General features: G+C 70.9%; 35 protein-coding genes, 1 tRNA gene and 8 pseudogenes. 28 read left to right on the forward strand and 16 right to left on the reverse strand.

Annotation, left to right across the window (positions count from 1 at the left end):
• From ABZ714_RS29055 to ABZ714_RS29075, 5 genes and pseudogenes are all read left to right on the forward strand, one after another.
• Positions 1–333: pseudogene (locus ABZ714_RS29055) on the forward strand (hypothetical protein); the annotation flags it as partial.
• A 319-nt stretch (positions 334–652) separates the two neighbouring features.
• Positions 653–2,065 carry a family 2B encapsulin nanocompartment shell protein gene (locus ABZ714_RS29060; RefSeq protein ID WP_358828329.1) on the forward strand — a complete coding sequence of 471 codons (1,413 nt, stop codon included), beginning with the start codon at positions 653–655 and terminating at the stop codon, positions 2,063–2,065.
• A gap of 110 nt (positions 2,066–2,175) precedes the next feature.
• Positions 2,176–3,339: pseudogene (locus ABZ714_RS29065) on the forward strand (family 2 encapsulin nanocompartment cargo protein terpene cyclase); the annotation flags it as partial.
• Positions 3,340–3,373: 34 nt separating this feature from the next.
• Positions 3,374–4,270: a geranyl diphosphate 2-C-methyltransferase gene (locus tag ABZ714_RS29070; RefSeq protein WP_358828330.1), complete on the forward strand. Its 897-nt coding sequence runs from the start codon at positions 3,374–3,376 to the stop codon at positions 4,268–4,270.
• 154 nt (positions 4,271–4,424) lie between these two features.
• Positions 4,425–5,870: a glyceraldehyde-3-phosphate dehydrogenase gene (locus ABZ714_RS29075; protein WP_358828331.1), complete on the forward strand. Its 1,446-nt coding sequence runs from the start codon at positions 4,425–4,427 to the stop codon at positions 5,868–5,870.
• A 182-nt stretch (positions 5,871–6,052) separates the two neighbouring features.
• Here the strand turns inward: ABZ714_RS29075 and ABZ714_RS29080 are convergent, their stop codons facing one another.
• A complete protein-coding gene (locus ABZ714_RS29080; protein ID WP_358828332.1) occupies positions 6,053–6,922 on the reverse strand; it encodes a helix-turn-helix transcriptional regulator in 870 nt (289 codons plus the stop codon).
• A 155-nt stretch (positions 6,923–7,077) separates the two neighbouring features.
• Here ABZ714_RS29080 and ABZ714_RS29085 point away from each other — a divergent pair, with 155 nt between their 5' ends.
• Together ABZ714_RS29085 and ABZ714_RS29090 are read left to right on the forward strand one after the other, a co-directional pair.
• Positions 7,078–7,845 carry a glucose 1-dehydrogenase gene (locus ABZ714_RS29085; protein WP_358828333.1) on the forward strand — a complete coding sequence of 256 codons (768 nt, stop codon included), beginning with the start codon at positions 7,078–7,080 and terminating at the stop codon, positions 7,843–7,845.
• A gap of 236 nt (positions 7,846–8,081) precedes the next feature.
• Complete coding sequence (locus ABZ714_RS29090) at positions 8,082–10,625, forward strand: ATP-dependent Clp protease ATP-binding subunit (RefSeq protein WP_358828334.1); 2,544 nt, start codon at positions 8,082–8,084, stop codon at positions 10,623–10,625.
• 14 nt (positions 10,626–10,639) lie between these two features.
• Here the strand turns inward: ABZ714_RS29090 and ABZ714_RS29095 are convergent, their stop codons facing one another.
• Entirely contained in the window at positions 10,640–12,058 is a 1,419-nt protein-coding gene (locus tag ABZ714_RS29095) for an MFS transporter (protein WP_358828335.1), read from the reverse strand.
• A 189-nt stretch (positions 12,059–12,247) separates the two neighbouring features.
• On the opposite strand from ABZ714_RS29095, the gene ABZ714_RS29100 reads away from it, so the two are divergent.
• From ABZ714_RS29100 to ABZ714_RS29120, 5 genes and pseudogenes are all read left to right on the forward strand, one after another.
• Complete coding sequence (locus ABZ714_RS29100) at positions 12,248–12,889, forward strand: LysE family translocator (protein ID WP_358828336.1); 642 nt, start codon at positions 12,248–12,250, stop codon at positions 12,887–12,889.
• Positions 12,890–12,972: 83 nt separating this feature from the next.
• Positions 12,973–14,256 (forward strand): epoxide hydrolase family protein, encoded by a 1,284-nt coding sequence (locus tag ABZ714_RS29105; RefSeq protein WP_358828337.1) that lies wholly within the window; start codon positions 12,973–12,975, stop codon positions 14,254–14,256.
• Between the two features lie 102 nt (positions 14,257–14,358).
• Entirely contained in the window at positions 14,359–14,946 is a 588-nt protein-coding gene (locus ABZ714_RS29110) for a YdeI/OmpD-associated family protein (RefSeq protein ID WP_358828338.1), read from the forward strand.
• 133 nt (positions 14,947–15,079) lie between these two features.
• A pseudogene (locus ABZ714_RS29115) lies at positions 15,080–15,268 on the forward strand ((Fe-S)-binding protein); the annotation flags it as partial.
• A gap of 205 nt (positions 15,269–15,473) precedes the next feature.
• A pseudogene (locus ABZ714_RS29120) lies at positions 15,474–15,572 on the forward strand (LUD domain-containing protein); the annotation flags it as partial.
• On the opposite strand, the gene ABZ714_RS29125 reads toward ABZ714_RS29120, so the two are convergent.
• The gene (locus tag ABZ714_RS29125; RefSeq protein WP_358828339.1) at positions 15,561–16,064 is read right to left on the reverse strand and encodes a DUF309 domain-containing protein; all 504 of its coding nucleotides are present in this window, start codon (positions 16,062–16,064) and stop codon (positions 15,561–15,563) included. The pseudogene ABZ714_RS29120 and the gene ABZ714_RS29125 sit on opposite strands and share 12 nt — an antisense overlap.
• A gap of 91 nt (positions 16,065–16,155) precedes the next feature.
• On the opposite strand from ABZ714_RS29125, the gene ABZ714_RS29130 reads away from it, so the two are divergent.
• A tRNA-Pro gene (locus ABZ714_RS29130) sits at positions 16,156–16,232 on the forward strand.
• Positions 16,233–16,310: 78 nt separating this feature from the next.
• Here ABZ714_RS29130 and ABZ714_RS29135 read toward each other — a convergent pair.
• Positions 16,311–17,534, reverse strand: coding sequence for a tyrosine-type recombinase/integrase (locus ABZ714_RS29135; protein WP_358828340.1), 1,224 nt, complete (start codon positions 17,532–17,534; stop codon positions 16,311–16,313).
• A 195-nt stretch (positions 17,535–17,729) separates the two neighbouring features.
• On the opposite strand from ABZ714_RS29135, the gene ABZ714_RS29140 reads away from it, so the two are divergent.
• Both ABZ714_RS29140 and ABZ714_RS29145 read left to right on the forward strand, forming a co-directional pair.
• Entirely contained in the window at positions 17,730–18,182 is a 453-nt protein-coding gene (locus ABZ714_RS29140) for an amidohydrolase family protein (protein ID WP_358828341.1), read from the forward strand.
• A 375-nt stretch (positions 18,183–18,557) separates the two neighbouring features.
• Positions 18,558–19,243 (forward strand): annotated as a pseudogene (locus ABZ714_RS29145) (Tn3 family transposase).
• A 352-nt stretch (positions 19,244–19,595) separates the two neighbouring features.
• On the opposite strand, the gene ABZ714_RS29150 reads toward ABZ714_RS29145, so the two are convergent.
• The gene (locus tag ABZ714_RS29150) at positions 19,596–20,225 is read right to left on the reverse strand and encodes a type III effector protein (protein ID WP_358828342.1); all 630 of its coding nucleotides are present in this window, start codon (positions 20,223–20,225) and stop codon (positions 19,596–19,598) included.
• Positions 20,226–20,356: 131 nt separating this feature from the next.
• On the opposite strand from ABZ714_RS29150, the gene ABZ714_RS29155 reads away from it, so the two are divergent.
• The 3 genes from ABZ714_RS29155 to ABZ714_RS29165 all read left to right on the forward strand — a co-directional run bounded on the left by ABZ714_RS29155 (position 20,357) and on the right by ABZ714_RS29165 (position 21,777).
• Positions 20,357–20,788, forward strand: coding sequence for an Hsp20/alpha crystallin family protein (locus ABZ714_RS29155; protein ID WP_358828361.1), 432 nt, complete (start codon positions 20,357–20,359; stop codon positions 20,786–20,788).
• Between the two features lie 103 nt (positions 20,789–20,891).
• A complete protein-coding gene (locus ABZ714_RS29160; RefSeq protein WP_358828362.1) occupies positions 20,892–21,287 on the forward strand; it encodes a DUF2267 domain-containing protein in 396 nt (131 codons plus the stop codon).
• Positions 21,288–21,333: 46 nt separating this feature from the next.
• Positions 21,334–21,777 (forward strand): DUF2267 domain-containing protein, encoded by a 444-nt coding sequence (locus ABZ714_RS29165; protein ID WP_358828343.1) that lies wholly within the window; start codon positions 21,334–21,336, stop codon positions 21,775–21,777.
• 117 nt (positions 21,778–21,894) lie between these two features.
• Here ABZ714_RS29165 and ABZ714_RS29170 read toward each other — a convergent pair.
• Positions 21,895–22,331: pseudogene (locus ABZ714_RS29170) on the reverse strand (IS701 family transposase); the annotation flags it as partial.
• 454 nt (positions 22,332–22,785) lie between these two features.
• Between ABZ714_RS29170 and ABZ714_RS29175 the strand changes: the two are divergent.
• Both ABZ714_RS29175 and ABZ714_RS29180 read left to right on the forward strand, forming a co-directional pair.
• A pseudogene (locus tag ABZ714_RS29175) lies at positions 22,786–22,917 on the forward strand (IS5/IS1182 family transposase); the annotation flags it as partial.
• A gap of 444 nt (positions 22,918–23,361) precedes the next feature.
• A complete protein-coding gene (locus ABZ714_RS29180) occupies positions 23,362–24,123 on the forward strand; it encodes an RlpA-like double-psi beta-barrel domain-containing protein (protein ID WP_358828344.1) in 762 nt (253 codons plus the stop codon).
• Positions 24,124–24,821: 698 nt separating this feature from the next.
• Here the strand turns inward: ABZ714_RS29180 and ABZ714_RS29185 are convergent.
• Both ABZ714_RS29185 and tnpA read right to left on the reverse strand, forming a co-directional pair.
• The gene (locus tag ABZ714_RS29185) at positions 24,822–25,157 is read right to left on the reverse strand and encodes a hypothetical protein (RefSeq protein WP_358828345.1); all 336 of its coding nucleotides are present in this window, start codon (positions 25,155–25,157) and stop codon (positions 24,822–24,824) included.
• 895 nt (positions 25,158–26,052) lie between these two features.
• A pseudogene (gene tnpA, locus ABZ714_RS29190) lies at positions 26,053–26,418 on the reverse strand (IS200/IS605 family transposase); the annotation flags it as partial.
• A 26-nt stretch (positions 26,419–26,444) separates the two neighbouring features.
• On the opposite strand from tnpA, the gene ABZ714_RS29195 reads away from it, so the two are divergent.
• The 7 genes from ABZ714_RS29195 (at position 26,445) to ABZ714_RS29225 (ending at position 34,304) form a co-directional block, all read left to right on the forward strand.
• Positions 26,445–27,650: a transposase gene (locus ABZ714_RS29195; RefSeq protein WP_358828346.1), complete on the forward strand. Its 1,206-nt coding sequence runs from the start codon at positions 26,445–26,447 to the stop codon at positions 27,648–27,650.
• A 17-nt stretch (positions 27,651–27,667) separates the two neighbouring features.
• Positions 27,668–27,838: a hypothetical protein gene (locus ABZ714_RS29200; RefSeq protein WP_358828347.1), complete on the forward strand. Its 171-nt coding sequence runs from the start codon at positions 27,668–27,670 to the stop codon at positions 27,836–27,838.
• Positions 27,838–29,403, forward strand: a complete 1,566-nt coding sequence (locus ABZ714_RS29205) for an ABC transporter ATP-binding protein (RefSeq protein ID WP_358828348.1) — start codon at positions 27,838–27,840, stop codon at positions 29,401–29,403. The genes ABZ714_RS29200 and ABZ714_RS29205 overlap by 1 nt, the downstream gene beginning before the upstream one ends.
• A gap of 245 nt (positions 29,404–29,648) precedes the next feature.
• Positions 29,649–30,992 carry an FAD-dependent monooxygenase gene (locus ABZ714_RS29210; RefSeq protein WP_358828363.1) on the forward strand — a complete coding sequence of 448 codons (1,344 nt, stop codon included), beginning with the start codon at positions 29,649–29,651 and terminating at the stop codon, positions 30,990–30,992.
• A gap of 179 nt (positions 30,993–31,171) precedes the next feature.
• Positions 31,172–31,960 carry an SAM-dependent methyltransferase gene (locus ABZ714_RS29215; protein ID WP_358828349.1) on the forward strand — a complete coding sequence of 263 codons (789 nt, stop codon included), beginning with the start codon at positions 31,172–31,174 and terminating at the stop codon, positions 31,958–31,960.
• A 63-nt stretch (positions 31,961–32,023) separates the two neighbouring features.
• The gene (locus ABZ714_RS29220) at positions 32,024–33,391 is read left to right on the forward strand and encodes a hypothetical protein (RefSeq protein ID WP_358828350.1); all 1,368 of its coding nucleotides are present in this window, start codon (positions 32,024–32,026) and stop codon (positions 33,389–33,391) included.
• Positions 33,392–33,635: 244 nt separating this feature from the next.
• Positions 33,636–34,304: a cinnamyl alcohol dehydrogenase gene (locus tag ABZ714_RS29225; RefSeq protein ID WP_358828351.1), complete on the forward strand. Its 669-nt coding sequence runs from the start codon at positions 33,636–33,638 to the stop codon at positions 34,302–34,304.
• Positions 34,305–34,482: 178 nt separating this feature from the next.
• Here ABZ714_RS29225 and ABZ714_RS29230 read toward each other — a convergent pair whose 3' ends face one another.
• From ABZ714_RS29230 to ABZ714_RS29240, 3 genes are all read right to left on the reverse strand, one after another.
• A complete protein-coding gene (locus tag ABZ714_RS29230) occupies positions 34,483–34,857 on the reverse strand; it encodes a VOC family protein (RefSeq protein ID WP_358828352.1) in 375 nt (124 codons plus the stop codon).
• Positions 34,854–35,090, reverse strand: coding sequence for a hypothetical protein (locus ABZ714_RS29235; protein ID WP_358828353.1), 237 nt, complete (start codon positions 35,088–35,090; stop codon positions 34,854–34,856). The genes ABZ714_RS29230 and ABZ714_RS29235 overlap by 4 nt, the downstream gene beginning before the upstream one ends.
• Before the next feature lie 77 nt (positions 35,091–35,167).
• Positions 35,168–35,593: a Rid family hydrolase gene (locus ABZ714_RS29240; protein WP_358828354.1), complete on the reverse strand. Its 426-nt coding sequence runs from the start codon at positions 35,591–35,593 to the stop codon at positions 35,168–35,170.
• A 126-nt stretch (positions 35,594–35,719) separates the two neighbouring features.
• Here ABZ714_RS29240 and ABZ714_RS29245 point away from each other — a divergent pair, with 126 nt between their 5' ends.
• Positions 35,720–36,238 (forward strand): MarR family transcriptional regulator, encoded by a 519-nt coding sequence (locus ABZ714_RS29245; protein WP_358828355.1) that lies wholly within the window; start codon positions 35,720–35,722, stop codon positions 36,236–36,238.
• A gap of 828 nt (positions 36,239–37,066) precedes the next feature.
• On the opposite strand, the gene ABZ714_RS29250 is transcribed toward ABZ714_RS29245, so the two are convergent.
• The 5 genes from ABZ714_RS29250 to ABZ714_RS29270 form a co-directional block, all read right to left on the reverse strand.
• Positions 37,067–37,759: an AfsR/SARP family transcriptional regulator gene (locus tag ABZ714_RS29250; protein WP_358828356.1), complete on the reverse strand. Its 693-nt coding sequence runs from the start codon at positions 37,757–37,759 to the stop codon at positions 37,067–37,069.
• A gap of 362 nt (positions 37,760–38,121) precedes the next feature.
• Entirely contained in the window at positions 38,122–39,414 is a 1,293-nt protein-coding gene (locus ABZ714_RS29255; protein ID WP_358828357.1) for an MFS transporter, read from the reverse strand.
• Positions 39,415–39,612: 198 nt separating this feature from the next.
• Positions 39,613–40,713 carry a SagB/ThcOx family dehydrogenase gene (locus ABZ714_RS29260; RefSeq protein ID WP_358828358.1) on the reverse strand — a complete coding sequence of 367 codons (1,101 nt, stop codon included), beginning with the start codon at positions 40,711–40,713 and terminating at the stop codon, positions 39,613–39,615.
• Between the two features lie 554 nt (positions 40,714–41,267).
• On the reverse strand, positions 41,268–42,071 hold the full coding sequence (locus ABZ714_RS29265; protein WP_358828359.1) for a nuclease-related domain-containing protein: 804 nt from the start codon (positions 42,069–42,071) through the stop codon (positions 41,268–41,270).
• Between the two features lie 804 nt (positions 42,072–42,875).
• Positions 42,876–43,310, reverse strand: a complete 435-nt coding sequence (locus tag ABZ714_RS29270; protein WP_358828360.1) for a hypothetical protein — start codon at positions 43,308–43,310, stop codon at positions 42,876–42,878.
• Between the last annotated feature and the right edge of the window lie 430 nt (positions 43,311–43,740).

A 43,740-nucleotide genomic window follows, 5' to 3' on the forward strand; every position in this document is an offset into this window, starting at 1 on the left:
TCGCGAATTCGCGCGCACCGGACGCCGCGGGCCCCGCCCTCCGGGCGGACGGCGCTCCCTTCCGGACCCGCCCCGGGGCCGGCCCGGGTCGCCGCCGGGCGCCGGGCCGCCTATGTCACCGACGGCGGTGACCTCTTCGGCAGTGTGCACTTCGCCGCCGGGATCGCGCTCCGCCGCGCCGCCGGCTGCGTGGTCACCGGGATCGGCGGACGGACGGCCGCGGCGGGCGGCCCGGGTCTGGTGGCGGCCGCCGACGCCGCCACCCGCGATCGGCCGACGGGGCTGATCCGCGAGCTGCCGAAGGCCGCTCACGCAGCTCTTACAGCTCGCTGACGGAGTCCTTCGCCGGACGGCCGCCGGAGTGTTCCCGGCCGCCGTCCGGTAGTCGAAAGGGCAGCTCGCGGCAGCAATGCGGGTCGATCATATGTACGAATATTGTTGATCATGGTCGACGCTCCGGCAAACGTGATCGTCTTCGAGTTCACTGCTTCGGGGGAGGAAAACCCCGCCTAATGGCTCAACAGGCGGGCCGGAGCCTACGGTTCTCACGGATCCGGGAGGCCATTTCCGGACACCGCCCCATTCATCTCCGACACCCCACTTGATCTGCGCGTATGCCCAGCGCTGCCCTTTTGAAGGAGAGTCCAGCCCGATGACCGTCGACACCAGCCCGGAGTCCGGCCCGGAGCCGAGCCCGCAGAGCGCCCTCAGTACGGCGGCGGCCCGCAATCTCGCCACCACCACCAAGTCCCGCCCGCAGATGCAGGAGATCACCTCCCGCTGGCTGCTCAGAATGCTGCCGTGGGTCCAGGTCGCCGGTGGTGCCTACCGGGTGAACCGAAGGCTGACGTACACCGTCGGCGACGGCCGGATCGAGTTCGTCCAGGACGGGGCCTCGGTCCGGGTGATCCCCCGGGAGCTGGGCGAACTGTCGCTGCTCCGCGGCTTCGACGACGACGAGGTGCTCGCCGCTCTCGCGGGCCGCTGCGCGCAGCGCGACTTCCAGCCCGGCGATGTGCTGGTCGAGCGGGGGACCCCGGCCGAGCAGCTCCATCTGGTGGCGCACGGCCGGATCGACCAGATCTCCGCGGGCCCCTACGGCGACGAGACCGTGACCAAGGTCGTGGCCGACGGCGACCGGTTCGGCCAGGACGCGCTGGTGGACGAGAACGCCGTCTGGGAGTACACCGCCGTCGCCCGGACCTCCGGCACCCTGCTCACCCTCGCCCGGAGCGACTTCGCCGGAGTGCTGGCCGGGTCCCCGAGCCTCCAGGCCCATATCCAGGAGTTCAGCGCGCTGCCCGAGCAGGCGCAGAACCGGCTGGGCGAGGCCGAGATCGCGATGTCGGCGGGCCACACCGGAGAGGTCCCCCTGCCCGGCGCCTTCGTGGACTACGAGCTGAAGCCCCGGGAGTACGAACTCTCCCTCGCGCAGACCGTACTGAAGGTCCATACCCGGGTCGCCGACCTCTACAACGAGCCGATGAACCAGACCGAGCAGCAGCTCAGGCTGACCATCGAGGCGCTCCGGGAGCGCCAGGAGTACGAGCTGATCAACAACCGCGAGTTCGGTCTGCTGCACAACGCGGCCTTCAGCCAGCGGATCCAGCCGCAGTCGGGGCCGCCGACCCCCGACGACCTGGACGAGCTGATCAGCCGCCGACGCGGCTCCAAGTTCTTCTTCGCCCATCCGCGGACCATCGCCGCGATCGGCCGTGAGTTCAACGCCCGCGGGCTCTACCCGGACCATGTCGACGTCGGCGGCCAGAGCGTGCCCGCCTGGCGAGGGGTCCCGATCCTGCCCTGCAACAAGATCCCCGTCACCCGGGACAACACCAGCTCCATCCTGGTGATGCGGACCGGCGAGGACAACCAGGGCGTCATCGGGCTCAACCAGACCGGACTCCCCGACGAGTTCGAGCCCGGTGTCTCGGTGCGCTTCATGGGCATCGACGAGAAGGCGATCATCTCCTACCTCGTCACCACCTACTACTCCGCCGCCGTCCTGGTCCCCGACGCGCTCGGTGTGCTGGAGAACGTGCAGATCGCCCGTACCAGCGGCTGAGCGGGCCCGCGCGGACGGCGCACTCCGCACGGGGGAGTCCCGCCGGTGGAACGCGTGCCCGGAAGAGACCCCCTCACCCAAGGAGTAGTGGTGCGCAGATGAGCACCGAAGCGCTGAACCGGATCCTGGGCGGCCCGACCGGTCTCGGTACGGCCGGGCTGTACCCGGGTCGGCGCCCGACACCCCCCGCCCCACCGGCACCGCCGGAGGCCGGGCTTCCGCCGGGTGCCCCGGTGCCACCCGGGCCGGGGACCGCGTCCGGTCCGGTGGCGGGACCGCCGGAGGGCCGCCCGGCGCCGGGCGGCCCGATCCCGGGGCTCTACCACCACCCGGTGGCGTACGACACCGAACGCGCGGCCGAGGTCGACCGGCGGATCAAGGAATGGGCCATCGACGAGATCCGGCTCTACCCGCCGGAGTGGGAGGAGGAGTTCGAGGGCTTCGCGGTCGGGATGTACATGGCCGCCTGCCACCCCGACGCCGTGGACGTCGACCGGCTGATGGTCGCGGCCCGGCTGATGGTCGCCGAGAACGCGGTCGACGACTGCTACTGCGAGGACCACGGCGGCTCGCCCGTAGGACTCGGCGGACGGCTGCTGCTCGCCCATACGGCCCTCGACCCGCTGCACACCGCCGAGGAGTACCGGCCCCGGTGGGAGGAGTCACTGGCGTCCGACGCCCCCCGCCGGGCGTACCACTCCGCCATGGAGTACCTGCTGGCGGTCGCGACCCCCTCCCAGGCGGACCGGTTCCGGCACGACATGGCCCGGCTCCACCTCGGCTATCTCGCCGAAGGCGCCTGGGACCACACCGACTACGTACCCGAGGTGTGGGAGTACCTGGCGATGCGCCAGTTCAACAACTTCCGCCCCTGCCCCACCATCACCGACACCGTCGGCGGCTACGAGCTCCCCGCCGATCTGCACGCGCTGCCCGCGACCCAGCGGGTCATCGCCCTGGCGTCCAACGCCACCACGATCGTCAACGACCTCTACTCGTACACCAAGGAACTCGACAGCCCCGGCCGGCATATGAACCTGCCCGTGGTGCTCGCCGAACGCGAGGGCCTCTCCGAGCGGGACGCCTATCTGAAGGCCGTCGGGATCCACAACGAACTGATGCGGAGCTTCGAGGCCGAGGCCGCGGCCCTGGCCCTCGCCTGTCCGGTGCCGACCCTGATCCGCTTTCTGCGCGGGGTGGCCGTCTGGGTCGACGGCAATCACCACTGGCACCGGTCCAATACCTACCGCTACAGCCTGCCCGACTTCTGGTAGGGCCCGAATTCTCAGCTAAGGAAGGTTCCGTCCCTTGACCGCTTCCGACGTCACCACCGTCCGTGAGACCGTCACCATTCCGTCGCCCGCGATCCCGTCGCCCGCGACGCCCTACCAGGGCGATATCGCCCGATACTGGGACCACGAGGCCCGGCCCGTCAATCTGCGCCTCGGCGACGTCGACGGCCTGTACCACCACCACTACGGCATCGGGGACGTCGACCAGGCCGCCCTCGGGGAGCCCGGCGCCCCCGACTACGAGCAGCGGCTGATCGCCGAACTGCACCGGCTGGAGTCCGCCCAGACCAATGTGCTCCTCGACCACCTCGGCCCGATCCGGCGGGACGACATACTGGTCGACGCCGGCTGCGGCCGGGGCGGCTCGATGGTCATGGCCCACCAGCGCTTCGGCTGCGAGGTCGAGGGCGTCACCCTCTCGGTGAAACAGGCCGACTTCGCCAACCGCCGGGCCCGGGAACTGGGCATCGACCGGTCCGTCCGCGCCCAGGTCCGCAATATGCTCCAGATGCCCTTCGCCTCAGGACAGGCCAGAGCCTCCTGGAACAACGAGTCCAGCATGTACGTCGATCTCCAGGACCTGTTCGCCGAACACTCCCGGATCCTCGCGGTCGGCGGCCGCTATGTCACGATCACCGGCTGCTGGAACCCGATCTACGGCCAGCCGTCGAAGTGGGTCTCGCAGATCAACGCCCACTTCGAGTGCAATATCCACTCCCGGCGCGAGTACATGCGCGCCCTCGCCGACAACCGGCTGGTCCCGCAGGCGGTGGTCGACCTGACGGCGGCGACCCTGCCCTACTGGGAGCTGCGCGCCACATCGTCCCTGGTCACAGGGATCGAGGAGGCGTTTATCGAGTCCTACAAGGACGGCTCCTTCCAGTATCTGCTGATCGCGGCGGACCGGGTCTGAACCGACGGCCCCGGTGAACACCCGGCCCGCCCCCGCGACCGGCGGGGGCGGGCCGGAACCGAAGGTGACGTTCCGCTCACCCGTCACCCCTTGAATCATGGCCGGATCAGGTGGTTAGCATATGAGCGCCACCTAGCTCGAAAGAGATTCGCCTGTGACTGCCACCGAGGATTCGTTCACCAACTGGAAGAACCGTGAGGAGATCGCCGAGTCGATGATCCCGATCATCGGGAAGCTGCAGCGCGAGCGGGACGTCACCGTCCTGCTGCACAGCCGCTCCCTGGTGAACAAGTCGGTCGTCAGCATCCTCAAGACCCACAGGTTCGCCCGCCAGATCGCGGGCGAGGAGCTCTCGGTCACCGAGACCATGCCGTTCCTCCAGGCCCTGACGGCGCTCGACCTCGGGCCGTCCCAGATCGACCTGGGCATGCTCGCCGCCACCTACAAGGCCGACGACCGCGGACTGTCGGTGGCCGATTTCACCGCCGAGGCCGTCGCCGGTGCCACCGGGGCGAACAAGATCGACCGCCGCGAGCCGCGCGATGTCGTGCTCTACGGCTTCGGCCGGATCGGCCGCCTCGTCGCCCGGCTGCTGATCGAGAAGGCGGGCTCGGGCAACGGACTGCGGCTGCGGGCCATCGTCGTCCGCCGCGGTTCCGGACAGGACATCGTCAAGCGCGCCTCCCTGCTGCGCCGCGACTCCATCCACGGCCAGTTCCAGGGCACGATCACCGTCGACGAGGCGACCGAGACCATCGTCGCCAACGGCAACTCCATCAAGATGATCTACTCCGACGACCCGACGACGGTCGACTACACGGAGTACGGCATCAAGGACGCCATCCTCATCGACAACACCGGCCGCTGGCGCGACCGCGAAGGGCTCTCGAAGCACCTCCGCCCCGGGATCGCCAAGGTGGTCCTGACCGCCCCGGGCAAGGGCGACGTCCCCAATGTGGTGCACGGCGTCAACCACGACATGATCAAGCCGGACGAGCAGATCATCTCCTGCGCCTCCTGCACCACCAACGCGATCGTGCCGCCGCTGAAGGCGATGGCCGACGAGTACGGGGTGCTGCGCGGCCACGTCGAGACGGTCCACTCGTTCACCAACGACCAGAACCTGCTGGACAATTACCACAAGTCCGACCGGCGGGGCCGCTCCGCGCCGCTCAATATGGTGATCACCGAGACCGGGGCCGCCTCCGCCGTCGCCAAGGCGCTGCCCGACCTCGACGCCCGGATCACCGGCAGCTCCATCCGGGTCCCCGTACCGGACGTCTCGATCGCCATCCTCAGCCTGCGGCTGGGCCGGGAGACCACCCGCGAGGAGGTCCTCGACCATCTGCGCGAGGTCTCCCTGACCTCCCCGCTGAAGCGCCAGATCGACTTCACCACCGCGCCCGACGCGGTCTCCAGCGACTTCATCGGCTCGCGGCACGCCTCGATCATCGACGCGGGCGCCACCAAGGTCGAGGGCGACGACGCGATCCTCTACCTCTGGTACGACAACGAGTTCGGTTACTCGTGCCAGGTCATCCGGGTCGTCCAGCACGTCTCCGGGGTGGAGTACCCGACCTACCCGGCGCCGGTCGCCTGACCCGTACGCCGGTGACACCGGTCCATTCGTAAGGCCGGACCTCCGGATCGGCCGGTCCGATCGGTCCGGCCGGTTGTCGGCGGGGCCGTCCCGGGGTGCGCCCGCACCTCCGGGACGGCCCCGGTCGTCTTTCCGTACGCGCCCCGGCCCGGGGAGCGTACCGACGGTCCGGGCCGGCCCGCTCAGCCCTCCCGGGTCGCGTCCCGTTCCGCCGCCAGCAGCCGCTCCAGCGCGGCCGTCCCCTCGGCGTCGCGCGGCAGATGGACGATCACCCGCAGGTCCTGGCGGCCCGCCGGATGCAGAATCACATGGTCGAAGACGATCTCGCCGGCCACCGGATGGGTGACGGTCTTGGTCCCGCTGAAATCGGCCAGTACGTCATGGGTGTCCCACATCCGGGCGAACTCCGGGCTCCGGGCGGCCAGTCCGTGCCGGATCGCGGCGAGGCCGGGATCGTCCGGGGCGGCGGCCGTCGCGGCCCGGAACCCGGCTACGACCTGCGGCGCCAGCTTCTCCCACTCGCTGAAGGACCCCCGGTAGCGGGGGTCGGTGAAGAAGGTCTCCAGACAGTTCCGCCCCGCCGCCACTCCGAACAGGATCCGGGCGGCCTCGTTGATCAGCAGATAGTTCCACTGCCGGTCCAGGACGTACGCCGGATTGCGCGGCCAGGCGTCGAGCAGCCTGGCCAGTTCGGGGCCCGGTCCCGGGCCGTCGTCGGCGGCCGGGGCGGGTGGATGGAGCCCGGCCAGCCGGTAGAAGTAGGCACGTTCGGTGGCGTCCAGTCTCAGCACCCGGCTGACCGACTCCACGACGGAGCCGGAGACGGTGATCTCCCTGCCCTGCTCCAGCCACGTGTACCAGCTGACCCCGATCCCGGCGAGCGTCGCCACCTCCTCGCGCCGCAGCCCCGGAGTCCGGCGCAGCCCGCCGCCCGGCAGCCCGACCTCCTGCGGGCTGACCCGGGCCCGCCGGGACCGCAGGAAGTCCCGCAGCTCCGTCCGGCGCCCTGAGGGCGTGGTACGCACGGGACCGGTGGCTCGGGTGGTGGTCATGACACCACCATAAACAGGCTCTCTCCACCGGCCGGGAGGGACGGCGAGGATCTTCACAGGAGCACGGCGGCCGGATCCCCCCGGAGAAGGGGGAGCACCGACGCGCCCGTGCCCCCGCCTCGTACGCCGCCACCACCCCGACCCGGGAGACCGCCATGCCGCACACCCGTATCCGCGCCGACCGCTTCACCGGCCGTACCGCCCTGATCACCGGCGGCGCCAGCGGCATGGGCCTGGCCACCGCCCGGCTGCTGCTGGCCGAGGGCGCCCGGGTGGTCATCACCGGCCGGGGCGCGGACCGGCTGCTGCGGGCCGCCGCCGAACTCGACGCCGGGGACCGGCTGCTGGCCGTCCCCGCCGACGTCTCGGTCCCGGCCGATCTCGCCCGGCTGGCCGAGGAGATCACCGGGCGATTCGGCGGGCTCGACGTGGTCTTCGCCAATGCGGGCACCGCGGTCTTCAAGCCGCTCGGCGAACTCACCGACGAGGAGATCGGCCTGGTGGTCGACGTCAACTTCAAGGGGGTGCTCTTCACGGTCCGGGCGATGCTGCCCCTGCTCCGCGACGGCGCCTCGATCGTCGTCAACTCCTCCTGGACCCAGCACCGGGGACTCGCGGTCGGCTCTCTCTACTCCGGGACCAAGGCCGCGGCGGCGGATCTGGCCAGGACCCTCGCGGCCGAACTGGCGCCCCGGGGGATCCGGGTCAACGCGGTCAGCCCCGGCTACATCGAGACGGAGATGTTCCACCAGGCGATCCCCACCGCCGAGGAGGCGGCGGAGATCCGCCGCCGGGTACCGCTGGGGCGGATCGGCACCTCGGACGAGGTCGCCGGGGTCGTCGCCTTCCTCGCCTCGGACGACGCGTCCTACGTCACCGGGGTCGATCTCCTCGTGGACGGCGGTCGCGCCGGCGCGGCGTGACCGGGAGCCCCGGCCTTCCGCGTCCCGGCCGTCCGCGACCTCGGCCCCGGTTTCCGGCCCCGGTTTCCGGCTCCGGGCCGGGGCTCCGGGCGGGGTGCCCGCCCCCGGGCTCCGGTTGTGGCCGGGCTCCGGTCGCCGGACCACGACCATCGGGGAACAATGGTGCCGGTACGGGCAAATCGATGCGGCGGGCACCCGGCGGGCCGAGGTCCGGACCGGTGGCGCCCGGCGGAGGGATGATCGCCGTGACGACCTCACCCTTCGGATCCGGAGACCCGTTCTCCGATCTGTTCAACCGGTTCTTCGGCATGAGCCCGGCGGCCTCCCCGCCCGCCGTGCAGCGGGTCCCCATCGGACGGCTGCTCAGCGACTCGGCGCAGGAACTCCTCAACGCGGCGGGCGCCCGGGCCGCCGAGGACGGCGCCGACCTCGACACCCCGCAACTGCTGTGGGCCGCCACCCAGGTCCCCGCCGGACGCCAGGTGCTGGAGCACGCGGGCGCCGACCCCGACCGGCTCGCCGAGGACGTGGCCCGTACGCTGCCCACCGGAACCGGCGGCGCCGAACCCGGTCTCACTCCCGCCGCCAAACGCGCCCTGCTCGCCGCGCACACCCGCTCCCGGGCCGCGGGCGCCTCCTACATCGGCCCCGAACACATCCTCGCCGCCCTCGCCGACGACCCCCGCTCCGGACTCGCCACCGCGCTCCGCTCCGAGGGCGTGGCGCCCGGTGCGGTCGGCCCGGCCGGGGCCGGGCCGCGCGGGAACGCCGAGCCCCGGGGCGGTGGCGGCGACACTCCCACCCTCGACCAGTACGGACGCGATCTCACCGAGGAGGCCCGGGGCGGCCGGCTCGACCCGGTCGTCGGCCGGGCGGCCGAGATCGAGCAGACCGTCGAGGTCCTCTCCCGCCGGACCAAGAACAACCCGGTCCTCATCGGCGACCCCGGGGTCGGCAAGACCGCGATCGTGGAGGGCCTCGCCCAGCGGATCGTCGCCGAAGAGGTCCCCAAGTCCCTCCGCGACCGCCGGGTGGTCTCCCTCGACCTGCCGGGACTCGTCGCCGGATCCAAATACCGGGGCGAGTTCGAGGAACGGCTCAAGAAGGTCATCGACGAGGTCACCGCCGCCGACAAGAGCGTCGTCCTCTTCATCGACGAACTCCATACCGTCGTCGGCGCGGGCGGCGGGGGCGAAGGCGCCATGGACGCCGGGAACATCCTCAAGCCCGCACTCGCCCGGGGCGATCTCAGCGTCGTCGGCGCCACCACCATCGACGAGTACCGCAAACACGTCGAGAAGGACGCCGCACTGGAACGCCGCTTCCAGCCCGTGATGGTCCCCGAGCCGACCGTCGACGAGACCGTGCAGATCCTGCGCGGACTGCGCGACTCCTACGAGGCCCATCACCAGGTGCGCTTCACCGACGAGGCGCTCGACGCCGCCGCCGCGCTCTCGGACCGCTATCTCACCGACCGCTTCCTGCCCGACAAGGCCATCGACCTGATGGACCAGGCCGGGGCCAGGGTCGGACTGCGCAATCTCGGCGGCCCCTCCCCGGCTACCGGATTGGAACAGCGGCTGACCAAGCTGCGCCGGGAGAAGGACGAGGCGGTCGGAGCCGAGGACTACGAACGCGCCGGAGCCCTCAAGGAGAGCATCCGGCAGGCCGAGACGGAACTGGCCGAGGCGGGGGAGGAGCGCGAGGAGGCTGCGGCTGTCACCGCCGACGACATCGCCGAAGTGCTCTCGGCCCGTACCGGCATCCCCGTATCGCAGCTCACCGAGACCGAACGCGAACGGCTCCTCAAACTGGAGGACGCCCTCCACGAACGCGTCGTCGGCCAGGAGGAGGCCGTCACCGCCGTCGCCCTCGCCGTCCGCCGGGGCCGGGCCGGAATGGGCGACCCCGACCGGCCCACCGGCAGCTTCCTCTTCCTCGGCCCCACCGGCGTCGGCAAGACCGAACTGGCGAAGGCCCTCGCCGAACTGCTCTTCGGCGACCAGGACCGGATGATCCGCTTCGACATGAGCGAGTTCCAGGAGCGGCACACCGTCTCCCGGCTGGTCGGCTCACCGCCCGGCTACGTCGGCTACGAGGAGGCCGGCCAGCTCACCGAGGCGGTTCGCCGCAAGCCGTACAGCGTCGTCCTCTTCGACGAGGTGGAGAAGGCCCATCCGGACGTCTTCCATCTGCTGCTCCAGGTCCTGGACGACGGACGGCTCACCGACGCCCAGGGCCGGACGGTCGACTTCCGCCACACCGTGGTCATCATGACCAGCAATATCGGCTCCCAGCGCATCCTCGAACACCATGGCGAGGCGGCCGAGATCAGGGACGAGCTGATGGCCGATCTGAAGCGGCACTTCCGTCCCGAGTTCCTCAACCGGGTGGACGAGATCATCGTCTTCCACGCCCTCACCCGGGCCGACCTCGTCCGGATCGTCGATCTGCTGCTGGACCGCAGCCGCCGCAGGCTCCACGCCCAGCATGTGGCGCTGGAGGTCACGGACGACGCCAAGGAACTGCTGGCGAACCGGGGCTACCAGCCGGAGTTCGGCGCCCGCCCGCTGCGCCGGACCCTCCAGTCCGAACTGGACAACCGGCTGTCGACCATGCTGCTCGACGGCACCCTCAACCCCGGTGACACCGTGCTCGCCGACACCGCCGACGGCGAGCTGACGCTCTCCCTGAAGCCGGGCCCCGGCGGCGACGGCACCGACAGCACCGGCGAAGGGCCGGGGGAGCCGGAGACCGGGGGAGCGGCGGAGCCGGCCTGATCCACAGAGACGGCCTAACCCGTCGCCGGGCCCGGGGCGCCGGGTCCGGCGGCCCGGGCCCGTACCGCCAGTACGGCGGCGAGCACCGCGGGCACCAGCAGCAGCCCGAAGGCCGCGCCGAAGGCGACCAGCGGATCGGCCGGGGAGGCGTGCGCGGCGTTGAACAGCGCCGCCGCCAGCCCCATCACGGTGATCTGACCCAGGTTCTGGGTGGTCTGGAGCGCGCTGTTGGCATAGCCGTGACGGTCCGCCGGACTGTGGTTCAGGGCGAGCAGGGTCACCGACGGCGTCAGCATGCCCATCCCGACGGCGGCGACCGCGAGGGAGGCCGCCGAGGTGATCGGCGGTGTCACGGGAAACGTTCCGGCGATCGCCACCAGCAACCCCGCCGCCATGATCACCGCGCCCACGGTGACCGTACGGTGCCGGGGCCAGTGCGTCAGCCACCGCCCCTGCAGCCAGGAGCCCGCCGCCCAGGCGATCGCGGCGGCCGTGAAGGCGATACCCGTCTGTACGGGGGCCACCTTCCGCTCGGTGTCCAGCAGCAGCGGTACGAACGCCTCCAGGGTGAAGTACGTCCCCGAGGCGAGCCCCCGCAGCAGCGCCGTCACCGGCAGACCGGGCGCGGCCCGCCCGGTGCCCGGCGGCAGCAGCCGCGGCGCGAACACCACCAGCAGGGTCACCCCGGCCGCGGTACTCAGCAGATGCGGTACGTCCCACGCCGAGACCCCGAACTGGCCGAGCGCCGCGCCCAGACTGACCGCCACCGCGATCAGCAGCGGCGGGCGGGGACCCTTCCCCTTCTCCGGCTCCGTGCCCTCGGGCGGCGCGGCGGCCCGGGCCCGGCGGACCAGCATCACCACCACGATCACCGCGGGCACCACATTGATCGCGGCCAGCCCCAGGAAGACCGTCCGCCAGGACCCCCAGGCGGCCACCAGTCCGGCGAGCGGCGGGCCGATCAGCGACGGAACGATCCAGCAGGTACTCATCAGGGCCAGCGCCCGGGGCCGCAGCCGGTCGGGGAAGGTATGCGCGATCGCCGTATTGACCGCGACCGTCACCATGCCCGCGGTCAGCCCCTCCAGGAAGCGGCCCGCCGCGAGCTGCCAGACGGTGGTACTGGTCCCGGAGATCAGCAGGGTGACCACCGCCATGCCGATCCCGGCGGCGAGCGGACGGTACGGCCCCGAGCGGTCCGCCCAACTGCCGCCGATCACCCCGCCGATCAGGCTCGCCGCCACGAAGGAACCGGCGACCAGCGGATAGAGCGCGATCCCGTCCAGCTCCCGGGCGGCCAGTGGCAGGGTCGGCAGTACGGCAAGGGCCGCGAAGCCCTCCAGGAACATCACCACGGCGAAGGTCGCGGTGGCCGCCGCGTACCGCTTGGAGAACAGCCCCTCCCCGGACGCCTTTTCGCTTGTATCAACCACGGAATCACTTGTCACGAGCGGGGAAAGTATCGCGGCGGTGATCCCGCTGCCAGCGATTAAAGGACGGCCGATGAAAGGGCGGCCGCCGCTCGTGACGGCCGGGTGTCCGGCCGTCACGAGCGCCGGGCCGCGCCCCATCACCGCGGGAACTCCCTTGGCCCGCGAGCACGGCCCGGGCAGCATGGCCTCATGGTGTCCACCGACCGTCTGACGGCCTTCGCCGCCCTGTCGTTCGTCCTGATCGTGATCCCCGGACCCAGCGTGCTGTTCGTGATCGGCCGGGCGCTCGCCCAGGGCCGCCGGGCCGCGCTGACCACGGTCGTCGGGAACACCGTGGGCGGCTATCTGCTGATCGTGGCCGTCGCCTTCGGTATCGGTTCCGTCGTGGAGCGTTCGGTGCTGGTCTTCACCCTGCTCAAGCTGGCGGGTGCCGGATATCTCGTCTGTCTAGGGGTGAAGGCGTGGCGTGGCCGGGGCGCGCCGGCCGCCGCGTTCTCCGGCGGTGCCGGGGAGGAGCCCGACGGCCGCCGCGCCTTCCGCGAAGGGGTGCTGGTCGGGGTCTCCAACCCCAAGACGATGGTCTTCTTCGCGGCCGTACTGCCTCAGTTCGTGGACCGCGACCAGGGTGGGGTCGCCGGGCAGATGCTCGTTCTCGGCCTGGTGTTCAGCGCTATCGCCGTCACCCTCGACGTGCTGTGGGGCCTGCTGGCGGCCGGGGCCCGGAGCTGGTTCGCCCGCTCGCCCCGGCGGCTCTCCGCGGTGGGCGGGGTCGGCGGACTCACCATGATCGGGCTCGGGGTCGGAGTCGCGGCGACCGGACGCCAGGACTGATCGGCGGGCGAAGGCCCGGGCCCGGTGTTTCGCGGCCCGATTGCGGACACTGGCTGACCGCAAGGGTCCGTAGCGTCGTCCTCATGAACAGCACCGCCACGGATATCACCGACCCGCCCGCCGACGCACACCAGGTCCACCCGTTCCGGGTCGAGATCCCGCAGCACCGGCTCGACGATCTGCACACCCGGCTCGCCGCCGCCCACTGGCCCGCCGAACTGCCCGGGGTGGGCTGGAGCCGGGGCGTACCCGTCGGCTATCTGCGGGAGCTGGCCGACTACTGGCGTACGGGATACGACTGGCGGGCGCGGGAGGCCGAACTGAACCGGTACCCCCACTTCCGGACCGAGATCGACGGCCAGACCGTCCACTTCCTGCACATCCGCTCCGAGCACCCCGACGCGACCCCGCTGCTCCTGCTGCACGGCTGGCCGGGCACGTTCGCCGACTTCCTCGATGTGACCGGACCGCTGACCGACCCGCCCCGGCACGGCGGCGACGCCGCCGACGCCTTCCACCTCGTCATCCCCTCGCTCCCCGGCTTCGGCTTCTCCACCCCGCTGGCCGGACCCGGGACCAACGCCGGGGCGATGGCCGCGACCACGGCCGCGCTGATGGCCCGGCTCGGCTACGAGCGGTACGGCGTCCACGGCTACGACACCGGCTCCTGGGTCGCTCCTGCCGTCGCCCGGCACGCCCCGGAGCGGGTGATCGGCGTCCACCTCAATGGCATGATCACCTTCCCGGCGGGGGCCGACGGCGAGTTCGACGGCCTCTCCGACGACGACCGGCGGCGCTGGCGGTCGATGCGGGACTTCAACGACGGCTACCTCCAGTGCAACGCCAAGCGCCCGCAGACCGTGGCGTACGGACTCACCGACTCGCCCGTCGGACAGCTCGCCTGGATCGTGGAGAAGTTCAAGGAGCTGACCTACCCGGAGGCGGGACTCCCGGAGGAGAGCGTCGACCGCGACCGGATCCTGACGGAGGTCTCCCTCTACTGGTTCACCGGGACCGCCGCGTCCGCCGCGCAGATCTACTACGAGGAGATCTCCGCCGCCTCCTGGGGCGCGGGGGACGACGGTGACGGTGGGGACTGGGGCGCCGGGGACGGTGGCGACTCCGACACCGCCCCCGACTCCGAGACCGAGACGGAGTCCGGCGGCTGGGGAGTCCGCGGCACCGTACCGACCGGGGTCCTCCTCTCCGCCCTCGACGTCACCGTCCGGCCCTGGGCCGAACGGGACCACCACATAGTCCGCTGGACGGAACTCGACCGCGGCGGCCACTTCCTCTCCCTGGAGGAGCCCGGCCTGCTCACCGACGACATCCGCGCCTTCTACCGGCCGCTGCGTACGACCGCCTGATGCCCCGGCCCGGAGCCGTACCGGCCGTACCATCGCGGTCCGTACGGCGCCGGTACGGCCCCGCGACCGCGTGACGATGTGACGACGAGGGATGGACCACATATGGAGACGGGACAGGCGAGGGTGTTCGCCACCGCCGAGGACTTCGACCGCTGGCTGACGGAGCATCACGACACCGCGACCGAGATCTGGGTCGCCCTGCCCAAGAAGGGCACGGACGCGGTCTCCGTCACCCGGGCCGAGGTGCTCGACATCGTCCTCTGCCACGGCTGGATCGACGGCCGGGCCGCGTCGAAGGGCACCCCCGACGGCTGGTGGTCCCTCCGCCACACCCCCCGGCGGCCCCGCAGCCCCTGGTCGAAGGTGAACCGGACCCGGGCGGAGGAACTCGTCCGCGAGGGCCGGATGCTGCCCGCCGGGCTCGCCGAGATCGAACGCGCCCGCGCCGACGGCCGCTGGGCCGCCGCCTACGATCCGCCGAGCACCGCCCGGGTACCCGACGACCTGCGGGCGGCCCTCGACGCCGAACCCGCGGCGGCCGCGGCCTTCGCGGCCCTGAGCCGGGCCGACTCCTACGGCGTCCTGCACGACCTCATGCTGGTCCGCAGACCGGGGACCCGGGAGCGCCGGATCGCCACATTCGTCGCCCGCCTGGCCGCGGGGGAGCCGCCGAAGGGCCGCCGGACCTGACCCGGCCGGGTCCGTGCGTACCCGGTCCGGCTGTACGGGCCCGGCGCCGGAGCCGGGCCCGTACAGCCGGACCGGCCGCCCGCCGCCGTCGTGGCGTCTACCGGCGGACCCGCCCGGGACCTATCCTCCGACCATGCGCGTCGCCCTCTTCGTCACCTGTGTCGACGACGCGCTCCACCCGGCCACCGGGATCGCCACCGTACGGCTCCTGGAACGGCTCGGCGTCGACGTGGACTTCCCGGCCGCGCAGACCTGCTGCGGGCAGCCGCAGTACAACGCCGGACACCGGCGGGCGGCCGAGCCGCTGGTCCGGCGGACCGCCCGGGCCTTCGCCCCGTACACCCATGTCGTCACGCCCTCGGGTTCGTGTGCCGCCATGGTCCGCGAGCACTACCCCCGGTTCGGGGAGAGCGGACTGCCGGGCCGGACGTACGAACTCACCGAGTTCCTGGTGGACGTCCTCGGGGTGACCGACGTCGGCGCCCACTTCCCGCACACCGTCACCTACCACCCCTCCTGTCACGGACACCTGGATCTCCGGCCCCTCCGCGACCAGCGACATCGAACTCGACCGGGTGGAAGGGGTACACGGCCCGCGCCGCCTGGAGGTCCTGCTATGCGAGGGTCAGCCGGGGAGCCTCGACCCGCGCGTCCACCGGCCCGCCCCCGCTCACCAGCCGCTCCGCCAGATCCCGGGCCCAGGCGGCGAGCCCTGAGACGTCCACGTCGTACGGATCCCCGTACCCCGCGATCCGGTCGGCCCCCCGCTCCAGCAACCGGGCCCCGCCCGGCGCGTTCCCCCGCGCCGCGTGCGTCAGCCCCACGGCGAGCTGCGCCAGCCCCTGCCACAGATCCCGCTCGGGCTCCGGCCGGGTCTTCCACGCGTCCTCGAACACCTCATGCGCGTGAAACGGCTTCCCCGCGTCGAGCAGCCGTTGCGCCTCCGCCAGCGTCTCCCCGGGCGACCGCGCAATCCCCTCGGCCTGCCGCGCCACACCCGCCCGCCCGTACGGCAACGGACGCCCCAGCCCGTCCCGGGGCCGCGCGCTCCGGGCGCGCCCCTCACTGTCCCGGTCCCTCGGTGTCCTCTCCACACCCCGATTCTCCCCGAAAACCATCCCGCCCCGCAGGCCACCGGCCCGAACCCCCCGCCGAGTGGGGTAAAGTCTTCCCTGCGAGCCCGGCCGACCGACCGGCGGGGCGGACAAACGGGACGTGGCGCAGCTTGGTAGCGCACTTGACTGGGGGTCAAGGGGTCGCAGGTTCAAATCCTGTCGTCCCGACCAGCGTTTTCGCAGGTCGTAGGCGGTATCGGAGGAATCCGGTACCGCCTTTCGGTTGTTTTTGGGGACCACTTGGGGACTCTAGCGGCGCCTTCCGGGGACAGATTGGACGGTGAGGCTGAGAGGTGCGCGGACGGGGTTGAGGTGGGCGGTGAGTGCGTGGCCGGCGCCGGTGATCTGGGACATGTCGGGGTGGAGGTAGCGCTGGGTGGTGAGCAGCGAGCCGTGTCCGGCTATTTTGCGGAGGACGTGGGCGGGGACGCCTGCGTCGGCGAACCAGGTGAGTCCGGTATGCCGGAGGTCGTGGCGGCGCAGGTGTTCGAGGCCGAGTGAGAGGACGACGTCGTCCCAGTGGGTGGCGTCGCGCAGCACGGCGGTGGAGATCCGACCGCCACGGGGCCCGGTGAAAAGCCGTGCGTCCGGGTCGGGGCCGGCAGCGAGGATACGTTCGGCGACGAGGGGCCGGATCTCTTCCACGATGGGGACGTGGCGGGCGCGTTTGCCCTTGGTGTTCTTGTCGACGAGCCCGCCGGGTGCGGGGGTGGTCTGGCGGCGGACGGTCCAGATCCAGTTGGTGGTGTCGATGTCGGCGACGCGGACACCGGAGACCTCGGCGATGCGGGCGGCGGTCGCGGCGGCGAAGACGACGACCTCCCCCCACCCCTGGTAGTAGCCGTGGGAACGCTCTACGAGCGCTTGGGCGAGGCGGAGGAGGGTGGGCCAGTCGCGTAGGGCGAGGGCGCGGGGGTTGTTGACTTCGTCCTCTGCCTGTTTGTACTCGCGTTGCCAGCCGGTGACCCGGGCCGGATTGACCGTGATCAGCCCGTCCCGAACCGCCTGCTCCATGACACGTACGAGGACGGCGAGGCTGTTCTTGACGGTGGAGCGGCTCTGCTCGTCGGCGATCCAGCCGTGCACGGTGCGGTCGACGGCCCCGTTGGTAATCACGCGTACGGGAATGTGCCCCAGCGCGGGGACAACCCGGCGGCGCCAGCCCGCGAGATACGGATCGAGCGTCTTCAACTCCAGGCCGCGCAAGGCGAGATCCATGTTCGTGGTGCCGTACTCGGCCAGCGACATGGTGGCCGTGTTCGGCGCGATCCCCGCTTCAGCGGCTTTGAGGATTCCGGATATCCACTCCTCGGCCTCGTCCAGGGTGTCCTTGCCCTCGGAGAGGGACCTGCGGCGTTTGGAGACGGGGTCGATCCAGCGCACACGAGCGCGGTAGGGGGATGGGCGGTCGGGGCGGTGCTCGATGTCGCCGGCCACGCGCACACCGAGCGGGACGGCCTCGGTGTGGGTCATCGGGCCCCGCTTCCGGGGCGATGCGGCGCTGGGTGATCCACTGTTCGACGTCGGTGGCGCTGTAGAGGACCACGCGTCCGGCCAGGGGTACGAACGGCGGTCCTTGGCAGGGGTGTGCGGTGCGCCCGCGTCGCGCAGGTCCGGCGCTATGCGGGGCGGGACACGCAGGTGGTCGATGCCCGGTGGGGGACCGTGATGAGCGGGATCGTGGACGGGCACGCCCACCCGGTGGCCGCCGGTGCCGCGACGCTCAACCCGAGCCTGGGCTATCTGGAACTGACCATTCCCCGGCTGCAGGAGCTGTTGCGGGGGTTCCTCGCCGACCCCGGGTACGGCGGCGAGCCAGACGGCTGGCTGGTCGTGGCGGACGGGGACCCGGTGGGGCTGCTGCCCGCCGGAACCGTTCCCCACCACCGGTTCCTCGACGCCCTCCCGACCCGCCGGCCGATCGTGATCGTCGCCACCGACGGTCACAACAGCTGGGTCAACCGGCGGGCGCTGGACCTCGCCGGGATCACCGCCACCACCTCCGACCCTCCGGGCGGACAGATCGAACGGGACACGGACGGCGCGCCCACCGGACCCCTCAAGGAGGAGGCCCAGGGCCTGGTCCACGAATCCTCCCCGACCACCCGGTCAGCGCGGTGACCGAGGCCACCGCCCAGGCTCTCGCGCGGTCCGTCGCACAGGGAATCACCGCATTTGCGGACACAGCCGCAGGGAAGGCCGCGCAGACGCGATCGGCCGAAGCCGCGGCCCGGCCCCCGGCACACGCGAACCGCCACCAGCCTTGCAAGGGCCATGCCTGAGCGCGGTCCCACGATTCGACGGCTCCGACTCCGGTCAGGACGTGCCCGGCGGGCCGTCGCACGGCAAGGGAGTCTGGCGAGTGGCCGGCGAGCCGAGATCGAGGGCCCGGCCATTGGCGTCCGACCCGGGCGGACACGCCGCCGTCGAGGCGGTCGTCTTCAGGGCCAGAGTTTCCCTGTCTTCGCGCTCGCCCACCTGCTGGGCTTCGGCTTGATGCCCAGGATCAGGAACTGGAAGGAACTGACCTTCTACCGGCCCTCCAAGACCACGGAGTACGTGCACATCGACGCCCTGTTCTGGGAGCCGGACACGAACTCGATCGATTTTGACCTGATCGAGTCCCAGTTTCGCCACCTGATGCGGGTGGCCGTCTCCGTGCGCGAAAGCGCCGTCTCCTCCTCCACACTGCTCAAGCGCCTGCGCTCCGGCTCGTGGAAGAACGCCACGCGGCCTTCCGCGAGGTCGGCCGCGTGATCCGCACCGTCCAGCTCCTGCGTTACTTCTCCCACGCACCGCTGCGCTGGCGGGTGACGGCGGCGACCAACAAGGTGGAGTCGTTCAACCGGTTCTCCCAGTGGAACGGCTTCGGCGACCGCGGCGTCATCGCGGACAACGTTGTTGGAGGACTGCTCCGTGGCCACGGTCTCACCGGCGGCCGAGGCGGAGCGGGGGGCGCGGGAGGTGCCGGAGGCACGGCGCCCGTCGGGGCGGTGACCCCGCCCGGCGGGACCGGCGTCGGCGGACGCGGCGGGACCGGCGGCAAAGGCGGTGGCGGCGGCACGGGCGGAAACGGGGCAGGCAGCATCGGAGGAGGTGCCAACGGCTCCAACGGCGCCTCAGGAGCCTCCGGGACCGTCGGCAACAACGCAAGCCCCGGTTACGCACTGATCACCTGGTAACACCACGCCCGCCCGCCGACAGAAACCGGAGTGTGCAACGCGGGACAGGATGACACCGGATTCACCAGCGCGCCTCGGCGCTGTATCCGACTCAGCCACCGGACGGTGTCCGTCCGGCGGCTCACGTCCCTCAGCAAGGCGCGTGAACCTACCCGTGTCCAGTGCGTCGGGTCCGACGTCATGATCGCACTGTGGTGCCTGCCCGTCCACGCCCTCCAGCCGCCGGGCACCGCGGCTGACCTGCCGCCGAAGACGCCTGCCGGCGTACGGACTTAGATCCCAGTCGCGTACTTTTCTTCGTCCCCACCTGTCAGGCCACGTTCGTCTCGCGCTCGATGGCCTGGAGTCGGTTCTATGCGGTTGTGAGGGTGTCGATCTGGGTGGCGAGGTCAGGGTGGGTGGTGGCCAGGTGGGGGCGGGCGGCGGTCAGGGGGGCGATGAGGCGGGTGGGATCGTCATGGGCGAGGGCCGCGTGGAGTGCGCTGAGCGGGCGGCGGCCGGCGGGGGGCAGGTCGGTGAGTGCGGTGATCTGGCCTGCGAGACGGCGCAGGTCGGCCGCGTTGCGGCGGGCCCTGGTGGTGGCGGTGCGGTTGGTGGCGCGGGCCTGGCGGGTGGCTGTCACGCGCTGTTCGCCGGTGGTCCCGGCCGGGCCGGGCCGACCGCGCAGGTAGCGGCGTTCGGCGGCCTGGCGGCTGGCGACGCCGAGGGGGTGGGCGAGGTCGGCCCAGCTGGCTCCCGCGTCGCGGGCGGTTTCGATCAGGCCGGTCTCCCATCCGGCGAGCTGCTCGCGCACCTGTCGCAGGAGCATCAGAGAGGCCAGGGCCTGCTGCGGGCCCGGCCCGGGGCCGAAGGCACCAGGGGCTTCGTGCTGAGCGGTGCGCAGAGCATCGTCTATGGCTTCCAGGGCTGCCGCGGCGGCGAGGAACGAGGCCGGGCTGTGGGCGTCGGCGTCGGCGGGGACCGACTGGTCGGGTGCGGTCACGGGCACCTCCCTCGGGTTGTCATCCAATGGATGACACTGTGGTTGTCATCCATTGGATGACATGTTACAACGGTTCCAGTGAAGCGCATCGGCAGTCACTGCCGAAAAGGAACGCATGGAGGTGTTTCATGATGTTGATGCGCACCGACCCCTTCCGTGAGCTGGACCGGCTGGCGCAGCAGCTGATGGGCCCGGGGACGTGGTCGAAGCCGTCGGCGATGCCGATGGACGCCTTCCGCGAGGGCGACGAGTACGTGGTGGCCTTCGACCTTCCCGGTGTCACCCCGGACGCGATCGACGTCGACGTCGAGCGGAACATGCTGACGGTGAAGGCGGAGCGGCGGCCGGTGACCAGGGCCGACGATGTGCAGATGGAGCTGTCCGAGCGGCCGCTGGGCGTGTTTTCCCGCCAGATCGTGCTCGCCGACACCCTCGACACCGAGCACATCCGGGCCGACTACGACGCGGGCGTGCTGACCCTGCGCATCCCGATCGCCGAGCGCGCCAAGCCCCGCAAGATCTCCATCGGCGCCGGGGCCGGGCAGAAGGAACTCTCCGGCTGACCGCGGCCGGACCGGTGCGGAGGACGGGCACCTGATCTCCCCTCCATCCCGCCCTCCGCACCCCCGCCCTTGTGAACAGTCCGAGGAACAAGGGGGCAACATGATGGCTCTGCGACACGAAGCGTTCCTCAACCACGTCAGGGAACGCGGCCAGTACGACACCGTTGAGGAAGCCGAGCGCGCGGCCCGCGTGGTACTCGCCCTGCTCGGCGCGCACCTGGTCGGCGAGGTACGCGCCCGGCTCGCGGCTCGCCTGCCGGAGGAATTCGCCCTGATCCTGCTCAACCCGCTCCAGAGCGCCGAACCACTGCCGACGGAGCGGTTCGTGCGGGCGGCCGCGGCCTGGATCGAGGGCGCCACCGAGCAGACCGCGACCTGGGACGTCAGCGCCGTGCTGTCCACCGTGGCCGACACCGCGGGCGACGACCTGCTGGAACAGATCCTGCTCCAGCTCCCCGCCGGCTACGACCTCCTCTTCGGACGCCCCCAGCCCACCTGACCACCGGCACCATCCAACCCTGGCTTGACGAAAGGCATGCACCGCAGTGATCACCGACGTGCGCATACCCCTTGAGGTCCAGCAGCCGTACTCGAAGGCGTACGAGCAGATGCTGGAGAAGGTCCGCTACGAAGGCGCCTACCCCACCCGCGAGCGGGCCGACGAAGCCGTCCGCCTGGTCCTTTCCGGACTGGGACGCCAGCTGACCGGCGACGAACGCGTCGACCTGGCCGCCTGCCTGCCCCTGGAAGCCGCACGCATCCTGACCGCACAGATCCCCGACAACCAGCCGCTCACCGGCTGGGCGTTCGTCAAAGACCTCGCCTCCCGCACCGGCGCATCCCTGGCCACCACCCGCTGGGACACCGGCTCCGTCCTCTCCACCGTCGCCGCCCACGCCGGCCCCCACCTGACCACCCGCATCCTCCACCAGCTCCCCACCGGCTGGGCCCTCCTCTTCGGCCGAGCCGAACGCACCTCCGCCGCGTAGACAAGCACCCGACTCCAAGCACCCTATGAGGACCGCGTTAGGTCTGTCTGGGTCTTGGTGTCCTGTTGGGCAGGGGTTGGTGGCAGGTGGTGCAGATGCCGGTCCAGCGCCCCGGGGTGTTCGGGAGGGTGTCGAGGACCTGGTAGAGGGTGAGCGCGGCCTGCGGGCTTTTGGGAGGCAGGCGCTGTTCGGTGAGGAAGGCGTGGGTCGCGGTCATGAGGGTGACGTGGTGGTGCCAGTCGGTCCAGGAGCGGCCTTCGAAGTGGCCCAGACCCAGAGAGTGCTTGAGTTCGCGGTAGTCGTGCTCGATTCGCCGGCGGCCTTTGGCTGTACGGACCAGATCGACGAGTGGTGTGTCGGCCGGCAGGTTGGAGAGCCAGTGGTCAGTCGGTTCTGGCGCGTCGGTGGGCCATTCGGCCAAGAGCCAGCGGTCGGGCAGGACTCCGTCCTCCGTCCCACCCAGTCCTGTGTGAGAAGGCGGCGGCTTAGACCGGGCGCTCGACCGCGTGGCTGGCAGGGCGCACGCGGACGGCGGCGAATCGTGAGCGCAACGGGTCCAGCATCAGCCCCCGCAGATAGCAGTCACCCTTCGCCCGCTGGTCCTTCCGCGGCAGCGAGGCGAACACATCAGCCAGGAACAGCGCCAACTTCGCCCGAGCTCGGTTCACTTCCAGTAAGTTCACCCCACCACCATGCTGTCAACCGAGCCCATGAGAAAGACCTAGGGCGTGTCTTGTGGATCTTGCTGGGCTCGCGCGCCCTGGCACCGCGCCTCGCCGCGTTGTCGTCAATCGCCAATGCTCCGCAGTGGCTCATTCCTCCGCCTTGAGATCCACGGCACCAGACCCCGTTCACTAACCCAGCCTGATCCACAAGACACGCCCTAACGGCGTCCTACTGGGCGAGGCAGTCCGACTCGCACGTGGCGGTCACAAGGTGTGCGCGCTGCAATAGGCAAGGCGAGCGGCTCCGTACCCTCCGATGCCGTGAGGCGGGTACGGAGCCCGCCAGGTCCAGGTCCGGGAAGACCCGGTGGGCCGGGTGGAGTGGACCGTCGCCATCGACTCCACGGTCAACCGTGCTCGTCAGCACGCTGCGGACGCCCGCAAAAAAGGGGCCGCAGACGGTGACGAAGCAGACCGCGAGACCGGCATGATCGCGAAGTGGCACCGGCATGCGGCCGGTGAACTGGCCTTTCACGGATTTGCGGCGAGTGCCGTCCTTCTTTCCGCTCTCGAAGCGTTCCACGGCTTGCAGCAGCCGGATCTCTCCCGCGCGGCCTTCTCGGCGTCGGTCAGCACCCCGCCCTGCGTGTATGTCACGGTCCAGGGCCACCGGAGCCCGTCCACCGGCTTCAGGCGAATGGCTCCGGACCGTTCAGTCAAGTTCAGCAGCCCAAGCAGGGCCAAAAGGATCTCCCGCACCAGCAGTGGAGGAACCTACCTCGATCAGGTGATTCCGTGGGTTTTTGATTGGCCGTCGGTGCCGGTCGTGCTCCACTGCTAGTGGATGCTCCGCCTTCTGCGGAGCGGATCCCGCTCCTGCGCCCGATGCCCGATCCATGAGGATGAGGACGGTACGATCGTGAGGAAGATCCGGGTCGCCGCGCTGGCGGCAGCCACCCTGCTGGCCTGTACGACACCTTCCGCTCTGGCGGCCGAACAGGACGAGAACTGGCAGTACGGCAGCGCCACCTTCTACGGCGGCGCCGATGGCTCCGGCACCACGGGCGAGGCCTGCGGCTACGGGAACCTCAATGAGGACCTGCCCGGCGAACTGACCACAGCGGTCAGCACCGCCCTCTTCCAGAACGGTGCGAACTGCGGGGCGCGATTCAAGGTCAGGTGCGAGCGCAGCAGTTGGTGCCTGCCCGGCCAGCCTGAGGTCACGGTCGTGGTCACCACCCTCTGCCCCCCGAACTGGTATCTCCCCAGCGATAATGGTGGCTGGTGCAATCCCCCGCGGAGGCACTTCGATCTCTCCCAGCCGGCCTACAGCCGGATCGCTGAGATCCGCAGCGGCATCGTACCCATCTCGTTCGCCGAGGCGGATGCCGACAGCACCGCACCGATGCGCTACACCATGAATGGCATCCCCGGCGTCAACCGTTTGAGTGTCATCTCCAATTCCAGGTGGCCCGTCAAACAAGTGTCGATCAAGGGCACCAACACCGGCTGGCTGCCGATGTTCCGCACCCAGGGCATCATCTTCACGACGGCCGCTCTCCTCCAGGGGCAGGCCCTCAGCATCAAAGTGGTTGACACCCACGACCGAACCGTCATCAGCAATGACGTCTTCCCCGCCAACTGGAGCTTCGGGCAGACCGTGACAGCGCCGGGGTTCTGAGCCGAAGGCAATCACAGAAACGCGCAGGGCCGGCCAACCCCTGCCCTTCCCGGCCAACTCCCGCCCAGCCGGCGAGTTCGCCGACTGGGCGGGTGGTCATTGCCGGTGTGCCGGGCAGCCTGTGCCAACTGACGTACCGATAGACGGACGGCTGGGCCGGGTCGAGACCGGTGCCGACAGCCACCGGCACTTGCTGGTCCGCCCGCAACCCGGGGAGCGGCGAACTCGCCTTCTGCCTGTGCTGGTCCCCGAGCCGGGTACCGCCGTCCGAGCCGGTCCGGGTGGCCGGGGCGTCTTCTGCCCCGTCACGGTGATCAACGACGGGTGGACCCGGTTCGACACGGCCGTGCCGGACCGGTTCCGGCCCGGACCACGCCACCGGCAGGGCCTGGCCGCTCTGGTGTGCAGCAGCTCTGAGACCGAACCCCGCACGGCAACAGGCGGCCAGGGGCGCCGGGGTGCACGACGGCACGTCGGCGAGGAAAACGGCTGAGGCGGACTGACGGAAGTGATGAGGTTCGGGCAGCGGTATCCGAGGCCGAGGACACCAGGCGTCCCCGGCGGGCAGGGGAGCGTGATCACATGATGCGCGGCCGGGAGCAGCGGGCGTCCCGTACGGCGACGGAGCCGTTGCCGCAGGACCGGCAGGCGAGGAGCGGACCGGAGCGGGACCCCATCCGACCGGCCCACGCATCAGATCAGTTCAGAGTGCACAGGAGGCCGGTGACGCTGGTGGGCGCGGCCGCGACGCCGGCGACACCCAGAACCGGGACGCAGGTCAGGGTGCGGGCATCGGAGCGGCGCACGATCAGGAACGTCGTGGTCAAGGTCCCCGTCGACGGCGCGCCGCCGAAGGTCGTACACAGCGTGGCGCCTTCGCCGGGGCCCGGTGTGGTGGTGCCCTGGATGATGTCGCACAGATACCCCGGGGTGGCTGCGTTCGCGGGGGGTGCCAGGGCCAGTGTCGCGCCGACGACGGCCAACGCCAGACCGGCGGTGAACGGTAAGCGGCCGGTGAACGATCGAGAAACCATCGAGCGAACCTCCCGAAGCGACAACGCGCCCGGGCCCCCTCGCGGAGCCCGGTACGGCCGTCGACGTCCCCAGAGTCGTACCGCCATCCCGGCCATGCCAGTGGTGAACGGCGCACGTTGAGGCACCACCGGCGCACGCCACCATTCCCGCACGCCCCGCCCCCGATTCCCCCGCGAAAAGCAGAAAGGTGGCATCATGCGTCGGACCGGCACGGGCTCCCGGGCGACATCCGGCCTGCCGAGATCCTTCTGTCGTACACGTGTCCCGCGAAGGCCGCGTGCCAGCCGATGGACCCATGGCAAAGTCGCTCTGCGGGCCGCTCGTTCGGCGGTCAAAGCCGTGCCGGATGTCCACGTCGGGGCACTCGACGGCCAGGGTGTCGGCACCGGGGTAGGTGAAGGGTAACCGGGGCGCCGGGCTCCGAGGATCTGGCCCGGCAGGCTGCGGGCGCTTCTCCCAACGTTTGCGTTGCGCGGCAATCCACGGCCTGGCTGGCATCGAGGACTTGATCGCGGCCCTTGGAGGACGTAGTGGCCTGTGGTGGACAGCCGCCCCGGATGGTCGCCGACCTGCGTGCACCCCAAGGATCTGGCGGAGGAACTCCCGGGGAGCGTGCCTCTGGTACCGCCCGTCATGAGGCATCTGGCCTGCGAACGCCGGGCTGTCGTCCCGGGCCCGGGATCAGCGGCGGTCGCTCGACTTGTCCGGGCGGGACCGCAGCGCCCCCGGGCCGATAGTCACAGTGCGTCACTCGATTAGGCGACTTTGCCTTTCGCTTGCAGGCAGGTCGGGCAGCCCTTCGTAGGAGCCATGGGCGCGGAGGTTTCGCGCCAGACGGGTGTCGGCGGAACGAAGGAGACATCCTGTGAATGAAAATGTCATGCACCCGACTGTCGCATCCGCGAAGTATGAGGGGGACCAGAAGTGCGCGCCCCACAAGTACTTGCGGATGTGGTCGGGGAACTCCTGGCGGATCCTGCGGGCGGAGACGCCTTTGAGGGAGCCGACCAGCTTGAAGATTGCGACCTTGGGTGGGTAGCGCTCCAGCAGGTGGACGTGATCGCGTTCGCCGTTGAACTCGACCAGCTGGGTTTCTAAGTCGGCGCAGACGGACCGCATGACTTCCTCGCAACGCCGAAGGATCTCGTCGGTGAATGGTCCGCACCGGTATCTGGGTGTGAAGACCAAATGGGCATGGAGGGTGTAGACGACGGTACGGCCCCTTCGGACGTTGGGGTTTTGTTCCCAGCGTGGTGACATAGACCAACCCTAGGATGATGGTCCGCATGAAGATCGTCGTGCAGGTCAAGCTGATTCCGGATGCCGTGCAGGCGCTCGCCATCGGCGCGACCCTGCACATGGTCAACGAGCGGGCCAACTGGGTTTCCGAGGTGGCGTTCGCTCATGGTGTGCCGCGTGAATACGAACCGCGCAAGCACACCTATGCCGAGCTCAAGGCCGCCGGGCTCGGGGCGCAGGCCGCACAGCACACGATCAAGAAAGTGCGCGACGCCTACACCACATTGAAGGCGAACCTCCGTGCGGGAAACCTGAGCAAGCCCGGCTCCAAGCGCCGGCGCTTGGCCGAGTCCAAGCCAGTCACCTTCCGGCCCGAGTCCGCGCACCCGTACGACGACCGCTGCCTGTCGTGGCAGTACGACGCGCAGACCGTCAGCATCTGGACCACCGCCGGACGCCTCAAGGACGTCGCCTTCGTCTGCTCCGCCGACGCGCTCAAGACGCTGCGCGAGTACCGCAGGGGCGAGTCGGATCTGATGGAACGTGGTGGCGTCTTCTACCTGATCGCGGTGTGCGAGATCCCCGAGGCCCCGGTCAACGAGAAACCGTCCGAGTTTATCGGCGTGGGCCTCGGCATCGTCAACATCGCTACCACATCCACCGGCTACCGGGCCGCCGGACGCGGCCTGAACCGGCACCGCAAGCGGCAGCTCGAACTGCGCCGCAAGCTCCAGGCCAAGGGTACCCAGTCCGCCAAACGACGCCTCAAGCACCGTAGCCGCAAGGAAGCGCGGTACGCCGCGAACATCAACCACATCATCTCGAAGAAGATCGTCACCACCGCTGAACGCACCGGACGCGGTATCGCCCTGGAAGACCTCATGGGCATCCGCGACCGGGTACGGCTCCGCAAGGACCAGCGGGCACAACTGCATTCGTGGAGCTTCCACCAGCTCGGCTCCTTCCTTCAGTACAAGGCACCCCGGGCCGGGGTGCCGCAGGTGTACGTCGATCCGGCGTACAACAGCCAGCGTTGCTCCGAGTGCGGAAACATCGACCGGAGGAACCGAGTCGACCAGGCAACGTTCGCGTGCCGCGCCTGCGGCGTCACCATGCACGCGGACGACAACGCGTCCCACAACATCGACCGCCTCTCCTCCCGGCGGTTTCGGCGGCGGGGGAACAGATCCTCCCGCGACGGCGGGCAGAGCCACCCCTTCCGAACATCGCGATGTAAGGGTAGGCTCGCCTAAGTTGATCATTGTGTGCGGTGGAGGAGATCGTGATCGAAGCGCGCTCCGCGCTCCTGGGCCCCCTGGAGGTTCGCCCGGCGCGGCAGCGGCTGACAGGAGCCGGCGGCCGACGCCGCTGGGCCGGACTGCTGGTGCTGCTGGGAGTGGTGGCGCCCTGGCCGGCCTGGTGCTGGCCCACCACACGGTGATGCTGCGCAACCACCGCCACGCCGGTGAGCTCTCCAGCGCCCTGCTGCGGCTGCTCCACACCCGGCTGGGCGAAGCGCTGACCCGCATCCCGCTGGGATGGTTCGCCGAAGGACGCGCGGCGACCGTCAACCGGCTGGTCACCAAGACCGCCGTCGACGTGGCCACCGCCCCCGCCCACCTGGTGGCCCCGGTGGTGGCGGCGGTGGTCACCCCGGCGACCATCGTCGTCGTCACCCTGGCCGTGCAATGGCAGATCGGGCTCGCCCTGCTGCTCGGCGCCCCGCTGCCGCTGCTGGCCTACCGTCTCTACCTCCGGGTTATCGAGCGGGTCGAGGACACCTGGGAGACCGGCACCAACCGCGCCTCCGAGCGGGTCCTGGAGTACGCGCGACAGCAGCCGGTGCTACGGGCCTACGGCGGTGGCGGCGCTGCCCTGGACCGGGCCCTCACCGACCAGGACGCCGGTGCCCGGGGCATGGTCCTGGGCAACTCGGCGGCCATCGCGCCGCTCTTCCTGGCCCTTCAGGCGGTACTCACCTCGGTGCTGGCGCTCACCGTCGTACTCGCCCTCGGCGGCGGAGGCGACATCGCGGTGCTGATCGCCGTGATGGTGCTGGCCGTGCGTTTCGTGGAGCCGCTGACGGCCGTGGCCGAGGTCGCCGGCGGTCTGCGGATCGCCGCCGTGGGGCTGCGGCGCCTCCGCGCGGTACTGGACACCCTGCCGCTGCCGGAGCCCGACCGGCCCGCGGCCTTCGGGCCGCCGTCGGTGGAGTTCCGTGAGGTCGGCTTCGGCTACACCCCGGACCGCACGGTCCTGCACACCCTGTCCTTCCGCGCCGAGCCCGGCACGCTGACCGCGCTGGTCGGGCCTTCGGGCGCCGGGAAGTCCACCGTGCTCTCCCTGATCGCCCGCTTCCACGACGCGGACAGCGGCGCCGTGCTCGTCGGCGACCGGGACGTACGCGAGCTGGGCACGGAGCGGTTGCTGAGCCGGATCGCCCTGCTCTCCCGGCATCCGTACCTCTTCGAGGAGTCCATCGCCGAGAACATCCTGCGGGCCCGGCCCGGTGCCGGACCCGGCGAACTGGACCGGGTGGTCCGGCTGGCCCGCGTCGACGAGATCGCCGCCCGGCTGCCGGACGGCCTCGGCACCCGCGTCGGCGAGGGCGGGGCCACCCTCTCCGGAGGCGAGCGGCAGCGGGTCTCGATCGCCCGCGCCCTGCTCAAGGACGCCCCGATCGTGCTGCTGGACGAGGTCACCTCCTCACTCGACGCCGTGAACGAGCGACTGGTCCAGCAGGCCGTCACCCCGCTCGCCGCCGACCGGACGGTGCTGGTGGTCGCCCACCGGCTGGAGACCGTCGAGGGCGCCGACCGGATTCTGGTGCTGGACGGGGGCCGGATCACCGAGTCCGGCACCCACGAGGAACTGCTGCGGCTCGACGGCGTCTACAGCCGCTTCGTCGACCGCCGCCGTCAGGCCGCCGCCTGGCATCTCACCGGCGCCGGACGTGCCCGCCCCGTCAGCGGCGCGCGCCCTTCGGTGACCGACCCTCGGGAGTAGCGAGCACGGGCGGCCCCGGACCGGAGTGTCCGGGGCCTGTCCCGTCGACGATCTCGGGGGCGTGCCCGTCGCTCTTCGGGGACTGTCCGGAGCCATTCGGCAGCGAACTCGCTTGACGGGGCCTGATACTGGGACGCCTACGGCGAAGCGGATCAGTGATCAGAGGGGACGGTCGGGTGAGCACTGCCGGTACGAAGCGGCGTCGGGGCGTGGGCGGCGGGCGAAAGGAGCGGCATGCCGTCGTGGTGGGCGGGAGCCTCGCGGGTCTTCTCGCCGCCCACGCCCTCACCGGGTACGCGGACCGGGTGACCCTTGTGGAGCGCGACAGGTTCCCGGAGGGCATGGAGCCGCGGCCCGGTGTACCGCAGGGACGGCATCCGCATGTCCTGCTGGAGGGCGGGCAGACGGCCCTGGAATCACTGCTGCCGGGCTTTCTCACGGAGTTGACGGCGGAGGGGTCGCCACGCGTGGGTATGCCCTCCGGCCTGCTGATCCGGCAGGACGGGCGCTGGATTCGGCGGCTGCCCGCCACCACGCACATCCACACCGGTTCCCGGGCGCAGCTGGAAGGGCTGATCCGGCGGCGGGTTCTCGCCGATCCGGTCATCGAAGTGCTGGAAGGGACCGACGTACGAGGGCTCCTCGGGGACGCCGCCAGGGTCCGGGGCGTACTGCTGCGGCAGCGTTCCGGTGGCACCCGGGGGAAGCCGGACGAGCTGGAGGCCGACCTGGTCGTCGACGCGTCGGGCAGCGGCACGAAGGCCGCGCGATGGCTCACGGCGATCGGGGCCGAGGCCGCGTACGAGGAGACCATCGATACCGGGCTCGCCTACGCCTCCCGCCTCTACCGGGGCCCGAGCGGGTCCCTCGACGGCGACACGGCCGGCTACTACGTCTATCCCGGCCCGGACCAGACCCGCGCCGGCGGCGCGCTGCCACTGGAGGACGGCACTCATCTGGTCATCCTCTCGGGGCTGCGCGGCGACGAACCGCCCACGGGCGCGGACGAGTTCGTCGCCTTCGCGAAGCGGCTGCCGCATCCGCCCCTGCACCGGTGGCTGGACCGGGCCGAGCCGCTCTCCCCGGCGTTCGGCTACCGGCAGCCCGTGAACATCCGTCGTCGCTACGACCTTCCCGGTCGGCATCCGGCCGGATTCCTCGCCACGGGCGACGCCCTGTGCACCTTCAACCCGATCTACGGGCAGGGCATGGCCGTCGCGGCGATGAACGCGGTCGCCCTGCGCGACGCCCTGGCCGAGCCGGGCCGGACCCCCACGACCCGCCGCGTCCAGCGGGCGATCCTGGCGTCGTCCCGGCTGGCGTGGGACATCTCCGCGGGGGCGGACCGCAAGATGCCCGGCGCCATCGGCACGGCGGTCGGCTCCGGCCCCGCGGACCGCGCGGCCGACTGGTATCTGCGACGCGTCCAGGCCCGCTACTACGGCGACCCCGTGGTGGGGCGCGCCTTCCGCTCCGTACTGGGCCTCGCCGCTCCCGTCACAGCGCTTCTCACCCCGTCGGTGGCCCGGGCGGTGCTGCTACGACCGCTCCCGACGACTCCGGCCGACCCTCCGATGACACCGGAGTGACAGCCGACCGCGCACCGGAGGGCCGAGGCGGCCGAGGGGCGGGCGATACGAGTCCTGCCGACGCCGACGCCGACGCCGACACCGGCCGGAAGGGCCCCATGGTTCGGGGCTGAACGCCGACCCGGGAGCCCCCCCGCCCTGTCCCTGCTATCCCTGCTGCCCCTGAGGAGGACGCCCCAATGAAGGACCCGCAGTCCCGGATCGACACCTCTGTCGCTCATTCCGCCCGTGTCTGGAACTACTGGCTCGGCGGGAAGGACAACTACGAGGCCGATCAGTTAGCCGGGGAAGCGTACGAGCGGACCTTCCCGCCGAGTCGTGCCTTCGCGCAGGAGTCCCGGCACTTTCTGCGGCGCATGATCACCTATCTGGCCGGTGAGGCGGGGATTCGCCAGTTCCTCGATCTCGGTGCGGGGCTGCCGACGGTGAACAACACACACGAGGTGGCCCAGGGCATCGCGCCCGATGCCCGGGTCGTCTACGTCGACCACGACCCCATCGTCATCCGCCATGTCGACGCCCTGCTCACCAGCACGCCCGAGGGCGCCACCGCCTATGTCGAGGCGGATATGCAGGACACGGAGACAGTCCTCGCGGGCGCGGCGCGGACGCTCGACCTCTCCCGGCCCGTGGCGCTGGTCTGCTGTGACGTCCTCGGCCATATCGTCGATCTGGACGAAGCGCTCGGCCTGATCGAACGGCTGACGCGGCGGCTGCCCTCCGGCAGCCATCTCGCGCTCAGCCACTGCTGGGCCGACGGCCCCGAGCACATCGCCGCGCAGAACGCCTACAACGCGACCGGTGCCATCCCTTACATCCTCCGCCCGCCCGCCCAGATCGCCCGCTTCTTCGAAGGGCTGGACCTCGTCGAGCCGGGGCTGACGTCCTGGCCGAACTGGCGACCGGACTCCACTACCGGTACCGCCACCATCCGTGCCGGCTGGGGAGCCGTCGGGCGCAAGCCGTAGCCGTACCCGGCCACCCCCGCCGTGGTGCTGCCGTGTCGGTGGTGAGGGCTAAGGCGCGCTGCCGTGGACGCTGATGATCCCGACTACCGGGCCCGAACGCTGACGGGCTGCGTTCCTCCGCTGTTCGTGGCACGGCTGCTCGGATTGGGTCATGAGCGGGAGGTGGAGTTCCAGGCCGGCCCCGGGGAGTGGTTCTGCGCGCTGGAGTGGGCACGGCTGCTCGGGTGCCGGGGCCGTCGCGAGCAGCCGTTGGAGGTGCTCGCCCCGTATGTCGCCACGAACTGGTGGCAGGCGGCCCGAGCGCAGGCGGAGCTGCGGGAGGGGTGGGGCCTGGCGGAGGAGGCCATCGGGCCGTGCGGCCCGTACGTGGAGGCCGGAGACCGCCTGGCGCTGGACTTCCTCGCGCGCCTGCCGGCCCGCCACGGCCGCGGCGACGAGGCGTTCATGCTGCTGCGCGCCGGGATTCGGGACTGGTTCCTCGCCGAAAGCCTGGTCGATGTCGCCGAAGCGGCAGGCACGGACGAGGCCGCGGCGGCGCTGCTGGCGGCCCGGGTGGAGGCGGCGGCTCCCGCCGGCGGCGATCTCCGGATGGAACCGTTCAACGCGGTCGGGCTGCTTGCCGCGATCAGGGAGCGGCAGGGCCGGATCGAGGAGGCGATCGCGCTGCTCCACACTCGTGAGACGACCTCCGTCAACGGCCGTGACCAGCTGGCCGACCTGCTGGCCGGACACGGTCGGATCACCGAACTGCGGGCGTACGCGGCCTCCGAGTTCCACGGGCACGCCGTGCGGCGTCTCGCCGAAGTACTGGAGGAACGCGGCGACGCGGAAGGCGCGGTCGCCGCCTGCCGCGCGTTCGGGGCTACGCCGGACGGCACGTGGCATGTGGCCGTCCCGCTGTCCGAGCTCCTGGTGCGGGACGGCCGGGGCGCCGAGGCGATCGAGGTGCTGCGCGCGCTCGTCGAACGGACCGGCGCGGAGGACTGGATCGTCGACGCTCTGTGCGCCCTCTACGCCGACCAGGGCCGGTCCCGGGAAGGACCGGAGTTTCTCGCTGCCGTCGAGGCGCGAAGCGGCGACAAGGAGGGCTGGGACTTCTTCCGGACGCGGCTTCCGCTGATGGCCGGCTGCGGCCTGCTCGATGAAGCGATCGAGCGGGTTCGGACGCATCCCGAGGGCGGCACCTGGTACGCGGCCCGGGCGCTGTCCGGCGTACTCGCCGACGCGGGCCGTACCGAGGAGGCCGCCACCGTTCTCGAACAACACCCGGCGTTCGACGGCTCTCTCCGTGCCGAGCGCCTTGTCGATCTCGGCCGCGTCGGCGACGCGATACGAGTTCTCCAGGAAGTGAGGACGAAAACCGGCCCCACCTGCCGGGGACGGCTCCTACTCCACCGAACCGCCGTTCTGACAGCTCGGGTCGGTGTGTGAACCCGTGGGTTCTCGGAGTGAACCTCTTCGGCGCCGTTCCCCTCTCCTGTGGTGAAGAGCCGTACGGGCAACGGGGGTTACCGAGTCCGGTACGGCCCGTCGGGGCATACGCCCGACGGCAGCTCAGGTCATCTGATTCCGGCGTTTGTCGCGGCGGGGCGGCCTGGCGGCATTTTTCAATGATTTATTGAGGTTCGGTGTGAATTGTTCTTACATCGCGCCGACAACGGGAGGGGACACGGGGATGAGTGACATGACGGGGGCCGCCGCGGCGGGGGCCGAGGGCGCGGGCGTGGAGTCGGCGGGTGTCGAGGAGTCCATGGGGGCGGCCGCCGCCGGCCCGACGGCGGGGTGGAAGCGGACGAAGTTCACCTTCAAGGTCCAGCGGCCCTGGGACCGGGAGGAGGTCCGCCACTACAAGCTGGCGAGCGACACGCATACCCTGCGGGTGCACAGCACCGACGAGCCCTTCGAGCAGGGCAGCAGGACCGATCCCCGGGCCGAGATGCGCTGGAACGAGGAGTACTCCACGGGCCGTCACATGTGGGACGGCGACGTCTTCCTGAAGCGGGGCTCCGACGGGGCCACCTTCGTGCAGATTCTGCGGACCAAGCGGCCGGAGGGCAGCGCCACCACCGACTTCATGCTGAACGTCTACGACCAGGACGGCGGCACGGTGAAGCTCTACAGCCGCCGGACGATCGCCACCGGCATGTACGAGCGCTGGTTCAATGTCAAGATCGCCCATGACGCGACCGCCGGGACCATCAAGGTCTGGTTCGACGACAAGCCCGTCTACTCCGGCCGGGACGAAGGCCGCGTCACCGCCCGCCACTTCAAGAACGGGCTGTACCACCATGGCGAGGGCCTCGCCCAGGTGCAGTTCCGGAATCTGACGTACTGGACGCGCTGAACCACCGTACGGAAGTCCGGAGAGGACCGGCGCGACCGATGATCCGGGCGTGCCGGGAACGGCTCGGGCCGGATCCGGGTCGGTCCGGACCGGGTCCGGCGTACGGTCGGCAGGGCCGGTCGAGGGCCCTTTCGATCACGCGGCGGTCCGGCACGGACCGACCCGGTTCACGCCCGGCTCAGTGGAGACAGAGGCAGAAAGGATGGCCTGCCGGGTCCGCGTAGACCCGCCAGTCGGCCTTCGGGCGGAGCTGGTCCGTGCGTTCCAGGACGGTCGCCCCGAGGGCGAGCGCCCGGCTCTCCTCCGCTTCGAGGTCGTCGACGTCGAAGTCCAGATGCAGCTGCTGCGGGCGGCCCTGACCGGGCCATTCGGGCGGTTGATAGCCGTCCACCCGCTGACAGGCCAGGGGTGTGCCTTCGAATCCGTGCACCTCGACCCAGTCGGGATCCTCCGGATTCACGACCACCCGGCCGCCGAGGAGTTCCGCGTAGAACTCCGCGAGCCGTACCGGGTCGGCGCAGTCCAGTGCGATGGCCTGCAGTTTGCGAATCACTTACGCACCTCTCGTCTCTCGGCCGCTTTCGCGGCACATCTCTTACGGAAGGCGTACCCGTAGCCGTGACGGGCACGCGCCCGGTGCGGCGGGTTCCCCCGGGGCACGTACCGGCCGGGGCCTTCGGCGGCCCCGGTGTCCTCGCCGTCGCCCGTGTCGGGGCCCGTGGCCTCGGCGCCGGGAGGGCGTACCGACCGCAGCAGCAGAAAGGCGCAGGCGCTGAGCAGCAGCATCAGGCCCGCACCCGTCCAGGCCGCCGCGTGGACGCCGTCGGCGCCCGGCGGCGCGGTGACCCGGACGGCGGGACGGTTCAGTCCCCGGAGCCGACGACTGCGGTGACGCGGATCTCCACGCGCATCCCGGCCAGGCCGAGGGCCGTGACACCCGTCTCGGTCCAGATCGGCTCGCGGCCGTCGAGACGGCGGCGGAACTGCTCGGCCATGACGGCGTTGTGATCGGCGCCGATGACGCCCTCCTCCGGTGTGACCTTGTGGTACGAGTTCACATGAATGACGTCCCGCCAGGTCGCGCCGACCGTGGCGAGGGTGCGTTCCACATTGTCGAAGGCGAGGACGATCTCGTCCTCCAGCGATTCGGGGACGACCAGATCGTCGTCCACCCCGGCCTGGCCGGAGATCTCGACCCGGTCGTCGACGCGGACGGCGCCGCTGTATCCGAGGGCCTTGTTCAGCTTCTCGCCGTAGCCCGGTGTGATGCCGAAGGTGACGGTGCTCATGACGCTGCCTCTTCCTGTGCGGCGGTGCGCGTTCCCCGCCCGATGACTTCACGCGTAAAGTGAGAGTAGCGAGGATGACTTCACGCGTAAAGTGAATCGGGCTGTGTCGAAGGGACGGCGGGATCCATGAGCGGTACGGGAGGGCCCGCGGGCGGCCCGGTCGGCGGGGGCGGACGCGGCGGCGACGAGGAGCCGCGATGGCTCGACGAGGGGGAGAAGGCGGCGTGGACGGGGCTGATCTCCCTCGTCCTGCTGTTGCCCGCCAAACTGGAGGCGCCGCTGCGGCAGCAGCACGGCCTCACCCTCTTCGAGTACCTCGTACTCAGCCATCTCTCCGAGGCCCCGCGGCGCACCCTGCGGATGGGAGAGCTGGCCTTTCTCGCCAGCGGCTCCCTGTCCCGGCTGTCCAATGTCGTCAAACGCTGCGAGCGGCGCGGCTGGATCGCCCGGACCCCCGATCCCGCCGACGGCCGCTACACCCTCGCCGAACTCACCGACCCGGGCTTCGACATCGTGCGCCTGGCGGCGCCCACGCATCTGCGTGCCGTACGCCGTATCGTCCTCGACTCGCTCGACCCGGCCGACCAGGCGGCGCTCGCCCGTGTCGCGGAGAAACTCCGGATCGTCCCCGACGACTTCGGCTGACGGACCCCGCGCCCCGGCCGCTACCGGGGCCCGGGGTTCGGCAGGCCGGGGCCCGGGCACACCGGGGAGGTACTTCCGGTGCTCCGGGCGTGAGACCGCGGTCGACGGCGCGGCACAGGCGGTCGATGACGGCGGTCCGGCCGGCGAGCGCGCTGTCCGGGACGCCGACGATCCCGTCGGTGCTGCCGCTGACCTGCGTGGTGCCGTCCGGCGAGAAGGCGGGATCCACCATGGAGTACTTGGTGCCGGTCAGGCTGCGGCGCGGAGTCCCGGTGGCCGTGTCCCAGAGGCGGATCCGGGAGGCGTTGACACCGGCGGTGGCGAGAGAACGCCGCCCCGGGCTCTGGGCGAAGGCGGTGACCGGACCGTCCGGGCCGGTGATCGTCGGAACCGGTTCACGGGTCTCCAGGTCCCGCCGACGGATGGATTTCGTGGTGTCACCGCTGGTGAAGAGGGTCTTCCCGTCGGGGCTGTGGGCGAGGAAGCGGGAGCTGTCGCCCGGTGCGACGGTGGTTTCTCCTTGCGCCCCGCCATCGCTTCCACCCTTGTCGTCACGGCCGGACGGCGGTACGGGGCCATCACAGCGCGTCCCGGCATTGATCGGACAGTCCCGAAGGGGTCGCCGATCAATGGCCATCGCGCGGGAAGGGGCAGGTGGGCGTAGTCGTCGACGGCGTCGTCAGCAGGGGCCGTCGGTCCTGCGGTGGGGTGGGTGTGTCCGTGGGTGGGCGATCGTCGGGGCGGCGGCCCCCGGACGATCTCCGGTGGTGCGTCGCACGACCGTGCCCTCCGGCGCGGAGGTGCCTTGGTCGGTCCGTGGCTCCGGGGTCAGCCGGGCGGTACCGCCTCGGAGTGGGAGTTCAGGATCGCCAGCTGGAGTCTCTGCAGGGGCAGTCCGGGCTCGATCCCGATCTCGGTCACCAGCCGGGTCCGCAGATCGCTGAAGACCTCCAGGGCCCGGGCGCGGCGGCCGCCGAGGGCGAGGGCTCGCATGTACTGGGCGTGCAGTCCTTCGTGGAGCGCGTGCTCGCTGGTGAGGCCCGCCAGATCCGCTATCGCCTCCTGGTGGAGGCCCGCCCTGATCCTGGTTTCCACCAGGGTTTCGGTGACCCCGAGCCGGGACTCGGTGAGCAGACGGCGTTTCGACTCGATCACCGGGCCCGCGGTCACATCGGCGAAGGCGGCTCCGCGCCAGAGGCCCAAAGCCCGGTCGAGGAGCCGGATGCCCTCGTATTCGCTGCCGGAGTTGACGGCCCGTCCGCCGAGGTCCGCCAGCCGCTGGTACTCCAGCCAGTCGAGGCGGGCGCCGCGGCTGGTGAAGGAGTAACCGCCGGCATGGGTCTCCAGAACGTCCCGCGCGATATCGGCAGGGGCCACCCCGGCGAGCCGGGCCAGGGACTTGCGGCAGTTCAGGATGTACGTCTGCAGGGTGCGGAGGCCGCTCACCGGAGCCCCGTCCGGCCACAGTTCACGCATCAGCGCCGACACGGGGACGACATGGTCCGGGTCGGCGAGCAGCATCGCCAGGACGGTACGGATTTTCGGGGCGACCGTTATGACGTCGGGGGAATTCCTGATGCCGATGGAGAGCGGGCCGAGTACTCCGAAACAGAACTCCCCGGCGGATGAGCCGGACTCGGGTGGACGGGAATGTTCTCGTGTTTCATAGGCCGGGCACTTGGGTAATCCCATGAGGTCTCCCATCGGCAGTTGAACCGCCGGGCCGCGCTGCCCGCCGGGTGGTCGCCTGTTGCCGTTTCGCCTGCGCAGATCGGTTCAGGCTAGTGCATATGCATTGTCATATGCCCGGATCGGCGGGGTATCACGCGAGCGATGGCCTGATCTCGCCGCGCAATCCCGATTTCGGACCATCGAGGGTATTCCTAACGGGATTCCGGAACCCTTTGCCCTGTGGTCTTCCCCTTGTCTTCCGTTACGTTCTCGAACCGCGCGACGCCCGGCACCAGCAGGCAGAGGAGGCTGGAGGCGGCTACCACGACACCACCGCCGACCAGTGTCGGCGTCGTACCGAACAGTTCGACGAGGGGGCCGACCAGCAGATATCCGACGGGCAGCAGCGCGTAGGCGCCCAACTGGTCCATCGCGAACACCTTGCCGAGCTGATCCTCGGGGAACGCCCGTTGCAGCGCCGACACCCAGTAGACGAAGTACAGCTCCACCACGAATCCGCCGATCGCGAAGGAGACCACCACCAGGGGGAGCGGCAGCGGACCGACGAGGCTCAGCGGCAGCAGCGCGTAGCAGGTGAGCGCCGTCATCGACACCGTGCCCCGGGCCTTCGGCCGCAGGCGTCCGGCCACCGCGATGGCGGGCAGCGCGCCCAGACCCAGGGCGGCCAGGACGTAGCCGTAGGCGATCTCGCCGCCGAACTCGTCGCGGGCGATCACGGGCAGCAGGGTCAGGGCGGTCGCCGCACCGGCGAAGAGATGCAGACAGACCGTGCCCATGACGACCATCACCCAGGGGCGGCGGCGGATCGCCCGCAGCCCTTCGGCGGCCTCGCCGAGGATCGCGGAGCGGGGGCCGGTCTTCCGCGCGGCTTCCGGTACGCGCAATACGGCGACGGCGCCGACGGCGAAGACGGCGCTGGTGATCAGCAGGGCCGGGCGGATGCCGATCAGGGTGACGGCGGCGGCACCGGCCAGTGCGCCGAGGACGGCCGAACCCCGGTGCACCGCGGAGACCAGGGCGTTGCCGCGTTCCAGCAACCGGTCCGGCAGCAGGGCCGGGACGAGAGAGCGATAGGCCGGGCGGGACAGTGCCTCACCCGCCCCGACCAGGGCGGTGATCACCGGGAGCAGGCCCAGCGGCAGCCGGGTCAGCAGCAGTGCGGTGGCCAGCAGTACCACCGCGCGGAAGCAGTCGGCGCCGATCAGTACGCGGGTGCGCCGCATCCGGTCGGCGATGATGCCGCCGATCAGGAGACAGCCGACGAGGGCGATCGCCCGCCCGGCCAGGATCAGGCCGACATCGGCGGCGCCGCCTCCCTCGCGGAGGATGTAGAGGCTGAGCGCCACGGGAAGCAACTGGTCGCCGACGGCCCCGCCCGCCTGGCCCAGCCAGAGGCGGAGAAACCGCGGATGGTCCCGTACCCGCGCGCCGCCGGGCTCTCCCGCCACGCCGGTACCGTTCGGGAGCGGGGTCTGCTCAGTCATGGATCGCCTTCTGTGTGCGGTGCGCCGGGGCCGGTGCGCGACGCGCCGCGGGCGTCGTCCGGTACCGCCCGGGCCGGGGTCGCGGTCTGTCAGCGTACGGTCCCGGTCCCGGGGCCGTACGGCGTCAACCGGCCAGGGGAAACCGGACACCGGCCCGGCGCGAGGTGGCACCCCGGGCGCGCGCCGGAGGCCGGCGGGTCAGCGGGCCGTCGTCGGCGACGGGAAGGCGTAGTCGGCGGGGAGCAGGCGATCCGTGCCGTCCGGGACCCCGGCGGACAGCAGATAGACGGCGAACTCCTCGTCGGGATCCACCCCGAGCAGCCGCTCCACCCCACTGTCCGCGAAGGCCACCGTCTGGAACGGGCCGAGACCCAGGGCGGTGGCCGCCAGGGCGAAGGTCTGGCCGTAGTGCCCGGCGTCGTACATCCACAGCCGGTAGGCGCGCGGATGCCGGTACTTCCACGCCAGCCGGTTGGCGACCGCCGTGGTGAAGATCGTGAAGGCGCCCTGGTACGACGCCTCCTGCTCATGGGTCAGCTCGGCCACCCGCTCACGCGGGACGTCGGGGTCGAGGAGTTCGAGGCAGTGCCGGGCCGCCGAGTAGTGGTAGAGCCCGGGGGTGACTCCGGCGACGTTGTACGCCACCACATACGCCTCCACCTCGTGCCGTCCCCCGGCCGAGGCGCTGACCCGGCACTGCTGGGTGCCGAACGTGCCGCCGCTGATGAACCGGTGCGGCGCGAAGCTGTGGAAGAGCAGGGTGCTGAGCTGGTCCAGGGTGACCGGCTCGGCCGTGAAGAGGCGATGGGTGCGGCGGCGGGCGAAGAGTTCGTCCGTCGGCATGGCCAGGGGGAGCGTACGGCGCGGCAGCGGTACCACCTGATGCCCCGGGTACTCCTTGAACGCCTCCGGCGCCCCGCCCTCGGCCACGATCTCCTCCGCCACACCGGCACGTTCGGGCGCGTCCGAGAGATAGGCGGCGTCCCGCGCCTCCAGATGGAAGCGCCGGGCCACCAGGCCCCAGTGCTCCCAGAGCCGCGGGGTGGTGTCGGTGCCGTCGGGGGTGGCGAGCACCCCGAGCCCGATCAGGGACGTGACGGCCTCGCGGATCTTCGGCTCGTTCTCCGGGCCGAACGCGGCGACGAGTTCGTCCAGTTCGATGCCCGTACCCGCGGTATCGACCACCTTCAGCAGATCCGGCGACAGCCTGACCCACTGCCGTCGCCCGGGGAGCCCGATTTCCAGTCCTTCGGGGAGCCAGCGGCAGATCAAGTGCTCCGGGCGGCGGACTTTCGGCATGGCTTCCCTCTCCGGGCGGGGGCGGGGGTCGGTGGACGGGCGGTACCGTGGGACGGAGCACGACCGACGGCAGGACCGCGCCCGGTTGCGATGCACGGCTCGCATCACAACCGGGCGCTCCGTACCCGGCCCGGTGGTGCGGGCCGTCAGCTGGACGGGTGGTGCAGCAGCACCTTGTCCGCGTCCTCGATGATCTCGATGACGAGCTCCATTGTTGTCACCCCCATTTCCTCGCCCGGACGTCCCGACGGCGTTTCGCCGACGGGGCCGAAGCTCTTCCGGAATCCCCCCGCAGAGTAATCTCCGGGGTTTTTCCGATGTGAACTCCGGCTGCGTGAAGAACGCTACGTCGCCCGGATTAGTCGAATCAAGGCGGCAGGGCGAGTCTGGCGTAAAAGAGCAGGTCCGAAAGTCGGGGTGATAGTGAAGTGCCTGGTCGGAGTGGGTTTCCGGGGTCGGCGGAGCGCGTATGGCGCTGCCGAAAAAGATTGCGGACGACTTACGAACGGATCTTGAGCGAACCTCGACAGGGGGGCGTTATCATGTCCGCTAAATCATTCACTTCGGCCGCGTCGCATTCTGCGGCGGCGGGCGTGGAATGCGTGATCGCGTCGTACCAGAGCGGCTATACGGTCGCGGGAGCGGGCATCCAATGAGGTGGTCCGGGTATCTATACGGGCCATCAGGTATTCGGTGCCGATACTGATGACATCGACGGAGGAACTGTCGAAGGTGCCCAGACTCGCCCGTTCGTGCAGGACGGCGACGGCGGTCCTCACCGGCTGGTCGAAACCGCGTGACGCGAGGAACTCCCGTAATTCGGCCGCGGGCTCGCCGACCTGCCGGCCCCAGGAACGGCCGCCGCCGTCCGTCAGCACCCCTCGGCCGCGGAGATTCCCGTAGCGGTCGAATTTCTCGAAACTCCAGTGATCGCCGACCACATGGACACAGACGGCGCGTCCTTTGACCTCGACGGCCCAGATACCCGCGGGCCCCACCAGCAGATGATCGATCTCGCCCCGGCGATTGGCGTAGCCGCGGAACACCAGCCACTCGTCGGACAGTTGCTCCAGCGCGCGGGTGAGCCGCTCCTCGGCGTCGACCCCCGCCTCCTGCTTCGCCCGCCGCTCGTGGACGCCCGGGTCGATGACCGGTGCCCGGGCCTCCAGCGCCCTGGCGGCGCGGCGTTGCGCGAGCCGCTTCGTCCATTGCCACCACCGACGCGACGCCGCGTGCCGTAACCGGAGTTCGGCCACGGCGGACGCGTGCGCGGCGGCGGAGCGCCGATGATTCTCGATCAGCTCCTCGGTCCGGAGGAGTTGACTGCCCGGATAGTCGGAGAGCACCTCTATCAGCATCGGAGAAGGCTAAGACCTGACGGGAGATCACATCCCGTACTTCGACGGAATCGAACCCGCCGACCGGGCAATCCGGTACGAGTGCCGGACGTCCGGTCATCCGGTCGTCCGAAGCGGTACGGTCGCGGCTCCGGGGGCAGGATGTACTCGTCCCGGAAAAGACGGCCGCGATACGGCGGCGCTCCGGGGAAGCCGGGGCGATCGGGGCGGGCGGTGGCCACGTCGTTCGCCGCCGCCCTTCGATCCGGACGGCTCCCGGCCGGCGGTGCGGCACACCGACGGAGGTGTCCGGGTCCGGGACGTCGACCGGCCGAAGGCCCCGGCGTACGGCGGCGCCCCGGGGGCGGGCTCCGGCCGGCTGGTCGGATTTGGCCCCCGGCGCGGTGTCGTCACCTGTCAGCCGAGCACCCGCCGGATCCGGATCCACGACCCGTCGGGTGACGGGACCGGCTCACCGCCGACACGGGACAGCTCCGGCAGACGTTCCAGCTGCGCCCCGACATCTGGTTCCGCGCTGTGTGCGCCGCCGCCGGACGCGACTGCACCGCGGCCGAAGGGAAGCCGCTCCCGCCGGGCTCCCCTTCGGAGCCCCGCGCGCCTGAGCGGGGCGGTCCGCACGGCCGGACCCGGCTTCCGCGCCGGACCCGGCCCGGGGTGCCGGGGCAGGCCGACGCCGGGGCGGAGGAGGGCGGCCGGTCGGCCTCTTCCGGGGCAGGGCGCGCAAGACGTACCAGGCCAAGCGATTCCGCCGTCCCCTCGGAGCGCTCACCCCGGAGTACGAGGACCGGTGAGGTCGCCGTGCCGTCATCCGCCGCCCCCGGGCCCGGGCGGGTCGTCCGGCTCGGGCGCCCGTCGTTTGTGCGGCTCGCGGCCGGTCGCCCACGCGACGGCGGCGATGTCGTCGGGGCCGTAGAGAGTACGCAGCGCGGAGACGGGCATTTTGGCCGTGGCGGCCAGTTCGGCCTCCGGGTAGCTGTCCGGGTCGGCGAACTCCCGGGCGTAGGCGACCAGTTTGCGGATCTCCGCCTCCGCCTGCCTTTTGCGGTAGCAGGCGGTCAGCAGAGACCACAGGAGCGGGTCACCCGCCCGGCCGGACCGTGCCCCGTCCTTCAAGGTGGCCGCCAGTTGGTCGCGGGCGGCGTACATGTCGTCGACGAAGTCGAGGAAGTGCTCCTCCGGTACGGAGCCGGGCTCGGGCATGGGGTGGAAGATCGAGGCGATGTCGTAGGAGATGCTCATAGGCGCAGAGTGGCGACGGGTCGCGATGATCGCAACGGACGGCGGGGGCCTTCGTCCCGCAGTACGTCGTCCCGTGGGTACGTGCCGACGCCGCCCCGCACGTCGATACATGGGGCGGCGTCGGCGCTAGGGCGTGTCCGGAAAGTAGCGCCGTCCGCCCGGAGGGCGGGGCCTGCGGCGTCCGGTGCGTGCGAATTCGCGACGGCGGTGGGGGTCCCCCCGGCGAAGCCAGGGGGCGGTTTCCCTCGTACTGGACGTACTTGGGAATCCCGACAACACAGCGATTGTGCGTGCCGGGCGTCGCGGGCCGGGCGGGACTTTCCGGACACGCCCTGGGGCGTGTCTGACGGATCTTGCCGGGCTCGCGTGCCCTGGCACCGCGCCTCGCCGCGTTGTCGTCGGTCGCCTACGGCCCCCTGCGCCTGGCGGC

It is taken from the genome of Streptomyces sp. NPDC006798, from assembly GCF_040635975.1.
Classification (GTDB): Bacteria; Actinomycetota; Actinomycetes; order Streptomycetales; family Streptomycetaceae; genus Streptomyces.

Excerpts from the sequence above, each read along its gene's own strand:
- ABZ714_RS29060 (WP_358828329.1), top strand. The coding sequence starts at position 653 with ATGACCGTCGACACCAGCCCGGAGTCCGGCCCGGAGCCGAGCCCGCAG.
- ABZ714_RS29080 (WP_358828332.1), bottom strand. The coding sequence starts at position 6,922 with ATGACCACCACCCGAGCCACCGGTCCCGTGCGTACCACGCCCTCAGGG.
- ABZ714_RS29085 (WP_358828333.1), top strand. The coding sequence starts at position 7,078 with ATGCCGCACACCCGTATCCGCGCCGACCGCTTCACCGGCCGTACCGCC.
- ABZ714_RS29090 (WP_358828334.1), top strand. The coding sequence starts at position 8,082 with ATGATCGCCGTGACGACCTCACCCTTCGGATCCGGAGACCCGTTCTCC.
- ABZ714_RS29100 (WP_358828336.1), top strand. The coding sequence starts at position 12,248 with ATGGTGTCCACCGACCGTCTGACGGCCTTCGCCGCCCTGTCGTTCGTC.
- ABZ714_RS29105 (WP_358828337.1), top strand. The coding sequence starts at position 12,973 with ATGAACAGCACCGCCACGGATATCACCGACCCGCCCGCCGACGCACAC.
- ABZ714_RS29110 (WP_358828338.1), top strand. The coding sequence starts at position 14,359 with ATGGAGACGGGACAGGCGAGGGTGTTCGCCACCGCCGAGGACTTCGAC.
- ABZ714_RS29125 (WP_358828339.1), bottom strand. The coding sequence starts at position 16,064 with ATGGTTTTCGGGGAGAATCGGGGTGTGGAGAGGACACCGAGGGACCGG.
- ABZ714_RS29135 (WP_358828340.1), bottom strand. The coding sequence starts at position 17,534 with ATGACCCACACCGAGGCCGTCCCGCTCGGTGTGCGCGTGGCCGGCGAC.
- ABZ714_RS29140 (WP_358828341.1), top strand. The coding sequence starts at position 17,730 with ATGAGCGGGATCGTGGACGGGCACGCCCACCCGGTGGCCGCCGGTGCC.
- ABZ714_RS29155 (WP_358828361.1), top strand. The coding sequence starts at position 20,357 with ATGTTGATGCGCACCGACCCCTTCCGTGAGCTGGACCGGCTGGCGCAG.
- ABZ714_RS29160 (WP_358828362.1), top strand. The coding sequence starts at position 20,892 with ATGGCTCTGCGACACGAAGCGTTCCTCAACCACGTCAGGGAACGCGGC.
- ABZ714_RS29185 (WP_358828345.1), bottom strand. The coding sequence starts at position 25,157 with ATGGTTTCTCGATCGTTCACCGGCCGCTTACCGTTCACCGCCGGTCTG.
- ABZ714_RS29195 (WP_358828346.1), top strand. The coding sequence starts at position 26,445 with ATGAAGATCGTCGTGCAGGTCAAGCTGATTCCGGATGCCGTGCAGGCG.
- ABZ714_RS29205 (WP_358828348.1), top strand. The coding sequence starts at position 27,838 with ATGCTGCGCAACCACCGCCACGCCGGTGAGCTCTCCAGCGCCCTGCTG.
- ABZ714_RS29215 (WP_358828349.1), top strand. The coding sequence starts at position 31,172 with ATGAAGGACCCGCAGTCCCGGATCGACACCTCTGTCGCTCATTCCGCC.
- ABZ714_RS29225 (WP_358828351.1), top strand. The coding sequence starts at position 33,636 with ATGAGTGACATGACGGGGGCCGCCGCGGCGGGGGCCGAGGGCGCGGGC.
- ABZ714_RS29235 (WP_358828353.1), bottom strand. The coding sequence starts at position 35,090 with ATGCTGCTGCTCAGCGCCTGCGCCTTTCTGCTGCTGCGGTCGGTACGC.
- ABZ714_RS29240 (WP_358828354.1), bottom strand. The coding sequence starts at position 35,593 with ATGAGCACCGTCACCTTCGGCATCACACCGGGCTACGGCGAGAAGCTG.
- ABZ714_RS29245 (WP_358828355.1), top strand. The coding sequence starts at position 35,720 with ATGAGCGGTACGGGAGGGCCCGCGGGCGGCCCGGTCGGCGGGGGCGGA.
- ABZ714_RS29250 (WP_358828356.1), bottom strand. The coding sequence starts at position 37,759 with ATGCTGCTCGCCGACCCGGACCATGTCGTCCCCGTGTCGGCGCTGATG.
- ABZ714_RS29255 (WP_358828357.1), bottom strand. The coding sequence starts at position 39,414 with ATGACTGAGCAGACCCCGCTCCCGAACGGTACCGGCGTGGCGGGAGAG.
- ABZ714_RS29260 (WP_358828358.1), bottom strand. The coding sequence starts at position 40,713 with ATGCCGAAAGTCCGCCGCCCGGAGCACTTGATCTGCCGCTGGCTCCCC.
- ABZ714_RS29265 (WP_358828359.1), bottom strand. The coding sequence starts at position 42,071 with ATGCTGATAGAGGTGCTCTCCGACTATCCGGGCAGTCAACTCCTCCGG.
- ABZ714_RS29270 (WP_358828360.1), bottom strand. The coding sequence starts at position 43,310 with ATGAGCATCTCCTACGACATCGCCTCGATCTTCCACCCCATGCCCGAG.